The sequence below is a fragment of the Pseudomonas sp. PMCC200344 genome (assembly GCF_030053095.1).
In the GTDB taxonomy this organism is placed as follows: domain Bacteria; phylum Pseudomonadota; class Gammaproteobacteria; order Pseudomonadales; family Pseudomonadaceae; genus Aquipseudomonas; species Aquipseudomonas svalbardensis.
Window position 1 is genome coordinate 5,958,014 of record NZ_CP125618.1, and the last position, 57,518, is coordinate 6,015,531.

Sequence of the window (57,518 nt, forward strand, 5' to 3'; positions counted from 1 at the left end):
CAGAAGTCGCCGTTGAGCTGGGATCAGCTGGATAACCTCAAATCCCAGGGCGGCGCACCGCTGCTGCCGGTGATGAGCACGCTGGTCATCGGCGCTGGCCGTAAAGACAAGGTGCGTCCGGGCGACATTCTTGGCGCATTGACTGGCGATGCGGGTATTCCGGGCGCTCAGGTTGGCAAGATCGCGATTTTCGACTTCCAGGCCTATGTGGCTGTGGAACGCGGGATCGCCAAGCAAGCCTTGCAGCGCCTGAATGATGGCAAGATCAAAGGCCGTTCGCTGCGCGTGCGTATCTTGTAAGAGATCTTCTGCCCAACGAAGATCCCCTGTGGGAGCGAGCTTGCTCGCGATGGCGGACTGTCAAACAACATCTATGTTGAATGTGCAGGCCTCATCGCGAGCAAGCTCGCTCCCACATTGGTTTCCCGGTGAATTTAATATTTGTGTGAGGACACCGTTTTGCGCTCTACCGAAGTCGTGATCATTGGCGCTGGCGCCGCAGGTTTGATGTGTGCGCTGACTGCCGCCGGGCGCGGGCGCAAGGTGATGTTGCTCGACCACGCCAACAAGGCCGGCAAGAAAATCCTGATGTCGGGCGGTGGCCGCTGTAATTTCACCAACATGTACACCGAACCGAGCAATTTCCTCTCGCAGAACGAACACTTCTGCAAATCCGCCCTAGCCCGATACACCCAGTGGGATTTCATCGGCATGGTCGCCAAGCACGGCGTGCCATATCACGAGAAAAAACTCGGCCAGCTGTTCTGCGATAACAAATCCAGCGACATCCTCGACATGCTGTTCAACGAGTGCGATCAGGTCGGCGTCAGCCTGCACCTGGACACCTCGATCCAGCACATCGAGAAAATGGAACGCGGCTACCTACTGCAAACCACCCTCGATCAGATCACCTGCGAATCGTTAGTGATCGCCACGGGCGGCTTGTCGATCCCGACGCTGGGCGCCAGTGGTTTCGGCTATCAGGTGGCCAAACAGTTCGGCCACGACTTGCTGCCGACCCGCGCCGGGCTGGTGCCGTTCACCATCACCGATCAGCTCAAGGAGCTTTGTACCGAGCTGTCCGGTACGTCGGTGGATTGCCTGGTGAGCTGCAATGACCAGAGTTTCCGCGAGAACATCCTGTTCACCCACCGCGGCCTCAGTGGTCCGGCGATTTTGCAGATCTCTTCGTTCTGGGAATCCGGCGACACGGTAGAGATCAATCTGATGCCGGACCATGACGTGCCGAGCTGGCTGCAACAGCAGCAAGCTGAACGTCCGAACAGCGAGCTGAAAACCCTGCTCGGGGAAATCTTCACCAAGAAGATGGCCAACCTGCTGGCGGATAACTGGTTCGTCTCCAAACCGATGAAGCAGTACACCCACGCGGAAATTGCCGACATCGCCGAAAAACTGGCGAGCTGGAAAGTGGTTCCGGCCGGCACTGAAGGCTATCGCACCGCTGAAGTGACATTGGGTGGCGTCGATACCAACGAGGTGTCGTCCAAGACCATGGAATCGCTGAAAAGCCCCGGCCTGTACTTTATCGGCGAAGTGCTCGACGTGACCGGGCATCTGGGCGGCTTCAACTTCCAGTGGGCCTGGGCCTCGGGTTACGCCGCCGCGCAGTACGCCTGACTCAAGGGTGTACACAAATAAAATGTGGGAGCGGCGGTGCGACGATTCGACTTGCTCGCGAAGGCGGCTTTACAGTCAACATCAATGTTGAATGTGCCGGCCTCTTCGCGAGCAAGCCTTCTCCCACATTGACCGCGTTTGAAATCAAGGAACAGATTTTGCTGTCAGATGTGATCGGCGCCATTGTGTCGGCGTCATTACTGGCTCAATTTAGAATCATTGCCTCGGAAGGCCCTCGCACTTCATGTCATCGACCCCCTTTAGTCAGTCTCTGCGTCGCCTCTGGGCGCTGGATAAATTCAGCTACAGCGTGCGGGTGTTTATCGCCCTGACCGGTACCATGGCGTTGTGTTGGTATCAGGATGAAATGGGGCTGCTGATTCCGTTGTTCCTGGGGATCATCGCCAGCGCTCTGGCCGAGACCGACGACAGTTGGCAAGGCCGCCTAAACGCGCTGGCCGTGACGCTGGTGTGTTTTGCCGTCGCTGCGCTGTCCGTCGAACTGCTGTTCCCCTACCCCATCCTCTTTATCATCGCCTTTGCCCTGGCCGCGTTCTGCCTGACCATGCTCGGCGCCCTGGGCGAGCGATATGGCGCGATTGCCTCGGCGACGCTGATTCTATCGGTCTACACCATGATCGCCGTGGACCAGCGCGGCGGCGCGGTGACCGATTTCTGGCACGAGCCGGTGCTGCTGGTGGCCGGTGCTGCCTGGTACGGATTACTGTCGGTACTGTGGCAGGCGATGTTTTCCAACCAGCCGGTACAGCAGAGCCTGGCGCGGCTGTTCCGCGAACTGGGGTTTTACCTGAAGCTGAAATCGTCGCTGTTCGAACCGATCCGGCAGATGGACGTGGAAGCGCGTCGACTGAAACTGGCGCAGCAAAACGGCCGTGTCGTGGCAGCACTGAACGCCGCCAAGGAAATCATCCTGCACCGGGTCGGCAACGGTCGACCGGGCTCGAAAGTCAGCCGTTACCTGAAGCTGTACTTCCTCGCTCAGGACATCCACGAGCGCGCCAGTTCCTCGCACTACCCTTACAACGCCCTGGCCGACGCGTTCTTTCACAGCGACGTGATGTTCCGCTGCCAGCGCCTGCTGCGCCAGCAAGGCAAGGCCTGCCGGGCGTTGGCCGAGTCGATTCAGATGCGCCAGCCGTTCATCTATGACGCGAGCTTCGCCGAAGCCCTGAGCGACCTGCATGCCTCCCTCGAACATCTGCGCATCCAGAGCAACCCGGCCTGGCGCGGCTTGTTGCGTTCGTTGCGGGCACTGGCGGCCAATCTCGGCACGCTCGATCGTTTGCTCAGCGATGCCAGCAACCCCGATGCCCTGGCGGACGCCACCGACAGCAGCCTGCTCGACCGTTCGCCCCGTAGCCTCAAGGATGTGTGGATTCGGTTACGCACGCAGCTGACGCCGACGTCATTGCTGTTCCGTCACGCACTGCGTTTGCCCCTGGCCCTGAGCATCGGCTACGGGATGGTGCATTTGATCCACCCGTCTCAGGGTTACTGGATCATCCTCACCACGCTGTTTGTCTGCCAACCGAACTACGGCGCCACCCGCCGCAAACTCGGCCAGCGAATCATCGGCACCGCCATCGGCCTGACCGTGGCCTGGGCGCTGTTCGATCTGTTTCCGAATCCCTTGGTCCAGTCATGCTTTGCGATCGCCGCCGGTGTGGTGTTCTTTATCAACCGCACCACCCGCTACACCTTGGCGACGGCTGCGATCACCTTGATGGTGCTGTTCTGCTTCAACCAGGTCGGGGATGGTTACGGGCTGTTCCTGCCGCGGTTGTTCGATACCTTGCTCGGCAGCCTGATCGCCGGGCTGGCGGTGTTCCTGTTTCTGCCCGACTGGCAGGGCCGACGCCTGAATAAAGTGCTGGCCAACACCCTCACGTGCAACAGCATTTACCTGCGCCAGATCATGCAGCAATACGCCGCTGGCAAAAGCGACGACCTGGCTTATCGCCTGGCACGACGCAATGCGCACAACGCTGACGCGGCACTGTCGACGACGCTCGCCAACATGCTGATGGAACCGGGGCATTTCCGTAAGGAGGCGGATGTCGGATTCCGCTTCCTGGTGCTGTCGCACACCTTGCTCAGCTATTTATCCGGATTGGGCGCACACCGGGAAACCCAGCTACCGCCCGACGTGCGCGAGCATTTGATCGACGGTGCCGGCGTGAGACTGGCCGCCAGCATCGATGAAATTGCCCAAGGCCTGGCGAGCAAACTGCCGATTGCGATCCAAAGCGATGAGGAAGAGGCACTGGCCAATACGCTTGAACAGATGCCGGACGAAATCGATGAAGGCCAACGGCTGGTGCAGACGCAGTTGGCGTTGATATGCCGTCAACTTGGGCCACTGCGGACGCTGGCAGCGCACCTCATCAAGGAAACAGGCGAGGATTGAGCTCGGGACCGGCGCTTACAGTCCGTGTTGTTTCATCAACCGCTGATAACTGCCATCCACTTTCATCGCCGCGATCTCGCGGTCGAAACCGGCGACGATCTGTTCATGCCTGGGGTTCTTCAGGCTGACCAGGATGTGCAGGCTGTTCTCGCTCAATGGCTTGGGCAAAAACTCCACGGCATTGCGCACCTTGGTTGATTCCCGGGCCAGGAAGTAACGCGCGACGTATTCGTCTTCCAGCGTCAATTTGACCCGATCGGCGGCGACCATCCGCACCGCCATGGAGAAGCTGTGCACCGGGACTTTCTGCATCGATACGTCGTCATCGAACTCTGGCGAATAGGCATAACCGCGCACCACCGCTATCGGGTAGGTATGCAGTTGTTGCAGGTTGTTGTATTCGATCGGTGTGTCTTTGCGCTTGAGAAAGCGCACCCGGTTGAGCAGGTACTCGCCGGAAAACTGGCCAAGCTTCGTACGATCGTCGGTGTACCAGGCGTTGACCAACACGTCGTATCGACCCTCGCCAACCCCCTGCAAGGCCCGCGCCCAAGGCACTTGTTCAAAGTCACTGGCATAACCGGCCCGGGCCAGTGCTGTGCTGACGATGTCCGTGGCCAACCCACCGTTGACCAGCGTGGCGTCGGTAAAGGGCGGCCAGGCATCGGCCACCAATCGCAGCTTTTCCGCTGCCGCGCCTTGAGTCAGCAACAGCAACCCAATCAAAGCAAAGGCTCGATGCAATTGCGGCATGCTAGAAAATCCTTAGCGGGCGGGACGCCCGACATGTTTTCAGCCAAAACTCCAAGGCCCCCGTACTGCCAAACCCAGGTACTAACATTAGCTCATCGAAGCCACTGCACAGCGCTTCATCTCAGATTACACAAACAAGACAAGGCCGCGCGAAATGAATGATGGCATTTTGGCCTTTGTCACAGATTTCTCTGCCATACAGACATCTTTCGCCTGGGCGCTTAGTATCGGAGCGACGATGTTCAAGGAGTCAGGAGATGACAATCGATTGGGTTTGCAAACACCACAGCGATCTGGGCAAAGAGCAGCTGTACGCCATTCTGCAGCTACGTGCAGAGGTGTTTGTCGTTGAACAGAAATGCGTCTATCAGGACGTCGATGGCCAGGATCTGGAAGGTGACACCTGCCATTTAATGGCTTGGGACGGGGATCGGCTGGTGGCGTACCTGCGGTTGCTCGACCCGGAGTTACAGGGTGGCGACGTGGTCATCGGGCGGGTGATCATTGCCCCTCAAGCGCGCGGTACAGGGCTTGGGCATGAGTTGATGGCACAGGCGTTGAAACAGGTTGAAAAGCGCTGGCCTGAAGTACCGGTCTATCTCTCGGCCCAGGCGCATTTGCAGGGGTATTACGCTAAATACGGATTTGTGGTGGCGGGCGAGGAATTTCTCGAAGATGACATTCCGCATATCGGGATGCGCCGGGTTTGAGACTTGCGACAGACTCTGGAATCACCCCCTCACCCTAACCCTCTCCCCAAGGGGCGAGGGGACTGGCCGATGTGTTATGTAGAAAATTGGCGACTTGAACTACCGAGTCGAACTCAGGATTCGAAAGGCTTGAAGATCTGCTCCCTTTCCCCTCTCCCCATTGGGGCGGTCCGACGTTTCGGGAGGGCTGGGGTGAGGGGGCGATCTAAAGCGAATCCAACAATCAGGGGTATTCCAGCACCGCTTTGATCTGCCGAAGATTACGCTCGATCCACCCCCGATCTATCGCCCCCCACTCGCGAATCCGATAACGCCCGGCATGATTGCGCGCACCGTCTTCCTGCTCGAACTCGCAAACAATGTCCAGATCCGCCAATGCCGCGATGGTGTCCTGAGCCGTGCGCCGGGGCATGCCGGTCACTTCGGTCAGCGCCGGGACGCTACTGGCCAACCCGCTATCAATCAGGTACGCCACGTACAACCGACGATAGAAGCTGCTCTTGGTCTTGCTTACATCCATCTAAACACTCCCGGTTGCGATATTTTGATCTCTATTGCATATCCCGCCACGTCAGGTACACCCGCACATCGAACTCCACCTGGTGATACCCCGGCAACATGTGTTCGCAAAGCTTGTAGAACGCCTTGTTGTGATCCGACTCTTTGAAGTGCGCCAGTTCATGCACCACGATCATTTTCAGAAACTCGGCAGGTGCATCCTTGAACAATGAAGCAACACGAATTTCTTTCTTGGCCTTGAGCTTGCCGCCCTGCACCCGGGATATCGCAGTGTGCAATCCGAGGGCGCGGTGGGTCAGGTCCAGGCGGTTGTCGAACAACACCTTATCGATGGCCGGGGCGTTACGCAGGTATTCCTGCTTGAGGTCCAGCGTATAGGTGTACAACGCCTTGTCGCTCTGCACCCGGTGTTTTTCCGGGTAACGCTGGCTCAGGTAGTCGCCCAGCCGACCGTCGGCGATCAACTGGCGCACTTGGTCCTGCAGCGCGGCGGGATAGGCCTGGAGGTATTTCAACGCGGTCATTGGGGCGGCAACACGATTCACGAAAAGGTCGCCAGTGTAGCGAATTCAGCCGGTCAGCGTGTTCCAGTCGAACGGCCTTACAAAGTCGCCGACGTCCTCGGCCATCATCGGCCGTGCGACCAGAAACCCTTGCACGTACTCGCAACCATTGGCTTGCAGCCATTGATATTGCGCAACGGTTTCCACCCCCTCGGCAATCACCAGCATCCCGTACTCCTTGCACAGCTCGATCACATTGCGCACCAGCGCGGCATCGCGTGAGGACTCCGGAAGCCGGGCAATCAAATGCCGGTCGAACTTGAGCGTGTCCAACTCCAGATCCCGCAGATGAGACAGCGAACACGGCCCGGAACCAAAGTCATCCAGGGCCACTCGCACACCCAGGTTACGCAGCAGGCGCAGCTGTTTGCGGGTTTCCTCGGGGTTTTGCATCAAGGCCTCTTCAGTGACCTCGACTTCCAGATGGCGCGCCTGCAAACCATGGCGCTCCAGTACCTGGCGTAACTCGGTGACCAGATTGGGCATGCCGAACTGCGTACTGCTCAAACTGACGCCCAGCACCAAGTCGTCGGCAAACAAGGTTTCCCAGGCTTTTCGCTGGCTCGCCACTTGTTGATAGATCCAACTGCCCAGGCGACTGATCAACCGCGCCTCTTCCAGCAATGGCAAAAACAGCCCCGGAGGTACATCGCCGACGCTCGGGTGCTGCCAGCGGATCAGCGCTTCGAACCCGCGAATCTGCCCACTGGCAATGGCCACCTGAGGTTGATACACCAAATTGAAATCACGGTTCTCGATGGCCGCGCGCACACTTTCTTCGAGCATCAACCGTGAGCGCGCCCGGCCGTTCATTTCGTGATCGTAGAATCGATATTGCTGACGGCCGGCGCGCTTGGCTTCGTACATGGCGATGTCAGATGCGCGCAGCAGGCCGTCGAGATTGGAACCGCAATCCGGGTACGTCGCAATGCCGATGCTGGCGCCCAACGCGATATCCAGACCATCGATCTGCTGACAGATCGACACCCGCTCAATCAGCTTCTCGGCAATTTTTGCCGCTTGCTCGGGGAATTCCAGATCCAGCAAAGCGGTGAACTCATCACCGCCCATGCGCGCCAGAATGTCGAAGGGCCGCAGACAGGCCTTCAACTGCTCGGACACCCACCGCAACACCCGGTCGCCGGCATCGTGACCGAGGGAATCATTGACCCGTTTGAAGCCGTCGAGGTCCAAATACAGCAGCACCCAGGCGCTGTCGGAGCGGTCGCCACGCAACAGCAGGTTTTCCGCCGTCTGGTAAAAGCCACGACGATTGAGCAGCCCGGTCAATGGGTCAGTGACGGCCTGGAACTCCAGTTGCTGATGCAGATGGCGCACCACCGACATGTCCAGCACCGTCACCACCATCGCATGTTGCTCGCTGGGCAACGGGGCGCAGGACAGCGCCACGGGCACCTGCTGGCCGGGCGCCGTACGCAGCAATGCATCATGCAGGCGCAGGATTTCGCCGCGTTTGTAACCGGCGAACAACTCGGAGTCGGCCCAGATCGGGATGTGCGGATTTTGCAGGAAGTCCAGGAACTCTTTGCCTTGCAGGTCTTGCACCGTGGCATTGAGCAGCCGCGACATCGCCGGATTGGCAAAGCGGATCAGACCGTCCTCACCGACCACCAGGATGCCTTCGGCGGCATTGTCGAGCACCGAGGCATTAAACGCGCGTGCGACCTCCAGATCGTGGCTCAGGCGCTGCAGCGCACGGCGATTGCGCTGATGCTCGAGCAGCGCCTGGACTTTGGGCTTGAGAATTTGCGGGTCGAACGGTTTGAACAGGTAATCCACCGCACCGCTGGCATAGCCCTTGATTACGGCGTCCTGGGACTGCTCGTTGGCGGTAAGGAAAATGATCGGCGTGAGGCGGGTTCGCTGGCTTCCGCGCATCAGGCGTGCCACTTCAAAACCGTCCATGCCCGGCATCTGCACATCCAGCAGCACCAGGTCGACATCGTGTTCGAGTAACAGACTGAGCGCCTCGAAGCCCGAGGCGGCGGTCATGACCTGCCAGTCCTGGCGCTGCAACAACGCGCGCATGCTGATCAGGTTTTCAGGGTAATCATCGACGATTAAAAGGATTGAGTTGCCTTCAGCTGGCGTGGGTTGCGCGCATTCCATGCTGCTTCTCTTATGCGGGACGTCAGGCCGGTTTTTCGTGAAAACCGGACAAATACTAAGCCTTCACTCTAGACCGGGTTCCGCTAAAGCAGAAGCTATCAGTACGCCATCATTTAACCAAAGCGTCCATTTGCCGACTAACGGTCGGCGCCACAGCCCTCTAAAACCGGGAAAGATGGCCTTTTAACAGGATTTTGACGTCACCCGTTTGTCATTTACGCATTAACAAATTGAACTTCTGCGATTATAAGGACTGCCCCCAAGGTGCGTGCTAGAGCTTCTGGCACGTGCGTGCAGCAAAAAAATCCGTGGAAGCTTTTGTCTATGATCGATCTCGCAACCTGGAACCTCAGCGTTCCCGTCGGCAATCCGCCGTACACCGTTGAAACATCAAAACTGGTGGATGGCTTCAAGGATCAATACTTCCACTCCAACACCGGCACCTTGTTTTTCTGGGCCCCGGTCACCGGTGCTACAACTGAAAACGCAAAGTATCCCCGCACTGAACTTCGCGAAACCTACAGCAATGGGACCCTGAAAAACTGGCGCTACCCGGACGCCGACAACTCCCTGCGTGCCACCCTGGCGGTGAACCAGGTACCAACCTCGGGCAAGATTGTCATTGGCCAGATCCACGCCTATGAAAGCCAGAAGCCCATGGTGAAGCTCGAGTATCAGTACTCGACCAGCACGCAGTCAGGCAACATCGTCGCCAAGGTTCGTATGCGCCCTGATGACGATGACGCACGGACAATCACCCTTGCTACCGGGGTGAAACTGGATCGGGAGTTCAACTACCTCATCCACCTGAGCCCAGGCGGCGCGCTGGGCATCAGTGCGGCGGGCTACCAGTGGGACACCGAAATCAGCAAGACCTGGAGCGTCAAGCCGCTGTACTTCAAGGCCGGGGCTTATGTGCAGGACAACACCGGGTACACCAGCGAAGGCGGGAAAGTGACGTTCAGCAAGCTGGATATTGATCACGATAAATAACCCTCCGCGTCCCAACCCTCCCAAGAACAACTCGATCTCTGTAGCAGCTGCCGAGCCTGCGAGGCTGCGTCCGAGGACGAAGTCCTCGCAAGCCCGAAGAACCCGGTCTACCTGAAAAAATGGGGTGTCTGATTTACGACTGCTGCGTCCGAACGCGGCCCGAGCCGAACGCAGCCTCGCAAGCTCGACAGCTGCTACAACCAAATTATTTGAGCCTCCGAAAAACTCGTAGGACTCCTCCGACCGTGACGAGGGAGCTTGCTCCCGCTGGAATGAGAAGCAGCCCCAAACCCTGCTACGCAATTTCCTCAGACACACCACATCGCCCGGTTCTATTGCCGCTCCCCCACCGAACGAGACCAAACCGTCTCGCCACATGACCGGAAAGGCGTCCTACAGCCCGGTTGCGGCTACCCGAATCGCTGCCTAAAGTTGGCCTGTCGCTGACATCGTTGGCGACAGGGTTTCGCAGCCCTAACGATACGTGTAGTAACCTAGCGCCTCGAAAATGACGGGCGCATCAGCACCCGTCCTCCTTTTTATGGTGGCTGTGTGTGGGAGACCTCCGGGTCTGCCGGGTTCCTCGTATCCCTGGTCTGCGAACCCGCACACAGCTACCACCCATTTCGTTTCGCAGCGAACGGCAGTAGCTCTTCTTTTAGATTCGAGGAAGATTTACTTATGAAAATGAACAATCCGCCCCGCCGCTTCACCCCCATGTCCCAATTCGCCACCGACTACCCCGTCCTGCTCATCGACAGTGACGCCCCAATCCGCGAACTCCACAACTGCGTCAGCGAACGCCTCAGCGCCGTCCTCAAGTACCTCAACCTCATGGCCTGCACCAGCCTCCCCGACTACGCCGAAAACGACATCAACACCGTTACCAACATCGCCCGGATCCTGATCCAGGATGTGAGCGATGTGTTTCGGGTGATTGAGCAGCGTGGGTTTGAAGAGAAATCAGACAGCTAAAATTCTGCTAAAAATAAAAACCTGCAAACGCGGGTTTTTATCCAACCATTGATCATCACTGTCTATTTTGACCGGTTCAACGGGTAAGTACGCATCTCTAAATCATTGAATTTTTGTGGGAAAAGTTATCCTCTCCTAAGTGAATGGTCGCTATAGCAGTAAAAATCGAAAAAATCCTTGAAATTCCTGAAAAACTCTGTCTAATCACTTACTCGGGCCTTTTTTGACAAAAATAGCTCAAAAACCCAACCAGTATACGAAAGAGATATAAAAGTGATCATAGACTTTACCGTCAAAAATTTTAGGTCGCTGAAAAACGAACAGCTTTTCAGCATGAATGTTGAAAACCCAAAATCTCATCTCCTGGATAACGTTGTCACAACCGATAATGAACGCGTTAATGTTCTAAGAACTGCGGGTATTTACGGTGCCAATGCGTCAGGCAAATCGAATTTATTGCTAGCCTTTAAAGCACTGCAGTGGATAACTGAAAATTCTGGTGATTTGAAGGAAGGCGAGATTATCCCATGTTATGAGCCATACCTTCTTTCTGACGAAAACGCCTCTAAACCAGTGCACTTTGAACTTGAATTCATCAATTTCGACAGTTTGCGATACATTTATTCAGTCTCCTATAACCGCACAGAAATAATAGAAGAAAGTCTCGACTTCTACCCATCGAGACAGAAAGCCAACATCTTCAAGAGAATGGCTAGCGACTCTTGGGAAACAATTACTTTTGGCAGCCATTATAAAGGAGGACAAAAAAGACTTCCGTTTTTTAAGAACAACAGCTATTTAGCAAAAGCTGGGAATAACGCAGCCGCCTCAGACCTTATAAGGTCCGTGTACAATTATTTTAGAACCATATTCCACGTAGGCTTTGCTCAAAAATTTAATTCATCTACTCTTTACACCGAGCCCAAGCTACTAAACAAGGTCGCCACATTGCTTTCATTTGTAGATACAGGCATTACTAAAATCACTCGCAAAGAAAACAACGTTGAAGAACTGCTAAATGGCTTTCCAAAAAACCTCCCAAGCGACCTACGCGAGGAAATAGTAAAAAGAAACAAATACAATTTTGTTTTCTCACACATAAAAGAAGATGAGGGATTTGCCACATTTGATATAGGAGATGAGTCAGATGGAACTCAAAAACTTTTTCAGTTTTTACCAGTACTTGTAACTGCATTTGAAGCTGGCGCGGTTTTGATCATGGATGAATTGGATAATAGCTTTCACCCTCATATCGGGGAATTAATTATAAAACTATTCAACGACCCTAAAGTCAACAAACTTAACGCCCAACTGATATTTACAACTCACGACATTAACTTAATGTCACCACAACTTCTTAGAAGAGATCAAATTTGGTTTACTGAGAAAAATAGTGGAGCATCTACACTTTACTCCCTAGATGAATTTGACAAATCATCAGTAAAATCGAATAGTCCGTACAGCCATTGGTACGACGAGGGGCGTTTTGGTGCGCTGCCAAACATAAACTATAAAAACATTGCCGGAATACTTACAGGAAAGATAAAGGAGACAAGTAATACACGTAAAAAAAAGGAGAGAATAGTAACGGAAGAAAACAAAAATGCCTAAAGTTCGAAACTCCTCCTCTAGAACTCTTCCAAAAAAAATGCATATTTACTGCGAAGGAGCCAAAACCGAACCTAATTACTTGAATGGATATATATCAGACATTGAAGACAAGGCGCTACGACATGTTGTAATTGTCGAAAAAACTAGAAAGAACACTCCCATCGAACTCGTGGAAGTCGCAATAAATCATAAAAAAAGCAGTGCCGCTGCTAAAGGCGATGAATTCTGGGTCGTATACGATCGAGAATCAGTAGCCAAATATACGGATGAACTTCACGACAAAGCTTACAAAAGAGCAAAGGATAACGGCATAAATATCGCTCTTTCTAATGTTTGCTTTGAACACTGGCTATTGCTGCACCTTACAAATAGCTCAGCACCATATAATTGCTATAACGATTTAATAAATAGAAGCTGCTTAAAATCGAAATTTCGACAGAACCTGGGAAAGGATTACGATAAAGCTGGATCAGAAGTATATGACTTTTTATCCAAATACATCGGCAAGGCTAGAACGCTAGCTTGCAACATGAACTTAGCCGCAACACAGTCCTCCCAACTTGGTCGAGATAAACCACACCACCTTAATCCATACACAGATATGCCAAAATTGTTAGATGCTATAGATTCATTCATTTAGCGCTGTCACCAAAGAATTTAATTCGCCAGATTTTTCTCAGAGCGACAAAAAACCCGCCTTTCGGCGGGTTTTTCGTAAAACTAAAACACCAAAGGCTTAGTTAACCTTAGCGTTCAACTCACCCTTCAAATACCGCTGATACATCGCTTCCAGCGAGATCGGCTTGATCTTCGAAGCATTACCGGCCGTACCAAACGCTTCATAACGTGCGATACACACATCACGCATCGCCGTCACGGTCGCGCCGAAGAATTTACGCGGATCAAACTCGCTCGGGTTGGTAGCCATCAGGCGACGCATCGCACCGGTGGATGCCAGGCGCAGGTCGGTGTCGATGTTGACCTTACGCACGCCGTGCTTGATGCCTTCGACGATTTCTTCAACCGGTACGCCGTAGGTTTCTTTGATGTCGCCGCCGTACTGGTTGATGATCGCCAGCCAGTCTTGCGGAACCGAAGACGAACCGTGCATCACCAGGTGGGTATTGGGGATGCGTTTGTGGATTTCTTTGATGCGGTCGATGGCCAGCACGTCGCCGGTAGGCGGCTTGGTGAACTTGTACGCGCCGTGGCTGGTGCCGATGGCGATGGCCAGGGCGTCGACTTGAGTGCGTTTGACGAAGTCAGCGGCTTCTTCCGGGTCAGTCAGCATTTGGCTGTGATCCAGAACGCCTTCGGCGCCGATGCCGTCTTCTTCACCGGCCATGCCGGTTTCCAGCGAACCCAGGCAGCCCAGCTCGCCTTCTACCGATACGCCGCAGGCGTGAGCCAGGGCTACAGTTTGTTGGGTGACGCGGATGTTGTAGTCGTAGTCGGTCGGGGTCTTGCCGTCTTCGCCCAGGGAACCGTCCATCATCACCGAGCTGAAGCCCAGCTGGATGGAGCGCTGGCAGACGTCAGGGCTGGTGCCGTGGTCCTGGTGCATGCACACCGGGATGTGCGGGAATTCTTCGATTGCCGCTAGGATCAGGTGACGCAGGAACGGTGCGCCGGCGTATTTGCGAGCACCGGCCGAAGCCTGGACGATCACCGGGGAGTCAGTCTTGTCAGCGGCTTCCATGATGGCGCGCATCTGCTCAAGGTTGTTGACGTTGAAGGCTGGAACGCCGTAGCCGAACTCGGCTGCGTGGTCCAGCATCTGGCGCATGCTGATAAGTGCCATTGTGTGTGTATCTCCCGGTTGAGGGTCGTTAATCGTGCCAGCCTGCCGTAGCGGCGGCGGCTATTCAAGTTATTGCAGATCGGGGGTCAGCCCTGCCTGCCAATTCGGTGTTGCCTCAATCTTGCGGCGTTACTGCGCTTTGCAACCGCGGCCGATCAAATCATTGGTGGCGACCCAGTACACCAGGCCTTCCTCACCTTTTATGTGAAACGCCAGCATGTCGTTGCTGTACAGCGAACCTTCGGCGCCCGGCTCATGCTTCAGGCGGTAGACCTGATCGGCACCGCCCAAGCGAACGTCGACTTCCTTGCGGCTTTCGTCGGTGTAGCGCCAGAGCACTTTGGCCTGACTGTCGCAGGTCCAGGTGGTCCAGCTGTCCGTCGATTTGGCAGGCTTGAACAGGTTCAAATTGGCGCAACCTGCCAGCAGAGCCAGCGCCGTAACGGCGATAAAACCTTTCATCCATGTTCCTCGACTGACGACGCACGCCGCCAGCCCTGAGTAAAGTGTCAGACCCGTCAAGGGCAGCCATGTTCCTTGGCCGGGGTCTGTGTCTCGTATTTGTCCAGGCCATCAGGCCCGGAACGCTTGTTGATCACCGGGTTGGTTTCGGCCTGCCAGTCGGCCTGATAGCAGCCTTTGTCCTGTTCAGGCGTCTCGGGTACCTTCGGGGCTTTCGGGTTACTCCCGCAAGCCGCCAGCGAACCCGCGACAATCAATAGCGCTAACGTCTTGACCATCTGAACACTCCTTTGCCTGGTCAAATGGGCGGCCTCAGGCCTTGGCCCGGCTTTCCAGGACTTCAACGGCCGGCAGAACTTTGCCTTCGACGAACTCGAGGAACGCGCCGCCACCGGTAGAAATGTAGGAGATCTGACCGGCAACGCCATATTTATCGATGGCGGCCAGGGTGTCGCCGCCGCCAGCGATGGAGAACGCCGAGCTTTCTGCGATGGCCTGGGCCAGGACTTTGGTGCCGTTACCGAACTGGTCGAATTCGAACACGCCCACCGGGCCGTTCCACAGGATGGTTTTGGACGACTTCAGCAGCTCGGCAAAATTCGCCGCGGTCTGTGGGCCGATGTCCAGAATCATGTCGTCTGCGGCCACATCAGCGATCAGCTTGACGGTAGCCGTGGCGGTTTCAGCGAATTCCTTGGCAACCACGACGTCGACCGGCAGCGGCACGCTGACCTTGGCGGCGATGGCGCGAGCGGTGTCCAGCAGGTCCGGCTCGTACAGGGACTTGCCGACCGGGTGACCGGCAGCCGCCAGGAAGGTGTTGGCAATGCCGCCGCCGACGATCAGCTGGTTGCAGATCTGACTCAGGCTGTTCAGCACGTCGAGTTTGGTCGAGACCTTGGAGCCGGCAACAATCGCCGCCATTGGCTGGGCCGGGGCGCCGAGGGCTTTGCCCAGTGCGTCCAGTTCGGCGGCCAGCAACGGGCCTGCGGCCGCGACTTTGGCGAACTTGGCCACGCCATGGGTCGAACCCTCGGCGCGGTGAGCGGTGCCGAAGGCGTCCATCACAAACACGTCGCACAGTGCGGCGTATTGCTGGGCCAGTTCGTCAGCGTTCTTTTTCTCGCCCTTGTTGAAGCGCACGTTTTCGAACAGCACGATGTCGCCGGCCTTCACGTCAACGCCGCCCAGGTAATCGGCCACCAGCGGCACTTCACGGCCCAGAGCCTTGCTCAAGTAGTCAGCGACTGGCTTGAGGCTGTTCTCGGCCGAGAACTCGCCTTCGGTCGGACGGCCAAGGTGCGAGCAGACCATCACGGCCGCGCCTTTTTCCAGGGCCAGCTTGATGGTCGGCAGCGAGGCCAGGATACGCGCATCGCTGGTGACAACACCGTCCTTGACTGGGACGTTGAGGTCTTCGCGGATCAGTACGCGCTTACCTTGCAGATCGAGGTCGGTCATCTTCAACACGGTCATGGGTCGCATTTCCTACTGTTTTGGAGAGCAGTGTTTTGGAGAGCCAGCTGATTGCAGATAGTGTTCTGCAACATCCAGCATTCGGTTGGCAAAACCCCATTCGTTGTCGAACCAGGCCAGGATGTTCACCAGCCGTGGGCCGGAAACTCGGGTCTGACTGGCATCGACGATGGCCGAATGTGGGTCATGGTTGAAATCACAACTGGCGTGAGGCAACTCGGTGTAGGCCAGAAGGCCTTTGAGCGGGCCGCTGGTGGCGGCCTCGCGCAATATCCGGTTGACCTCGGTGGCGTCGGTGTCGCTCACGGTCTGCATCGTAATGTCGAGGCAAGACACGTTAACCGTCGGCACCCGCACGGCTTTGGCCTGAATTCTCCCGGCAAGTTCCGGTAACAAGCGTTCGATGCCGCGCGCCAGACCAGTGGACACCGGAATCACCGACTGAAACGCCGAACGGGTGCGGCGCAAGTCTTCGTGATGATAGGCGTCGATCACTGGCTGATCGTTCATCGCCGAGTGAATGGTGGTGATCGACACGTATTCCAGACCAATGGCCTGATCCAGCAGGCGCAACAGCGGCACGCCGCAGTTGGTGGTGCAGGACGCGTTGGACACCAGCAACTCATCACCGGTCAGGCAATCCTGGTTCACGCCGTAGACGATGGTGGCGTCGACATCCGCCTCGCTGGCCATCGGCTGGGAAAACAGCACCCGCGGCGCGCCGGCATCCAAGAAACGCTGGCCGTCTTCACGAGTGTGGTAAGCGCCGGAGCACTCCAGCACCAGATCGACGCCCAGCGACGCCCAATCGATGCCTTCGGGGGTGGCACTGCGCAGGACCTTCACGCAGTCGCCATTAATATGCAGACAATCGCCATCGACCTTCACTTCCCCGGGAAAACGCCCGTGAGTGGAGTCGAAGCGAGTCAGGTATTCGATGCTGGCCATGTCCGCCAGATCGTTGATCGCAACAATTTCAAACCCGGCCTTCTCGCCTCGCTCAAACAACGCACGCAAGACGCAACGACCAATCCGGCCGTAGCCGTTGAGTGCAACTTTGTAAGGACGCGGTTGAGGCATGGGGTTCTCGATAGACGCGGGCAGACGAATTCTATGTACCAATACGGACCTGTAGCAGCTGGCGCAGCCTGCGTCCGGCCGCGAAGCGGTCGTAAAATCAGGCACCGCGCTCCAGTTAAAGATACGCGTTGTCGGGTTTACGACCGCTTCGCGGCCGAACGCAGGCTGCGCCAGCTGCTACAGGAATCGCGGCAGGCATGAAAACATAACTGCCACGTCCGTGTTTTAGTCTTCCAGCAGCTCTTCAGCCTGACCCAGGATGTTTTCCAGGGTGAAGCCGAACTCTTCGAACAAGGCTGGCGCAGGCGCCGACTCGCCGTAGGTGGTCATGCCGATCACGCGGCCTTCCAGGCCGACGTACTTGTACCAGTAGTCCGCGTGGGCGGCTTCGATAGCGATACGGGCGCTGACCTGCAACGGCAGAACCGCTTGCTTGTAGCCGGCGTCCTGAGCATCGAACACGCTGGTGCAAGGCATCGAAACAACACGCACCTTGCGACCTTGTTCGGTCAGCTTGTCGTAGGCCTGAACCGCCAGACCGACTTCCGAACCGGTAGAGATCAGGATCAGCTCAGGCTCGCCGTCGCAGTCCTTCAACACGTAACCGCCACGGGCGATGTCGGCGATCTGGAACGCATTACGGGTTTGGTGCTGCAGGTTCTGACGCGAGAAAATCAGCGCCGAAGGGCCGTCCTTGCGTTCCAGAGCCATTTTCCAGCACACCGCCGATTCAACGGCATCGGCTGGGCGCCAGGTGTCGAGGTTCGGCGTGCTGCGCAAGCTGGTCAGTTGCTCGATCGGCTGGTGAGTCGGACCGTCTTCGCCCAGACCGATGGAGTCGTGGGTGTAGACGAACACGACACGCTGCTTCATCAGCGAGGCCATGCGCACTGCGTTGCGGGCGTATTCCATGAACATCAGGAAGGTCGCGCCGTAAGGCACCAGACCGCCGTGCAGGGTCACGCCGTTCATGATCGCGCTCATGCCGAACTCGCGAACGCCGTAGTACATGTAGTTGCCGCTGGCGTCTTCAGCCGACACACCTTTGCAACCTTTCCACAGGGTCAGGTTGGAACCGGCCAGGTCAGCGGAGCCGCCCAGCAGTTCAGGCAACAGCGGGCCGTAGGCATTCAATGCGTTCTGGCTGGCTTTACGGCTGGCGATGGTTTCGCCTTTGGCAGCGACTTCAGCAATATAAGCAGAGGCTTTTTCAGCGAAGTCTTCCGGCAGTTCGCCGCTCAGACGACGAATCAGCTCGTTGGCCAACTCAGGGAAGGCAGCAGAGTAGGCAGCGAAACGCTGATCCCATTCGGCTTCGGCCGCGCGACCGGTTTCCTTGGCGTCCCACTCGGCGTAGATGTCGGCCGGGATTTCGAACGGACCGTGGTTCCATTTCAGCGCAGCACGGGTCAGCGCGATTTCCGCGTCGCCCAGTGGGGCGCCGTGGCAGTCTTCTTTACCTTGCTTGTTCGGCGAACCGAAACCGATGGTGGTCTTGCAGCAGATCAGGGTTGGCTGATCGCTTTTGCGCGCAGTTTCGATCGCGATCTTGATCTCTTCAGGATCGTGACCGTCGACGTTGCGGATGACCTGCCAGTTATAAGCTTCGAAACGCTTAGGCGTGTCGTCGGTGAACCAGCCTTCGACTTCGCCGTCGATGGAGATGCCGTTGTCGTCGTAGAAGGCGATCAGCTTGCCCAGACCCAAAGTACCGGCCAGGGAGCCGACTTCGTGGGAAATGCCTTCCATCATGCAGCCATCACCCAGGAACACGTAGGTGTGGTGGTCGACAACATTGTGGCCCGGACGGTTGAACTGCGCCGCCAGGACTTTTTCTGCCAGGGCAAAACCAACGGCGTTGGCCAGACCTTGGCCCAGAGGACCGGTGGTGGTTTCAACGCCTGGGGTGTAGCCGAATTCCGGGTGACCCGGGGTGCGGCTGTGCAGTTGGCGGAAGTTTTTCAGGTCATCGATCGACAGGTCATAGCCGGTCAGGTGCAGCAGCGAGTAGATCAACATCGAGCCGTGACCGTTGGACAGCACGAAGCGGTCACGGTCGGCGAACGATGGATTGCTCGGGTTGTGCTTCAGGTAGTCACGCCAAAGTACTTCGGCGATATCCGCCATACCCATAGGGGCACCGGGATGGCCGCTGTTGGCTTTTTGCACGGCATCCATGCTGAGGGCACGAATGGCGTTGGCACGCTCACGACGGCTGGGCATCGCTGTTCTCCTGCGGATATTGAATCGAGAGTGAATAAAACTAAACGGAAAAAAGGCGAGCATTTTCCCTCACCCACCCGCCTCGGGGCAATGACAGATAGTCATCTGAAGGCGTTTTTCCGGTGGATAAAGTCGCATTCGCCTGGTGAAACCTTTCCGCTGACGATTTGTAGAGTGACCCTTTCCCCGAGAAGTGCCATCTATCGAGCAATATCAAAACTTTTTGATATTGCTCTTGCGGTGTTTTCTGACCGTCACTAGACTGCTGGCCTTATGAATTTACGTGTGCCTTCCATTCGACATGACGATTGCGATGAGCTGGCGGCCTTGTGCAAGGCCGGCGGCGATCCTCTGCGTCTGAATGTATTGCGCGCGCTGGCCAACGATTCGTTTGGCGTATTGGAGCTGGCGCAGATCTTTGGCATCGGCCAGTCCGGCATGAGTCATCACCTCAAGGTATTGGCCCAGGCCGATCTGGTGGCGACTCGCCGTGAAGGCAACGCGATTTTCTACCGCCGCGCCCTGCCCCACACCGAATTGCTGGGTGGCAGGCTGCACGCCGCGCTACTGGATGAAGTGGACAACCTGACCCTGCCTGCCGACGTGCAGTCGCGGATTGGTCAGGTCCATGGGCAACGCGCGGCGGCCAGCCAGGACTTTTTCTCACGGGTCGCGGAGAAGTTTCGCGCCCAGCAAGACTTGATCGCCGGTCTGCCGCAATACCGCGAAAGCGTGGTGGCATTGCTCGACAAACTAAGTTTCAGCGAAGGCGCCACGGCCATCGAAGTCGGCCCCGGAGATGGTGCATTTCTGCCGGAACTGGCGCGCCGCTTCACCCAGGTCACGGCGCTGGACAACAGCCCGGCGATGCTCGAACTGGCGCGCCAGGTTTGCGAACGTGAAACGCTGGCGAACGTCAGCCTGCAATTGGCCGATGCATTGAACGGTGTCCGCCTCAAGGCTGACTGCGTTGTACTGAACATGGTGCTGCACCATTTCGCCGCGCCGGCCGAAGCACTCAAGCACATGGCCAACTTGCTGCAACCGGGCGGTAGCCTGCTCGTGACAGAGTTATGTAGCCACAACCAGAGTTGGGCCAGGGAGGCCTGCGGTGATCTCTGGTTGGGGTTTGAACAGGACGATTTGGCCCGTTGGGCCACCGCTGCGGGACTCGTTCCCGGGGAAAGCCTCTATGTAGGCTTACGTAATGGTTTCCAGATCCAGGTCCGCCATTTTCAGCGACCGGCTGGCGACACTCACCATCGGTAAATTCAGGAAAAAATCGAGATGAGCGAATACTCCCTCTTCACCTCCGAGTCCGTGTCCGAAGGACATCCGGACAAAATCGCCGACCAGATTTCCGATGCTGTGCTGGACGCCATCATTGCTGAAGACAAGTTCGCCCGTGTAGCGGTCGAGACTCTGGTAAAAACCGGCGTTGCAATCATCGCAGGTGAAGTCACCACGTCGGCCTGGGTCGACCTGGAAGAGATCGTGCGTAACGTGATTCTGGACATCGGCTACAACAGCTCCGATGTCGGCTTCGACGGCGCCACTTGCGGCGTGATGAACATCATTGGCAAGCAGTCCCCTGACATCAACCAGGGTGTCGACCGTGCCAAGCCTGAAGATCAAGGCGCCGGGGATCAGGGCCTGATGTTCGGCTATGCCAGCAACGAAACCGACGTGCTGATGCCAGCACCGATCACCTTCTCGCACCAGTTGGTTCAGCGTCAGGCCGAAGCCCGTAAATCCGGCCTGCTGCCTTGGCTGCGCCCGGACGCAAAGTCGCAAGTGACTTGCCGTTACGAAGGCGGCAAGGTTGTCGGTATCGACGCCGTTGTACTGTCGACCCAGCACAACCCTGACGTGTCGTACAAAGACCTGCGCGAAGGCGTGATGGAACTGATCGTCAAGCACGTACTGCCTGCCGAACTGCTGACCAAAGACACTCAGTTCCACATCAACCCGACTGGCCAGTTCATCATCGGCGGCCCGGTAGGCGACTGCGGTCTGACCGGTCGCAAGATCATCGTTGACAGCTACGGCGGTATGGCCCGTCACGGCGGCGGCGCGTTCTCCGGTAAAGACCCATCGAAGGTTGACCGTTCGGCCGCCTATGCGGGTCGTTACGTGGCCAAGAACATCGTGGCGGCCGGCCTGGCCGAGCGTTGCGAGATTCAGGTTTCCTACGCCATCGGTGTTGCTCAGCCTACGTCGATCTCGTTGAACACCTTCGGCACCGGCAAAATCAGCGACGACAAAATCGTCAAACTGGTTCGCGAAGTGTTCGACCTGCGTCCATACGCAATCACCACCATGCTCGACCTGCTGCACCCGATGTACCAGGAAACCGCTGCGTACGGCCACTTCGGTCGTACTCCGACTACCAAGACAGTGGGCGATGACACTTTCACCACCTTCACCTGGGAAAAGACCGACCGCGCCGATTCCTTGCGCGCTGCTGCCGGCCTGTAAGACTTCCCCGGCGATACCAAAAGCCCCGCACGGTTCGCCGTGCGGGGCTTTTTATTGCCTGCTTTCCAGAGGCCGACACACGCTGAAAAACAGCCGGCCCTCTCATCCTGATAATCCGTCCTAGCCTTCCAGCATTCCACTTGAGCAAGGACGCTCACGATGCCGCTCAACCTGCGCGTGTTTTTCGGTTTTCTACTGATCATTTTCTGTCTGACCTCCCACGCGGCCAAGTGCCCCGACTGGCCCCCCGCACGCGCCCTGGACGAAATCACGTCACTGCAGAAACAAATCGACCTCTGGGACGACAGCTATCACCGGGGCGGCCGCTCATTGGTCGCCGATGAACTCTACGATCAGTCCCGTGCACGACTGACCGAATGGCGCACTTGTTTCGACTTGGGCCAATCCGTAGAACCGTTGCGCACCGCGGGCGGCACGATCCCGCACCCCATCGCCCACACGGGCCTGGAAAAACTCCGCGATGGTCGCGCCGTTGAAGCCTGGCTAAAAGGACGGAGCGATGTCTGGATTCAGCCCAAGGTCGACGGCGTGGCGGTGACGCTGATCTACCGCAAAGGCCTGCTGACTCAGGCAATCAGCCGCGGCGACGGAGTAAATGGCCAGGACTGGACGGCTTCGGCGCGCCAAATCGCTGCCATCCCCCAACAATTGCCACAACCGCTGGACCTGCTGCTGCAAGGTGAACTCTATTGGCGCCTGACCGACCACATACAGGCCCGTGCCGGCAGCCTCAATGCACGCGCCACAGTGGCCGGTTTGATGGCCCGCAAAAAGTTAAGCACTGAGCAAGCCGCCGGGATCGGCCTGTTTGTCTGGGACTGGCCCCAAGGACCGGCCAGTTTGCCCGCCCGCGTCGCAGCCCTGGATGAGTTGGGTTTCCCGAGCACCGCAGCTTACAGTCACTCGATCAAGGTATTTGCCGATGCAGAACGCTGGCGCGATCACTGGTATCGCTCGCCCCTGCCCTTCACCAGTGATGGCATTGTCCTGCGCCAGGATCAGCGCCCATCCGCCGAGCGCTGGCAGGCTAAACCGCCTTATTGGAGCGTCGCCTGGAAATACCCTTTTGCCCAGGCCCTGGCCGAGGTGCGCAAGGTCCACTTCAAGATTGGACGGACCGGACGAATCACCCCGGTACTGGAACTGACGCCAGTAATGCTCGATGACCGGCAGATCAAGCGAGTCAGTGTGAGCTCACTGCAACGCTGGAAAACACTGGATATCCGGCCCGGAGATCAGGTCGCCATCAGCCTGGCAGGCCTGACCATTCCCAGGCTTGACGGTGTCATGCTGCGCAGCACCCAACGCACTGAATTGAGCGTACCGCTGGCGGAGGACTTTCATCATTTGAGTTGCTGGCAGCCGACACCGGGGTGCGAAAGCCAATTCCTCGCCCGACTGACCTGGCTCAGCGGCAAGCAGGGACTGGCCCTGCCGAATGTCGGTCCTGGCACTTGGGAGAAACTTTTCGAAACAGGCCGTCTGAATGGCCTGCTGGATTGGTTGACCCTCGATGCTCAAGAGCTTGCTAACATTAACGGCTTCGGCGAACGCAGCAGCGCTCGTCTTTTAAACAGTTTCAACAGTGCCCGACAACGCCCTTTCGCTCGCTGGCTCAAAGCCCTGGGTTTACCGCCGACCGGCCAGGCGCGGCTCGCCGATTCATGGCAAGAACTGGCACAACGAAATATCGAACAATGGCAGGCAGAATCCGGCATCGGCCCGGGACGCGCAGCGCAATTGAGCGCATTTTTCCGCGACCCGCAGGTCCTGGCCTTGAGTGAAACATTACGTGTTGCGGGGATTGACGGTTTTTAGCGGCCGGCGATGCCCGTCAACCCGGGAACCCAATGGTGCCGTCGGGCTCAAACACCCCATCGCCACATCGACCCGATCGCTTTTTCACATGGAGCTTTTATGAAACTTCTTTCACCGCTCGCCCTGTTGACCCTTTGCAGCGTGCTGGCCGCTCCACTGATGGCCGCCGAAGAAGCTCCGGGGCTGACCGGCTGCGCCGCAAAGAAGCAGGGCATCATCAATCAGATTGAACTGGCCAAGTCTCACGGTAACGCCGATCAGCAGGCAGGCCTTGAAACGGCCCTGAGCGAAGTCACTGCTCATTGCACCGATGCTTCCCTGAAGAAAGAACGGGAGAACAAGGTGCTCGACGCCAAGCACGAAGTCAGCAAGCGTCAGGCTGATCTGGACAAGGCCATGAAGAAAGGCGACGCCGAGAAGATCAACAAGCGCAAAGACAAACTCGCCGAGTCCCGCAAGGAATTGCAGGACGCACTCGATGAGCTGGATAAGTAAGGATCAGTTCAGGACTCAATGATCCCGAAACTCTTTATGGCAGGCACTGCAGGCATCTTCGACCTTCTGCACCGCCGGCCCAAGGTTACTGGCCTTGTAAGGCTGAACCTTGCTGGCAGTCACCAATTCACCGGTGGCGACTTCAAGGGTGCGGGCCATGTCCTGGAAGTGTTCCTGTTTCTGCCAGACATCGCTCTTGGCGCTGGTGTGATCTTCTTCGCGCACCTGCGGAAAATGTTTCCAGGGTTCACGGGACAACGCATCGAGCTTCACGGCACCGTCAGCGAATTTCGGACCGTCAAACGGGATGCGACCACGTAACATGCCGCCCAGGTCTTCGCCGGTCTTGAGCATTTGCTTGAAGATCGCCTTACGCTGGCCCAGCGGCGAGTTGGGATCGACACCACCGCAGGCAGACAACGTCAGGCAGGCCAGCAATACAACAGAAAGTCTTTTAAGAGTCATGGTGGCTTCAGGTCACGGGAAACGGCGGCCAGTATCCTCGCGTCATCGGCAAAGACCAATAGCCCTATTATCAATACGGGTTGTTTGAGCGCATGGAGCACTCAGGCAACCGACAAAGGAATTACTCCATGAACAGCCGTTTCAAGGCATGGCGTCACAACCTCGCCTGGACCCTTCCGATGGTGGCCGTGCTTGCGGGCTGCACCGGTGGCGACAACAACAAACCGAAAACCCACGCCCTGGCGACCTACTCCAGCGCCACGTGGGAAGCACTTCCGACGGTGTCCGACAACGACCTGGTCGCCGGCTTCGGTTCGTGGCGCAGCGCCTGCACCCGACTCAAGGCCGACCCGGTCTGGGGCTCGACGTGTGCGGCTGCCGCCAACGTGCCACAAACCGCCAGCGACATTCGCGGCTTCCTCAAGCAGAACCTCGACGTCTACGGCCTGCGCGCCGCCAATGACAATCCCAACGGCTTGATCACCGGCTATTACGAGCCGGTCTACCCCGGCAGCCTGACCCAGACCGAAGTGGCAAACATCCCGGTGTACGGTGTGCCCGAGGACATGATCATCGTCTCTCTGGACAGCATTTATCCGGAACTCAAAGGCAAACGCCTGCGCGGACGACTCGAAGGTCGCGTGCTCAAGCCTTACGACGATGCGGCCACGATTGAAACCAAAGGGGTCAAGGCACCGGTTGTTGCCTGGCTGACCGACCCGATGAATCTGCAATTCCTGCAAATCCAGGGCTCGGGTCGTATCCAGCTCGATGATGGCCGACAGTTGCGCATTGCGTATGCCGACCAGAACGGTCACCCGTATCGACCGATCGGCCGCTGGCTGGTGGACCAGGGCGAACTGAAAAAAGAAGAAGTGACCATGGGCGCCATCAGCCATTGGGCCAAGGCCAATCCGACGCGCATTCCGGAACTGCTGGGCAGCAACCCCAGCTACGTATTCTTCACCCGCAACCCGGACAGCAACGAAGGGCCTCGCGGCTCGCTGAACGTACCGCTGACCGCCGGCTACAGCGCGGCGGTGGATCGCAAAGTGATTCCGTTGGGCAGCCTGTTGTGGTTGTCGACGACTAAACCGGACGGTACCGCACTGGTGCGCCCGGTAGCCGCTCAGGACACCGGCGGCGCAATTGCCGGCGAAGTCCGTGCAGACCTGTTTTGGGGCACCGGCGAGGCGGCCGGGCAATTGGCCGGCGACATGAAACAGCAGGGGCAGATCTGGATGCTCTGGCCTAAAGGCGCAGCCCTGCCTCAAGTGCCGCAAGTAACCGACAAGCTATAAAGTCAAAAGATCGCTGGCTTCGCCAGCGATCTTTTGATCTTGCTCTTAAACAGAAACCACAAAAAAACTGACGATCAACCCCATCCCCACCAACCACACCAGCGACCGCAACATAGCCCAGTCCGCCAAGTAGCAAATGATGTACAGCAGTCGACTGGTGATGAACAACACCGCCAGCACATTGATCGTCACCAGTTCGGCATTACCGGCCAGGTGCGCAACGATCACCGCCGCTGCGAACGCGGGAATCACTTCAAGACAGTTCAGATGCGCCGCATACGCGCGTCGGCCAAAACCATTCAGTGACTCGAGAAAGTCACGGGGATCATGATTGTCTTTCGGCCTGAACCCGCCACTGACCCTGGCAATGCCCGTGCAGATATAGGGCAGAAAAATCGCGATCAAAATGCACCACAGAGCAACCGTCATAACGCAATCCCTTCTTCAAGTTTCAAGAGTCGAGCTCCAGTCAAAACTTCATTACCAGCATGCCGATCAGCACCAGCCCACAGGCTAAGAGCCGCGGCCTGCCGAAAGGTTCTTTCAGGTAACGCATGCCGAACAGCACCACCAGAATCACGCTGATCTCGCGCAATGCCGCCGCTTCGGCAATCGAGCCCAGCTGCATGGCCCACAGCACCAGAGCGTAGCTGAACAACACGCAAAACCCGACCGCCAACCCCAGTCGCCACTGTTCCCGCCAGAACAACATGAAGGCCGGTCGCTTACGCACCAGCGCCAATAACGGGAACGGCCAGGCGCTGAGCAACGTGACCCACACCAGGTAATCCAGCGGATGCGACCAGCGTCGCAACGCCTGGCCGTCGATGAAGGTGTAGCAGCCAATACACAGACCGATCAACGCCACCACCGGCAGCATCGACCACGGTAAACGCGCACCGCCGCCGCCCTGCCAGAGCAGGCACAGCATGCCGAACGGGATCAGCAGAATCCCGAAGATCTGCTGGTTCGTCAGCACTTCCCCGGCAAAAATCAGCGTCAGTGCCAGCACCACCAGCGGCGACAAACCACGCATCAGCGGATAGACCAACCCGAGGTCGCCGACCCGGTACGCCTGAATCAGCAGATAGCGATAGAGCAACTCGAACGCCACCGACGCCAGAATCCACGGCCAGATTTCCATGGGCGGCAGGTTCACGAACGGCAGCATCACCGCGACAAACAACATGGCCACGCTGTCCATGCAGGCCACCACCAACAATCGTTCCGCACTGAATTTGATCAGGGTATTCCACGCCGCGTGCAACAGCGCCGCTACTAACACCAGTGCTGTTGCAAGCACGGCACACTCCATTTTTTATTTTTGTTCCCTACGGGAAGCACCCAGATAATTGATTCGCCATATGTCAGCAGCTGTTTATACTGCAAGCGACCACGCCGCACTCAGTTGCGCACAGACTAATTCCAATAATTTCTGCCACCGCCCGCTCTCGTCGAGAACGGGCGTCGGCATGCGTATGCCTGATCAGAGCGTCAAGACTACCGACAGAGACCTTGCGCATGCCACTCGCCTTGCTTGCCCTCGCTGTTGCCGCGTTCGGCATCGGCACCACTGAATTCGTCATCATGGGCTTGCTGCCCGATGTCGCCCGCGACCTTGCTGTCAGCATTCCTCATGCCGGATTGTTGATCACCGGCTACGCCCTCGGCGTAGTCTTCGGTGCGCCGATCCTCGCGGTCGGCACAGCCAACATGCCGCGCAAAGCCACGCTGCTGGGCATGACGCTGATGTTCATCCTCGGCAACATTCTTTGCGCATTGGCGCCGAACTACGCCACGCTGATGGCCGCACGAGTGGTCACCGCGCTCTGCCATGGTGCGTTCTTCGGCATCGGCTCGGTGGTTGCCGCTGGACTGGTGGCACCAAACAAACGCGCCCAAGCGATTGCGATGATGTTCACTGGCCTGACCCTGGCCAACGTGCTGGGCGTGCCGTTGGGCACCGCGCTCGGGCAATACGCCGGCTGGCGCTCGACGTTCTGGGCGGTGTCGGTGATCGGCGTGATTGCTGCGATTGCGCAGTGGGTCTGGCTGCCGAAGGACATCGCCATGGACAAGGCCAACCTCGCCAGCGAGTTCAAAGTGCTGGGCAAGGTCAACGTGTTGTTGGCGCTGGGCATGAGTGTGCTGGCGTCGACCAGCCTGTTCAGCGTCTTCACCTACATCGCGCCCATCCTGCAAGACATCACCGGCGTCAGCCCGCATGGCGTGACCATCATGCTGTTGCTATTCGGGGTCGGACTGACCGCGGGCAGCATGCTCGGCGGTCGCCTGGCTGACAGTCGATTGCTACCGTCGCTGGTGGGCATGGCGTTGGCCGTGCTGGTCGTGCTGGCCGCGTTCACACAGACCAGTCACTCGGTGATCCCTGCAGCGATTACGCTGGTGTTGTGGGGCATCTTCGCCTTTGCCCTGTGCCCGATTTTGCAACTGCTGATCATCGATCAGGCCCATGAAGCGCCGAATCTGGGCTCAACGTTGAACCAGAGCGCGTTCAACCTCGGCAACGCCGCCGGTGCGTGGATAGGTGGGCTGGTTGTCGCCAGTGGCGCGGATCTGGCGGACTTGCCGTGGACCGGCGCGCTGGTCAGTGGGTTGACGGTGGTGACGGCGGTTTTCTACATCTATCTGCAACGTCGTGGGGCGGGTGTGGTCAATGTGTCTGGCTGATGGGTCGGGTGGCCCTTGACCTAACAAAGATTTCAAACTTATTACTTTTTGCTCTCCTGCGGGTCGGGCTCCGGGCCTTGATCCGCAGTCTGCTTCGGCGGCCCGCTCTCGCTGCGAATCTGCGCATGGCTGATCAGCGCGAAGATGAAGCTGCCGCCGATGATGTTCCCCGCCAGCGTCGGCCCGGCGAACACCAGCCAGAAATCCTTCCACGGCAACTTACCGGCAAACACCAGATACGAGACCTCGGCGGACCCGACCACGATGTGGGTGAAATCCCCCAGCGCCATGAGGTAGGTGATGAGGATGATGATCCACATCTTCGCGCTCTCCATGGACGGAATCATCCAGACCATGGTGGCAATCATCCAGCCAGACACAATGCCCTTGGCGAACATCTGGCTGGCGTCGTTCTCCATGATCTTGCGTCCGATATCAAGGAAAGCCAGGTCGGTCTTGCTGTCGAAAATCGGCAGATGCAGCATCACATACGCCACCAGCAACGTGCCGCAAAGGTTGCCCACCAGCACCACCGACCACAGGCGTAGCAATCGACCGAAATTGTTCAGTGTGGGTTTGGTCATGATCGGCAGCACAGCCGTCAGGGTGTTCTCGGTGAACAACTGCTGACGGGCGAGGATCACCGCGAGAAAGCCTGCGCAGTAACCGAAACTGGCGATCACCTTGAAGCCTTCGCCATCCGGCAGACGGGAATTGAGCAGCCCCATGGCCATCAGCGACAGTCCCATGGTCAGGCCGGCGGCCAGCGCCGACCACCACAAGGCGGCGACACTGCGCTCGAGTTCCTGATCGCCCTGGGTGCGGATGATTTCGTGCAGCACCGCCGCCCGCGGCGGCTGGCTCTTATCGACGTCGTGCTGTTCTTCAGGCGAGAGGTTCGGGGTCTTGCCGTCTTTTTGCGTGTCCATAAAGCTCCGGAACCAGTGGCGTGTCATGTAGGTACGACACGCAGGGTTCGGAGCTGTTCACTGTCCTGACAGAAACCGAGGTGAGCCCATCGCGAGCAAGCTTTGCTCCTACGGGGCGATGTCATCCTTGAACTGGTCTTTGACGTACGTGATCTCGGTCCGACCGTGCGGCGCTGGCAAGCCGTCTTCACCCAGATTGACGAAGACAATCTTCTCCACCGTCAGGATGCTTTTGCGGGTGATTTTGTTACGCACTTCGCACTTCAGGGTGATGGAGGTGCGACCGAATTCGGTGGCGGTGATGCCCAGTTCAATGATGTCGCCCTGACGCGAGGCGCTGACGAAGTTGATCTCGGAAATGTACTTGGTGACCACACGCTGATTGCCCAATTGGACGATGGCGTAGATCGCCGCTTCTTCGTCGAGCCAGCGCAACAGGCTGCCGCCGAACAGCGTACCGTTGGGGTTGAGGTCTTCGGGTTTTACCCATTTGCGGGTGTGGAAATTCATATTCACTCCTGAGCGTCTTGCCGAATGATGGCGGGCATCATGGCAGAGCCCGACCTAGAGCTCTATCAAGCATCGACTATGGTCTCGATTACCGTTCAGACATTGACCAACAGAAACGCTTTGGAAGTATCGCTCACACGGCTATAATCGCCACCGTTTCAAAACGGTCATCTTCGGTTGCTACCGTTTTCCCGCCACCTGTCCGAGGGGCGCTGCAGCAGGTTCGACCTGTCAGGCTCGGATGGGGCGTTGCTTGACCGTTATCGGTCAGACACTAAACGCACAACGGCGCCCATTCGCATACATTACGAATGGAGGCTCATCATGAGCGCTGTTATCACGCCTGCAGATTTTAACGATTACAAAGTCGCCGACATGTCCCTGGCTGCCTGGGGCCGTCGCGAAACCATCATCGCCGAATCCGAAATGCCAGCCCTGATGGGTCTGCGCCGCAAATACGCCGGTGAGCAGCCGCTCAAAGGCGCGAAAATCCTCGGCTGCATCCACATGACCATTCAGACTGCCGTGCTGATCGAAACCCTGGTTGCCCTGGGTGCCGAAGTACGCTGGTCGTCCTGCAACATTTTCTCGACTCAGGACCAGGCCGCTGCCGCTATCGCTGCTGCCGGCATTGCGGTTTATGCCTGGAAAGGTGAGACCGAAGAAGAGTACGAGTGGTGCCTGGAGCAAACCATCCTCAAAGATGGCGCGCCTTGGGATGCCAACATGATCCTCGACGACGGCGGCGACCTGACCGAGCTGCTGCACAAGAAATACCCGGCGATCCTGGACCGCGTCCACGGCGTCACCGAAGAAACCACCACTGGCGTTCACCGCCTGCTGGACATGCTGGCCAAGGGCGAGCTGAAAATCCCGGCCATCAACGTCAACGACTCGGTAACCAAGAGCAAGAACGACAACAAGTACGGCTGCCGTCACAGCCTGAACGACGCGATCAAACGCGGTACCGACCACCTGCTGTCCGGCAAGCAAGCGCTGGTCATCGGTTACGGTGACGTGGGCAAGGGTTCGGCCCAGTCCCTGCGTCAGGAAGGCATGATCGTTAAAGTCTCCGAAGTTGACCCGATCTGCGCCATGCAAGCCTGCATGGACGGTTACGAGCTGGTTTCGCCGTTCATCGACGGTATCAACAACGGTACTGAAGCAAGCATCGACAAAGCGCTGCTGGGCAAGATCGACCTGATCGTGACCACCACCGGTAACGTCAACGTTTGCGATGCAAACATGCTCAAAGCCCTGAAGAAGCGCGCTGTTGTCTGCAACATCGGCCACTTCGACAACGAAATCGACACTGCTTTTATGCGCAAGAACTGGGCATGGGAAGAAGTGAAGCCACAGGTTCACAAAATCCACCGTACCGGTCCTGGCGCGTTCGACGCCCAGAACGACGACTACCTGATCCTGCTGGCCGAAGGCCGTCTGGTTAACCTGGGTAACGCAACCGGTCACCCAAGCCGCATCATGGACGGTTCGTTCGCCAACCAGGTTCTGGCTCAGATCTTCCTGTTCGGCCAGAAGTACGCCGACCTGTCACCAGCCCAGAAAGCCGAGCGCCTGACCGTTGAAGTACTGCCGAAGAAACTCGACGAAGAAGTGGCCCTGGAAATGGTCCGCGGTTTCGGCGGCGTCGTGACACAACTGACCAAGACCCAGGCCGACTACATCGGCGTGACCGTTGAAGGTCCGTTCAAGCCGCACGCTTACCGCTACTGATTGGACCCGGCGGGCTTTGCGCCCGCCGATCCTGACCAGGCGGGCCGGCCATCACCGGCCCGCCTTTTGCGATTGCAAAGGGTATTCCCATGTCCCAAGAACGTCGCTACAGCTTCGAGTTCTTCCCTACGAAGACCGATGCTGGGCATGAAAAACTGATCGCTACTGCCCGTCATCTGGCGACCTACAACCCTGACTTCTTCTCCTGCACCTACGGCGCTGGTGGTTCGACCCGTGATCGCACCCTCAACACCGTGTTGCAACTCGAAAGCGAAGTCAAAGTCCCTGCCGCACCGCATTTGTCCTGCGTTGGCGACAGCAAGGACGACTTGCGCGGCCTGCTGACCCAATACAAGGCGGCCGGCATCACCCGTATTGTTGCCCTGCGCGGTGACCTGCCTTCCGGCATGGGCATGGCCAGTGGTGACATGCGCCACGCCAATGACCTGGTTGAATTCATTCGTGAAGAAACCGGCGATCATTTCCACATCGAAGTCGCCGCCTACCCGGAAATGCACCCGCAAGCGCGCAATTTCGAAGACGATCTGACCAACTTCGTGCGCAAGGCCAACGCTGGCGCCAACAGTGCGATCACCCAGTACTTCTTCAACGCCGACAGCTACTTCTACTTCGTCGAACGTGTACGGGCGATGGGCGTGAACATCCCGATCGTTCCGGGGATCATGCCGATCACCAACTACAGCAAGCTGGCGCGCTTCTCCGATGCCTGCGGTGCGGAAATTCCGCGCTGGATCCGCAAGCAGCTGGAAGCCTACGGCGACGACACCTCAAGCATTCAGCGTTTCGGTGAGCAGGTTATTACTGAAATGTGTGAACGTTTGTTACAAGGTGGAGCTCCGGGGTTGCATTTCTATACCCTGAACCAGGCAGAAGCGAGCCTGGCGGTGTGGAACAATCTGAAGCTACCGCGCTGAAAGACTCCATGCCTCATCCCAAGGCCCTCTTCTGAGGGCCTTTTATATTCAAAGCCCATGGAATGTTGTTTCCAATGACGACTGAGTCCTCGCCACCACGCCCTCAACTGGTATATCTGGTTTTTGGCTCCCAGACGTACCACCAGGAAGCGGTGTTCAGCATCGCCAGTGCCTTGGCCTGGCTGCGTGAAACGCCCCACGCAGAGCTCGACATCCAGGTTTTCAGTGACAACCCGCAGCCCTACGAGCACCTACCGGTACGAGTTCGCCCCCTCGACGAGCCTACTCGTCGCCGCTGGAACGAACCCCATGGCTATCACTTTCGAGCCAAGCATGTGGCGTTGCGCACGGTGCTTGAGGAGTCGGAAGTCGCATTGCTGATCGACACCGACACGTTCTTCCATTGCTCACCCGTCGAACTGTTCAACCGCGTACAACCCGGCACTCTGCTGTGCAACGACTACTACACCCAATACGGCACCAATAAGGAGAACGTGCTCTACAGTGCGCTGTCGAGTACGCTTTTGAGCAAAGGCCTGGCTGACGATCAGATGATGCTGCTCAACTCCGGCGTGATCGGGTTGCACCAGCAGGACGCGCAGGTGCTTGATCACTCCATTGCATTGATCGACGAATTGTTTCCCATGGCACAGGGGGCTTATACCCTTGAAGAGTTCTGCCTGTCGGTCGCAGCCTATCGCACGATGAAGGTCAATAAGTGCCCGGACCTGATCCATCACTACTGGAGCCGCAAGCAGCTGTTCAGGGCCAAGGTTAACGCCTGGGTCATCAAACACGCCAAGAACCCGACCAGTCAGGCGGCATTGGACGATACTCGCCGCGTGTCAGCTCACCTGCCACGACCGCCACGGGCCCAGCGAATGCTCTACAAACTCATCACCCTGGCACTGCCCAAACATCTGCGTCAGTTCATCCGCGAAATCCTCTATGGCTGCTATGAACACCACAATGAGTTCGACAAGGCCTGTGGGCCGGTGTGGTGGGACAAGGCGCTGCAAAACCAGGAAGAGCGCCTCGGCAAGCCGGTCACTCAGCACTTGCTCGAACGCTGGTTCAACAGGGAACTGGTACGACTGATCCTGGGCGGTCGACGCAAAGCTATCCACGACCACTTGCTCAATTCGCCCGATAAATAGAGGCCTTGCGCGCAATCTACCTCAAGGACAGTGCTAAACATGCTCGCCAGAGCTTCTCATTAGGCCTTTAGAGTACTAACCTCAGGCCATGCCCGTAATTGCCCAGTTGCTGACAGTTTTGCTTTTTACTTGCCTGAGCTTCGCCGCTCGGGGCGAGAAGCTGCGCATTGTCACCGAACCCTGGGCGCCGTACGTGTATGAGGAAAACGGCAAATCCCTGGGACTGGACTACGAAACCACCGCCATCGTCTTCAAACGCCTGGGCATCGAAGTGGAATGGCAGTTCCTGCCGTGGAAACGCTGCCTGTCGATGCTCGAAACGGGCCAGGCAGACGGCGCGCTGGACATCTTCCACAGCGAAGAGCGCGACGCCACCCTGCTTTACCCCGGCGAGCCACTCTCGGAAGTGGAGTTCGTGATGTTCTACGCCAATGAGCGGCCCCACCCTTTTCGCACCTTGGCCGACCTGAAAGGGCTGACCATAGGCACCTCCCCAGGCTATCTGTACAGCCAGGACTTTCGTGAATCGACCCTGTTCACTCACGAACCGGCGCCGACCCATGAAGCCAACTTCGGCAAACTGGTGCGCGGGCGGATCGACCTGCTGATCACTGATCGCCGGGTTGGACAGCACTTGCTCGACGAATTGGGCATCCGCGACAAGATTACCGAAAACCCGACTGTCATCAGCCACCAAAGCCAGTTCCTGGCAGTACGCCGCAACGCCGGCATGGACTTGTTGGTGCAGCGCTTCGGCGCCGAACTCAAACGCTTCAAGCGCGAGCCCGCGTACGCTGAACTGAGCGCCCGTTATGGCGCCGACCCAGCGGCCGAGGTAAAAACCACCAGAGCCACCGCCGCCAGCGGAAAAACCGTTGAGCAGCAGGAAAGCGGCGCGCAGTGATTGCTCTGTTATACTCCGGCCTTCCCGCCAGGCTCACGCCCGGACGCTCGGACTTGTTCAAGGCATCTCGACCCCGCTACAGCGCAGCTTTTCAGCCCGCGCGAGCACTCCAGATGAGCCTTCTTGACCCAGCAGGACCGGACGGGATTGCGTTCCTCTTAAACGCCATTCGCGCCAGGCAAGACTCCCATTGGGCCAAGCCCTAACTAAAACAGGATTACTCATGTCCTTTGCTTCCCTCGGTCTCTCCGAGGCTTTAGTCCGCGCCATCGAGGCAGCGGGCTATACCGAGCCTACTCCGGTGCAACAGCGGGCCATTCCCGCCGTGTTGCAAGGTCGCGACCTGATGGTCGCGGCTCAGACAGGTACTGGTAAAACCGGCGGCTTCGCCCTTCCGATTCTGGAGCGGTTGTTCCCCAACGGTCACCCGGACAAATCCCAGCGTCACGGCCCGCGTCAACCGCGCGTACTGGTCCTGACCCCTACCCGCGAACTCGCGGCTCAAGTACACGAGAGCTTCAAGGTCTATGCCCGTGACCTGAAGTTCGTCAGCGCCTGCATCTTCGGCGGCGTCGGCATGAACCCACAGGTTCAGGCCATGTCCCGCGGTGTTGACGTGCTGGTGGCCTGCCCCGGCCGCCTGCTGGACCTCGCCGGCCAAGGCAGCGTCGATTTGTCCCACGTGGAAATCCTCGTGCTGGACGAAGCCGACCGCATGCTCGACATGGGCTTCGTCCATGACGTGAAAAAGGTCCTGGCTCGTCTGCCGAGCAAACGCCAGAACCTGCTGTTCTCGGCGACTTTCTCCAAAGACATCACCGACCTCGCCGGCAAGCTGCTGCACAACCCGGAACGCATCGAAGTCACGCCGCCGAACACAACGGTCGAGCGTATCGAACAGCGCGTATTCCGCCTGGCCGCCAGCCACAAGCGCTCGTTGCTGGCGCACCTGATTACCGCTGGCGCCTGGGAACAGGTGCTGGTGTTCACCCGCACCAAGCACGGCGCCAACCGTCTGGCCGAATACCTGGACAAACACGGCCTCAGCGCCGTAGCGATCCACGGTAACAAGAGCCAGAACGCTCGCACCAAAGCCTTGGCCGACTTCAAGGCCGGCGAAGTGCGCATCCTGGTTGCCACCGACATCGCCGCTCGCGGCCTGGACATCGATCAGTTGCCACACGTGGTCAACTTCGAATTGCCAAACGTCGACGAAGACTACGTTCACCGTATCGGCCGTACCGGCCGTGCCGGTCGTTCGGGCGAAGCGATCTCGCTGGTCGCTCCGGATGAAGAGAAGCTGCTGAAAAGCATCGAACGCATGACCAAGCAGAAGATTGCCGACGGCAACCTGATGGGCTTCGATTCCAGCGCTGTAGAAGCCGAGAAACCTGAAGTTCGCGAGCGTCCGGATGTGCGTAACCCGCGCAACCCACGTGGCCCACGCGGCGACGGTCCGAACGGCACCGGCGGTGGCGGCGGCCGTAAAGACAAAGGCAAGGACAAGGGCGGCAAGGAAAAACCTGCAGCCACTGGCCGTGGTGATCGCCCGGCGCGTGAACACAAGCCACGCGAAGGCACTCCGGCTCGCGAGCAACAGCGTCCAGCACCACGCGCTGCTGCTGCAGACCGTGCTCCGGACGAGTTCCTGGACGACGATATCGATAACTTCGGTAACCGCGCCGACTACGTTCCTCAAGCCAAACCGGCTCAGGGCCGTGGCCGCCGTCCGGGTGCTCCGGCACAAGGCACGACTGCTGGCGCAGGTGCTCCGCGCACCGGCAGCGGCAGCGGCAGCGGCAAGCCTCAGGGTCGTCAAAGCGGCCCACGCAGCAGCGATGGCGCCACCACCGGCACTCCGCCGGCCAAGCGCAGCGGCCCACGCAACGGTGCTCCACGTGACGGCCAGGCCCGTCGCGAAGAGTCCCGCACCCGCCGCCCGGCTCGTGACGACCAGCCGCGTTCGGAGCCAGCCGTGCAAAACCCGCGCGGCCCGGCACCGAAGATCATTCACAAGGAGTCGAAAACCGATCGTTTCCCGACTCCTGAACAACTTGATCAACTGCCAGGCCGTCCGCGCGGCGAGAAACCAGCCTTGCTGACCCGCAATCGCTGAGTTAACGCAGCCATAAAAAATGCCCCTGATCGCGAGATCAGGGGCATTTTTGTTTTCTAGGGTAGGCACAAATACTGAACTCACCAAAAATCAAATGTGGGAGCGGCGGTCGTGCAGATTGTGTCCGGCAATAAAAAACGCCCCTGATCGCAAGATCGGGGGCGCTTTTGTTTTAGCGGCGAAAGTTACTTCGCTTTCACACCTTCAAACGAAACATACAGCTCGACCGCGTCGGACTGTGGACCCAGGTCTTTCTGCTTGCCGAAATCGGAACGCTTGATGCTGGTGGTGCCTTCGAAGCCGGCACGGTAGCCGCCCCATGGATCCTTGCCTTCACCCAGGAAAGTGGCCTTGACCACGACTGGCTTGGTCACGCCCAGCAGGGTCAGGTCACCGGTCACGTCAGCAGTGTCTTTACCCGCGGCGTTTTTGCCGGTGGATTTGACGCTGGTGGAAACAAACGTGGCTTTTGCGAACTTGCTCGCATTCAGGAAATCACCGCTGGCGATGTGCTTGTCGCGCTCGGCATGGTTAGTGAACACGCTGGCGGTGTTCACGTTGAACTCGATCTTGCTGGCTTCAGGCTTGGCAGCGTCGAAGCTGAACTTGCCGTCGATGTCCTTGAAGGTTCCGGTGATGAAGCTGTAGCCCAGGTGGCTGATCTTGAAGTCAACGAAGGCGTGCTGGCCTTCCTTGTCGACAACGTAGTCAGCCGCCATCACGTTGGCGGACAGCAGGGCAGAACCGATTGCCAGAGCGGCGAGCGTCTTTTTCAACATGCTTTCTATTCCTTTGGAGTCGAGGTTGAACATCAGGCTTTGCGCCCCAGCATTCGCGCCAGGGTCGCATCACGATCAATAAAGTGGTGTTTCAGTGCTGCCAACGCATGGAGACCGGAAAAAATTACCAGCGCCCAGGCCAGGTACAAATGAATCACACCGGCTGTGTCTGCCTGGTCCGGTAGTCCGGATATCAGTGCAGGAACTTCAATCAGGCCAAACACCGGAATCCCGACACCGTCTGCGGTGGAAATCAAGTAACCGGCAATCATCACAGCGAACAGACTGAGATACAGGAACGAGTGCCCGAACTTGGCGCCAATGCGCGTCACGCGGTTATAGCTTTCCAGTACTGGCGGCGGCGGGCTGATGAAACGCCACAGCACCCGTAGAACCATGACGGCTAACAACACCAGGCCAATGCTCTTGTGCAAGTCGGGCGCGTCTTTGCGCCAGGTGCTGTAGTAGTCGAGACCGACCATCCACAAGCCCAACGCAAACAGACCGAAGACCACCAGCGCGACGCCCCAATGCATGAAGATGCTGACCCAACCGTAGCGCGAAGAAGAGTTACGTAGCTGCATTGCCCAAATCCTGTGAGAACTGCGAACAAGACTATCGAGTTATCTATCGAGTTAAAGCGGAAAATTTCGCTTTGAAATATCGAGAAATACGATCAAGAGTCTGAAATAGGTGAGTTAAGGAAAGATTAAAGACCAATGTGTAAGCAAAAATGAAGTCCAACTAAAGAACACCTGCGCCCCAAGATTTATTCGATTCTTGATATTGGTTTTCTTCAAGCATAAAAAAACGCGGCATTTCTGCCGCGTTCTTTTAGTCCAAAAGCTTACTGCGCTTTGGTATCCGTCGCCGGAGTCGCAGCGGGCTTGACCGCTACTTTCTTCGCCGGTTCAGCCTTCTTCACCGGGGCCTTTTTAGCCTCGGCTTTGGCCGCAGGTTTTTTCGCTACAGCTTTGGCCGGGGCTTTTTTAGCCGGCTCGGCTTTCACCGGGGCCGCTGGTTTCGGCGCTTCGACCGGAGCAGGCGCTGGGGCCGGCGCAGGTGTTGGAGCCGGTGCCGGAGCAACCGGAGCCACTGGCTCTGGTGCCTTGACGGGTGCCGGTTTGTCGTCAGAACCACCAAACAGGTTGGTGAAGAAGTTACCTTTCTTCGCCGCCACCGCGCCGGCCGCCGCAACGGTCGCTGCCGGAACAACTTTCGCCGGTTCAAACGACTTGCCGGCCGCCAGATCTTCTACCTGACTGGCTGCACGCTGACCGGTGCGAAGTGCGCCTTCCAGCGTGCCTGGGTACAACGTGTCAGTGTGTTCGCCGGCAAAGGCTACACGCTGAATCGGACGTTCCCACAGGCGCCAGTACTTGCTGATCTGGCCAGGGCCGAACGCCAGGTAAGCGCCGCCCATCGATGGGTCGGTGCTGTAGCGGCGGATTTCGTAACCGGTGAACGAACCGCGCGCCTGTGGATAAAAAGTGTGCAGACGGATCAGCACCTGATCGACCATCTGCTTGTCGCCGAAGGCCTGCATCACGCGCGCGTTGTCGCCGGACAGGTTGATCACCACGTTGGCGCCGCCCTTCAGTGCCGGCTCAACCCACAACATGCCCAGACCGGTGTTGCTGTAGATCTCGCCGGTCATCCGCGCCTTGCTTTCCCATACCGGCGTCTTGAACTTCAGCATGATCTGGTCGCGCCAACCATAGTTGGTGCCTTTGATCGCGCCCATATGCTGGGCATCCAGCGACGGAGTCATCTGAATCTTGTTCAGTGCGCGCAGTGGCACGGCCACAACGACGTAATCAGCTTGGTAGCCAACGCTGCCGACTTTGACGGTCACGCCGTCCTTGTCCTGGGTGATCGCCGAGACCGGGGAGCTGGTCTTGATAGTTTTCAGTTGTTTGACGAGCGCCTGCGCCAACACCGGGCTACCGCCGAGCAGACGCGAAGCGCGCAGGTCACGGTCGGCAACGCCACGGTAAACGCGGCTTTGCTGTGCGAAGTACAGCAGCGAAAGGCGCGACGGTTCGTCATACCGGGTACGAATCTGCTGATTCACCAACTGACGCGCCGTGGCTGGCAGATTCAGACGGTCGAGCCAGTTGGCCACGTTGATCTGGTCCAGGGCGAACAGTGTGCTGTTGGCCGCCGGGTTCTGCGGGTCTTCGATCGAGCGCGCCAGATCGTCCAGAGTTTTTTCGTAGCGCTTGAGCGCGTCGCTGGTGGCCGGCTGCTTGGTGGCCAGATCGGCGGCCGTGAAATACTCACCGTCAATCAGGTAGCCTGGGGTCCGCACGAACTCTGGGGCCGGCGTGGTGCTCAGCTTGAAGGTCGATACGTACTTGTTCAGAACCGGTTGAGTCTTGTCGTTGCCGATCCACTCACTGGTGGCCATGCCGGAGCGACCGCCCATGCTCGGTTTGGCTTCCAGCAGGGTGACCTGCCAGCCCTTGTTTTGCAGTTCGTAAGCCGCAGTGAGGCCAGACAGCCCTCCGCCGATCACGATCGCCGTTTTATCCTTGGCCAGCGCAGATACGCTGAACAGCCCCAACATCACCAGCGCACAGGCGCGCAGCCAACCAGCAGACATTCAGCGAACTCCGGAAATAAACGTAGGAAATAGCGGCTTTACGAGTCAGACGACTCAAAGAACCGCGAAGAATACGTCAGCCATCAAAAGGCCGCCAGCGACGTCTATCCACCTATACAAAGTAGCTCAATCGACACAATGGGTTGTCCCCACGTCACGCATTGCATAGGCTTGCGCGATTGTTTGCCCGCGCACGTCGCGAGCCGCCTCGAGGAGACTGAAAATGGGCCTGAATAATCAGTGGATGCAACGCGATCTCGCGGTGTTGTGGCATCCCTGCACCCAGATGAAAGACCACGAACAGCTGCCGCTGATCCCGATCAAACGCGGTGAAGGCGTTTGGCTGGAGGACTTCGAAGGCAAACGTTACCTCGACGCCGTCAGCTCCTGGTGGGTCAACGTGTTTGGTCACGCCAACCCGCGGATCAACCAGCGCATCAAGGATCAGGTCGATCAGCTGGAACACGTGATCCTCGCTGGTTTCAGTCATCAGCCCGTCATCGAGCTGTCCGAGCGCCTGGTGAAAATGACGCCGGAAGGCCTGACCCGGTGCTTCTACGCCGATAACGGTTCGTCCTGCATCGAAGTCGCGCTGAAAATGAGCTTTCACTACTGGCTCAACCGCGGCCAGCCGAACAAGAAACGCTTCGTCACCCTGACTAACAGCTACCACGGCGAGACCATGGCAGCGATGTCGGTGGGCGACGTGCCGTTGTTTACTGAAACCTACAAGGCGCTGCTGCTGGACACCATCAAGGTGCCGAGCCCCGATTGCTACCATCGCCCCGAGGGCATGAGCTGGGAAGAACATTCGCGCACTATGTTCGCTGCCATGGAACAGACCCTGGCCGAGAACCACGACACCGTCGCCGCAGTGATCGTCGAGCCGCTGATCCAGGGCGCCGGCGGCATGCGCATGTACCACCCGGTTTATCTGAAACTGCTGCGTGACGCCTGCGACCGCTATGGCGTGCACCTGATCCACGACGAAATCGCCGTCGGCTTCGGCCGCACCGGGACGATGTTCGCCTGCGAACAGGCCGGCATCCGCCCGGACTTCCTCTGCCTGTCTAAGGCCCTGACCGGCGGTTACCTGCCGTTGGCGGCCTGCGTGACCACCGAAGATGTCTACAGCGCCTTCTATGACGACTACCCGACCCTGCGCGCCTTCCTGCATTCCCACAGCTACACCGGCAATCCGCTGGCGTGCGCGGCAGCCTTGGCGACGTTGGATATCTTCGAAGAAGACAACGTCATCGAGAACAACAAGGCGCTGGCTCAGCGCATGGCCAGCGCCACCGCGCACCTGGCCGATCACCCGAACATTTCGGAAGTGCGCCAGACCGGCATGGTGCTGGCCATCGAGATGGTCAAGGACAAGGCCACCAAGGAAGCTTATCCGTGGCAGGAACGTCGCGGCTTGAAAGTGTTCCAGCATGCGTTGGAGCGTGGTGCTTTACTTCGACCGCTGGGCAGCGTGGTGTACTTCCTGCCGCCGTACGTGATCACGCCTGAACAGATCGACTTTCTGGCCGAAGTGGCCAGTGAAGGCATCGACATCGCGACTCGCGATAGCGTCAGTGTTTCGGTGCCGAAAGACTTCCACCCGGGCTTCCGAGATCCGGGCTAAAGCTTGTAGTCAGCAGTCACAAAAGCAACTCCGATCAAATTTTAGAGACCCAGCATGAGACTGTCCCGCTTCTTTATCGACGCCCCCTTGAGCACTGGCGAACACGAGTTGCCCGAGGCCCAGGCCCATTACATCAGCCGCGTATTGCGCATGGCCGAGGGTGACGCGCTGCAACTGTTCGACGGTTCGGGCCATGAGTTTCGCGCCACGCTGGTGGAGGTCGGCAAGAAGCGCGTCGTCGTGCAGATCGATGAAAGCTTCGCCGGGCAGGTTGAGTCGCCATTGTCGATCCATCTCGGCCAGGGCTTGTCCCGTGGCGAGCGGATGGACTGGGCGATTCAGAAAGCCACCGAGTTGGGTGTCACTGAAATCACCCCGATCTTCAGCGACCGCTGTGAAGTCCGGCTGAAGGATGAACGCGCCGACAAACGCCTGATGCACTGGCGCCAGGTTGCGATCAGCGCGTGCGAGCAATGCGGGCGTTCACGGGTGCCGGTGATTCATCCGCCGCTGCTGCTGGCGGATTGGTTGAAGCAGACTCAAGCGGAGTTGAAGCTGGTGTTGCATCCGGTGGCTGAGCCGTTGGTGAGTCATGCGAAACCGGCGACGCTGGCGTTTTTGATCGGCCCGGAAGGCGGGTTGTCTGACGCTGAAGTCGAGCAGGCCAAGGCTGGCGGCTTTCACGCCGCCCGCCTCGGCCCTCGTGTGTTGCGCACTGAAACCGCGCCGGTGGTGGCATTAGCCGTTGCCCAACAGCTTTGGGGTGACTTCTAGGGCCTCTTCGCGAGCAGGCTCGCTCCCACATTTGATCTCTGAACGACACAGATCAAGTGTGGGAGCGAGCCTGCTCGCGAAGGCCGGCGACGCGGTCTACAAGACATAAAAAACAGAAACTATTGCACCGGATCACTCACCGGTTTAGCGATGATTGCCTTCAGCTCGCTGGTCATCGGAAATTCCAGATTCAGGCCTTTGGGTGGAATCGGTTGCTGGAACCAGCGCTGGTAGATGCCGTTGATCTCGCCCGAGCTGTACAGATCGGCGAGGGTCGAGTTCACCAACTCGAGAAACTGCGGGTCGCCCTTGCGCACCATGCAGCTGTAGATTTCCCGCGACTGCTCCTCCCCCACCACAACCCAATTATGCGGATCGCGGGCCTTGGCGCGTTCGCCGTAAAGCAGCGCGTCATCCATATAGAACGCCGCCGCCCGACCTGACTGCAGCATCTGGAAGGCTTCACCGTGGTCCTTGGCGCTGATCACGAACATATCGATCTTGTGATCGATGTTGTAGCTCTTCAGAAACCGCTCGTTGGTGGTGCCCGCGGTGGTCACGACGTTCTTGCCGCGCAGGTCGGCGAAGCGCTTGATGCCGCTGTCCTTCGCCGTGAGCAACTGACCCTTCACGTAGATAAACCCGTAGGAAAACGCCACTTGCTGCATGCGCTCGGCGGTCACGCCGGTGGAACCGCACTCAAGGTCGACCGTGCCGTTCTGCACCAGCGGAATGCGCGTTTGTGAGGTCACCAGGTTGTACTTCACCTGCAGATCCGGCAGTTCAAGCTTTTGCTTGATGCGCTCGACAATCTTGCTCGCCAGGTCCACCGAATAGCCCATCGGCTGCCCCGTGTGATCACCCACGTAGGAGAACGGCACCGACGCGTCGCGATAGCCCAGTGTGATGCTCTTGGCATTGGCAACCTTGTTCAGCGTGCCGGTCAGCGGCGCTTCGTTGGCCTGGACCTGACTGGCGAGCAGCAAGCCGAGGGTGCAGCCGATCAACGTGATTTTTTGCATTGTTATTCTCCGTTGTGGGTAGAGCGATTAGCGGCGGGCGGCGATCACAGTGATTTCCACCAAAACCTCTGGACGGGCCAGTTGCGCCTGCAAAGTAGTGCGGGTCGGCGCCTTGCCCGGTGACAACCACTGCGACCAGACCTCATTCATGGCGGCGAAATCGCGGCCAATGTCGTTCAGGTAAATGGTCGCGTTGAGCAGATGATCCTTGTCGCTGCCAGCTTCGGCCAACAACGCATCGATCTTCGCCAGCACTTCGGCGGTTTGGCCGGTGACGTCGGTGCTGTCACCCGGAACCTGTCCCGAGAGAAACACCAGATCGCCAAAGGTCACCGCGCCAGAGAGTCGGCTGTTGCTGTTGATACGGTTGATGCTCATCGGTTTTTCCTTTTCAAGTCAGGCGACGCGGGGGGCGAGGCCCTGCATTTCGATTGAAGGTGTGCGCCGGGCGATCAACTCGCTGAGCAACCGGGCGCTGCCACAGGCCAGGGTAAAACCCAGGGCGCCATGGCCGAGGTTGAGCCAGAGATTGCGGTATGCCGCGGCCCCGATCAACGGCACGCCGCTGGGGGTGGCCGGGCGCATGCCGGCCCATTCGATGGCTGCGTCGTAATCGCCGGCATTCGGTAAGGTTTCCTGCGCCTGACGCTTGATCAGCGCCAGACGTTTGGGGTCGAGCGCCGGGTCGAAACCGACAATGTCGACCATCGCCGCCACGCGCAGTTGGTCACCGATGCGGGCGTACACGATCTTGCGGTTGTAATCGGTGATGCTCAGTTCTGGCGCGCGATGTTCGGCGCGGATCGGCAAGGTCAGGCTGTAGCCCTTGAGCGGATACAGCGGCAGGTTCATGCCGGGCAGCGCCAGCGCCGGACTGCGATGTCCGGCGGCAATCACCAGTTGTTCGACCGGCAGCACTTGCGAACCCATTTCTACGGCCTGCACCGCGCCGTCCGCGTGGCGAATGCCGGTGACCTTTTGGCCGAGTAAAAACTCGCAACGCCCCGACGCCTGGAGTCGAGCCTGCAGTTGCTGGCAGAAAGCATGGCAATCGGCAACCTCCTCGTCAGGCGTATAAATCGCGCCCACAAACGGCGCCTCGGCCAGTGCAGGCTCCAGCTGCGCGTATTCGGCCCGCGACAGCACGTGCTGCTGTTGCGGATCGGCCAGGCCATGGCGCGCATGCTCAAAACTCGCGGCTTCACGAAACGTCACCAGTTTGCCGTTGCGCCGCCAGTTGAAACCGTCGAGACGATCTTCGTCGCGCCAGCCTTGCAGCGTGGACTGACTCAGCAGCGCCAGACGCAGCAGGTGCGCGCCGTTGCGCTGATTCACCGAACGACGGCAGGCCGCCAGGAAGGACGCCATCCAGCGCCATTGCGCCGGGTCCAGGCGCGGACGCAGCTTCAACGGCGAGTCACCGCGCAACATCCAGCCAAGCGCCTGCAACGGTACGCCGGCATCGGCCAGCGGCGCGACGTAGCGGTAGGACAACTGGCCCCCGTTGGCGAAACTGGTCTCGCTGCCCAGCGAATCCCGGGCCTCGATCAGCGTCACGTCGATGCCGTCGCGCACCAGTGCGTAAGCCGTCGTCAGCCCAATGACGCCACCACCGATGATGCAAACCCGCTGAGCCATGTCTGTCCTTAACCGTTGTTGAAACAGGCTTCAGGTTAGGACCAGGTGACAGACCTTGAACAATGCATAAAGATGCCTGACCCATAAACAAAGGTTATGGACTTGCCATGCGACTGCGACACATCGAGATTTTCCAGGCCATTCGCCAGACCGGTTCGGTCAGTGGTGCCGCGCAGTTGCTGCACGTATCGCAGCCGGCGGTGAGCAAAGTGCTGCAACACGCCGAGCAGCAACTGGGCTTCCCGTTATTCCTGCGGGTGCGCGGTAAATTGCAGGCTACGCCCGAAGCGCTGGAGCTTGAGCGCGAAGTCGACAAGGTCACCGAAAGCCTGCAAGGCGTGCGACGTCTGGCCCAGAGCCTGCGTCGCGAGCCGGGGCACAGCGTACGGATCGGCGCGATCCCGGCGCTGGCCCTGTCGCTGCTGCCGCCGGCCATCAACGAGTGGACGCAACGCTACTCGGACATCGTCTGCGAACTGTCCAGCGCCCACAGCCGTGAGCTGATGCAGAATTTGTTGATGCGCGAAGTGGATGTGGCGCTGACCTTGCAGCCGCCGGATCATCCGGGCCTGAAGGCGCAGCCGCTGGCCTGCGGGGTTTTGGTGGCGCTGGCGCCGTCGGGTTATTGGGCCGACGACGCCTTGAGCCAGCCGTTGCCATTGATCGAACTGGCCGGCGCGCCGCTGATCGGCCTGTCCAGCGCCGACCCGCTGGCGGCCAGACTCGACAGCTACCTTGAGGCGGTCGATCCGCCACCACGGGTACGCATCGCCGTGCAGACCTATTCGCTCGCGCGGGCGATGGTTGAATCCGGTGCCGGGCTGGCGGTGATCGATCCGTTTACCGCGCTCGGCGCATCCCCCGCCACCACGGCGATTCGACCTCTGGCGCCAGCGTTACCTATCACCCTGTACGCGGTGACCCGCGCCGACGAACCGCCGCCCCATACCTTGAGCGACTTGTTGCAGGTGTTCAGCCGACGGGCGCAGGCGCAGCTGGATCGCTTGATCCCGTAGCGACCTCAAAGGACATAAAACAGAATCGCCACGAAGTGCAGCAAACTCCCGGCGATCACAAACAGGTGCCAGATCCCGTGGGCATGGCGTAAACGACTATCCAGCGCAAAAAAGACAATGCCCACGGTGTACAGCACGCCGCCCGACGCCAGCCAGGCGAAACCTGTACTGCCCAACGCCGCCAGTAACGGCTTGACCGCCACCAGCACGATCCAGCCCATCACCGCATAGATCACGATCGACAGAATCCGCGCTTCGGAACGCGGTTTGATCTCTTGCAGGATGCCGATCAGCGCCAGCCCCCAGACAATCCCGAACAGCGTCCAGCCCCACGGCCCGCGCAATGTCACCAGACAAAAAGGCGTGTAGCTGCCGGCAATCAGCAGGTAGATCGAAAAGTGATCGACCTTCTGCATGATCGCTTTCTTGCGCCCTCGCACGCTGTGGTAAACGGTCGACGCGCTGTAAAGCACCAGCAAGGTAAACCCGTAAATCGCCACGCTGACGATCTTCCACGGGCTGCCGTCCATGCCGGCGATCACCAGCATCCACACCACCCCGACAACCGCTGCCACCGCCCCGACCAGATGCGTCCAGGCGTTCAATCTTTCCCCGTGATACATGTGTTGCTCACCTCAAGATTCGTTGCAACATCGCGCAAGGCTCAGGCCTTGAGACTAAAAGCGCAATATTTCAGAACACAATGCCCCTGTAAGAGCTGTCGTGGGAGTCACCAATCAAGCAGAGAGACGGATCGTTACGCTTAGGGCAATGGCTGACTGGGCGGACGCCATCGCGAGCAAGCTCGCTCCCACAATGGATCTCCGTCTTACACAAAACCCCTGTGGGAGCGAGCCTGCTCGCGATGGGGCCAGAACAATCCCCACTGTTTTCAATGACGGAGCATTACAGTCCGGTCATCTGCTGCTGCACGCGAATCTGAAGCTGCTCGGTGCTTTCCAATAGCTGCGCCAACAACGCCGGATCTTCATCCATATAGCCTTCGTACTCCGCCAGGTTTCGTCGCTCATGACACAGGGCGAATAGCCGAACCTGTACTTTGCCAATATCAGCGGTATGACCCAGGCATTGGAACACCAGATATCGCTTGTCTGAACGGTAACCGCACAAGCGAAGAGCCATCAGTGCAAGGGCATGGGCAGCGTTGTAAGCCAGGTCGAAACGACTCGCGAAGGAAAGCGAAGACGTTTGCGCGTCTTTCAATCGATCCACAGCCGAACGCATGAGCCCTTCGCATTCCTTGCGCTCCGGCGGCTCAGCTTTCAGTCCACCGCTACGTAACAGGTTTTCCAGGTTCTCGTTGCTGCCCATCCTTGGACTCCAAAGGGTTTCCCCCCATCAGATTGATCTTGTCCTGCTGCGCTACCCGCACGACGAAGCTATTTTCAGCGGCCAGTTTTGCGGCCCAGTCGTCGGGGGTGTAGAGCGTCGGGTTGAGGACGCGGCCCAACTGCTCTTCCATCGGGATAAGCCGCTCCATCACTTCACTGTAGTGGAGGCTTTCGCCGATCAGCATGAGATCAATGTCACTGGATGCGTTTGCCGAATCCTTGGCGATAGACCCGTACACAAATGCCCAGGTGATCTGTTCGGCAAAGGGTTGGAGCGCCTGACGCAGAGGCTCGGCAATACCAAAGGTTTTGCGGGCGATGCCCAGCAGTTCGGCATAGATCGGGCAGTCGGGATTGGCTTGATAGTGGGTCTGGTTACCCTGACGGGTCATGGTCAGCACGCCTGCCCGCTGCAACCGATCCAGCTCGCGCATGAGGCTGCCTTTACCCACTTGAGCCCAGCGGGCGATCTCGTTGGCGTAAAAACTGCGGTCGGGTTTGCCGAACAACAAGCCCAGCACTTTTTGCTGAGTAGTCGTGAACAGGGCTTCGCTGAGGGAAAGGTTTTTCACAGTGGCAACCGATGAGTCCCAAAAAGGGAACGATAGGTCCCTTTTTGGGAATCTTCAACCTGTCGCGAGCCGAATGGGGATTTGTGTTTAAAAGTTTCTCCGCAGGAGCGGTGAGAGGCTACGCAGTCTGGCGTCGCTGCCTACAGCAATGCCGGAACCCGCTGACTGGTGCGGTTTTGCGTTGGTCCTTATCGTTTGCGTGTCGCTGCACATCCAGTGACTGGGACTGGAAACCCCAAAAAAAGGGCGCAAAAGCGCCATTCATAACGAATGGGCCAATTCCAATCTGTAAGCGGAAACTCATTATGTCCAAGGTAACGCCCAACTCAGCAGATAACACCGACACCGGTTCCGAAGCATCCCTCGAAGCCGAAAAACTCAAGGAAGCCGCCGACCGCGTCTTTTCCTACTACTTCCCACCCCATGAAAACCCGGGCAAGCGCCGCAAACATCACCTCTTCACCGTCTCCCCCGATATCGACACCGAAGCCCTTCTGACCAATGCCTCCGAAGACCTGCTGTCCATCAGCGCCATTGCGGCCGATCTGGCGGACGATGTGGAAGGATCACGCCGCTCTGTAGCCTTGGCGCTCAGCCGCATGGCGGATGGGGTGCAGTTGTTGGTGGAGCGGGCGCTGGATCATCATGAGTCGTTGCAGATGAAGGCTCGGGCCGGGGTTTAGCAGTGAAGTATTCGGTGAATTGACGGCCGCCATCGCGAGCAGGCTCGCTCCCACATTGGATTTGCGGCGTACACAAAACCTGTGGGAGCGAGCCTGCTCGCGATGGGGCTCGTCAGGTCAACCCGGCATCCAACAGCAACTCCTCCAACGCCAACAAATTCGGCACCTTCGCCACTTGCTCGCCCACCTGCACCGCCGCCTGTTCTAGCGAACATAACGGCACATCCACATAGCTCAACTGGCTATCAAGCTTGTAAGACCGCGGAATCCCCTGCACCAGCAACGCAATGAATTTCAAATCGGGCCGCCCACCGAGCGCATTGAGAATGACAATCCGCGCCCGCTCACCGATCACGATTTTCTGCCCGCACGCCGACTCGAAACTCAGCAACGGAATCTGCCGGTTCCGCCACATGACCCGCCCGAGGTACCACGGCGGCGTGTCGAGGTCGAAGGCGCTGGGCTGGTAATCAATAAGCTCCGCAACAGCGACGTTGGGCAAAATCAGGTTACGGTCAGCCAAGGGCAACAGCAGCCCGGTGAGGTTGCTAGTGCGGTGCTCAAGCATGGGTTTTGCTCCACAGGGTGATGCTTTCGAGCAGCACCGATTCCTGGTACGGCTTGCCGAGGTAGTCGTTGACGCCGATGGCCATGGCGCGGTCGCGGTGTTTCTGCCCGGTGCGGGAGGTGATCATGATGATCGGCAGGTGCTGCAGACGTTCGTCGGCGCGGACCTGGGTCGCGACTTCGAAGCCGTCCATGCGCGGCATTTCGATGTCCAGCAGCATCAGGTCAGGCATGTGATCTTCAAGCAGCAGCATGGCGTCGACACCGTCCTTGGCGGTCAGCACGTTCATGCCGTGGCGTTCCAGCAGACGGCTGGTGACTTTGCGCACGGTGACCGAATCGTCGACCACCAACACCAGCAATGGCTTGTGCGGCTCGACCTCCGCCTCCTGAGTCGCTGACTGTTGCGGCACTCGGGCCTGCATCGCACGGATCGGCGCCAGCAAATCGAGAATCAGCACCACCCGCCCATCGCCGAGAATCGTGGCCCCGGACAACCCCTGCACCGCCGCGAATTGCGGGCCGAGGCTTTTGACCACGATCTCGCGAGTGCCGGCCATGGAGTCGACTTGCACCGCGATGTGCCGCTCGTTGCACTGCACCAGCAACACCGGCAGCGGCAGGCTCTGACCCAGCAGTTTCGGGCGGTGGCTGGTTTTCAGCAGTTCGCCGAGGTAGCACAGTTCATAGTGTTGCCCGGCGTATTTGTAGGTCGGCGGATCGAGCCGGTAATGCCCTTCAAGTTCGTTGGGCAGCACGCGAACGATGCCGTCGATGGTGTTCAGCGGGATCGCGTACTGATCATCAAAGCACTGCACCATCAGCGCCCGGTTGACCGACACGGTAAACGGCAGGCGAATCCGGAAGTGCACGCCCTGCCCCGGCACAGAGTCGATGCTCATGCTGCCGCCGAGCTGCCGGACCTCTTCATGCACCACGTCCATGCCGACGCCGCGTCCGGAAATCTGGGTGATTTTCTCGGCGGTGGAGAACCCCGGTTGCAGGATGAATTGCAGCACATCGCGGTCGCTGATGTCGCTGTCCGGGGCCAGCAACCCGCGCTTGATCGCCTTGCGCCGCACCGCGTCCAGCGGCACGCCGGCACCGTCGTCGCGGATGTCGAAAATGATGTCGCCGCCCTCTCGCGACAGGTCGAGCGTGATACGACCCTGAGCCGGTTTACCCGCCGCGATACGCACCTCGGCGGATTCCAGGCCATGATCCACGGCGTTGCGCAGCATGTGTTCCAACGGCGCGGCCATGCGTTCGAGGACGTTGCGGTCCATCTCGCCTTCGGCATTGCCGACGATGAACTCCACATCTTTCCCCAACTCGCCGGAGACCTGACGGACGATCCGCTTCAAGCGCGGCAGCATCCGCTCGAACGGCACCATGCGCGTGCGCATCAGGCCTTCCTGCAATTCGGTGTTGATGCGGCCCTGCTGTTGCAGCAGGTTTTCCGCGTCCTGATTGCGTCGGTCGAGGGTTTCCTTGAGGTCGAGCAAGTCGGAGGCGGATTCGAACAGCGCGCGCGACAGTTGTTGCAACTGTGAGTGGCGGTCCATTTCCAGCGGATCGAATTCTTCGTAGCCCAGGCGTTCGGCTTCGACTTGCTGGCGGCTGAGAATCCGCCCCTGGGTTTCAGTATCGAGACGGCGCAATTGGTCGCGCATACGCTCGATGGTGGTTTCCATTTCGCTCAGAGTCACACGTGCATCGTTAACCTGTTGTTCGATCCGGCCACGGAAAATCGACGTTTCGCCGGCCAGATTGACCAGATCGTCGAGCAGCTCTGCCGAGACCTTGACCATGTCCGCGCCGGCATCGGGTTGCGCTGCGGGCGTCTCGACTTTCGGCGTCGCGGACACCACGACCGATGGTGGTGTTTCGGGCACCGCCGGATGACTGAAATTCTTGATCGCGTCGATCAGTTGATCGGCGGGCGGCAATGGCTGACCGGCACGGGTCGCGTCGAGCATCTGCGCCAGTCGGTCGTGGCTGCTTTGCAACAAGCCGAACAACGCGGCGGTGGGTTGCAGCACGCCAGCCGACAGGCCTTCGTAAAGAAATTCCAGCTCATGGGCGAGGTCGCCAATCGGCGCGATTTCCACCATCCGCGCGCCCCCCTTGAGGGTGTGCAGGTCACGCAGCAGGGTTTCCACTTCCTGACGATTCGACGGCTCGACCTGCCAGCGCACCAGCGCCGCGCCGGAGTTTTCGATGATGTCGAAACCTTCCTCGAGGAAGATCTCCAGAAGCTCCGGATCATGCCCTGGTGAATCCTCGGCCCGTGCCGGTTCAACCGTTTCAACAGCGCTGGTGTTGCCCTGGCGAAACTCGCGAATGGCCTCGATCAGCTCACCCGGATTGCCCAATGGCCGCTGGTTCTGCAACTGATCAAGCAATTGCGCGAGCCGGTCATGACTGTGTTGCAGCAAGTTCGCCAATGCTTCGCTGTAGGCGTAACGGCGGTCCACCAGACCTTCGTAAAGGGTTTCCAGTTCATGGGCCAGCTCACCGACCGGCTCGACCTCGGCCATCCGCGCACCACCTTTGAGGGTGTGCAAATCGCGCTGCAACGACAACAACGGCGCAGCGTTGTCCGGGTCGCTCAGCCAGCGCTGCAAGGCCTGGCCGGCGCTTTCGAGGATATCCACCGCCTCTTCGAGGAAGATCGAAACGATCTCATCGTCCAGCTCAACCTGGGTCGCGGTCTGCTCCAGTTCGGCCGTGGCGCTACCCAGTTCCCGAATGCTCAACGTGCGGCTGCCATCGCTGCGAATCAGCCCCATCGCCGACGGATCCAGGCTCTCATCGAGCAACCCGCGCAAGGCCCTAATGCGCTCCGGTTGCGGGCTGACTTCCTGACCGGCGGCCAGTTCGTCGAGCATGTTGATCAACGCTTCATGGGCACTTTGCGCCTCATGGAAAAACGCCTCGCTGACCGCCAGACTGCTTTCTTCCACCGCACCATAGAGGTCGAGCAAGGCTTCGCAGAGTTCATCCACCGGATGCAGATCAGCCAGGTGGGCGCCTTCGCCGAGGGTGGTCAATTCATCCAGCAATGCGCTGAGTTCCTGACGCTCGCCGGGATGTTGCTGCCAGCGTTGCAACAGGCTTTCGGCGTCGAGCAGGATGTCCATGCCTTGGGCGAGGAAGTTGTTGATCAGTTGCGGATCACGCTTGATGCGCAACCCGGTATTCGGTGCACTCAGGAGCGTTTCCAGCCGCTCGGCCAGCAACGCCTGGGTTCGCTCGATCAATGAGCGGGCACCGGGAATATCCGCCAATGAATCAGTCTTGAGCTGTCGCAACCCGAGACGGAACAGTCCTTCGGCTTCGAGTAACAGTTCGACTTCGTCCAGGTCCAGGGCGAGCAGGTGCGCCTTGTACTCTCGGGCCAGATGATCCAGCGGTGTTGCCAGCTCGGCGATCGGCAATACGCCAGCCATGGAGGCGCTGCCCTTGAGGGTATGCAGCGCCCGCTGCAACTCGTCGCTGGCCTGCAATGGCACGTGCTCGGCGGCTTTATCGAGGAAGCGGTTGAGGCTGCCCAAATGGGTTTCGGCTTCGTTGCGGAAGATCTCAAGCAGCAGCGGATCGAGGGCTGCGACGTCTTGTGCGTCCTCGTCGAGTATCGGCTCGTTGCCCTTGGCCAAGGCGTGGGCGCGTGCGGCCAATTGGTCAACGTCGTTGCGCTGGCGCTGAGCATGGTTGGCAAACTCGGCCACCAGTTCCGGCAGCAGATTAAGCGCATCGCCCAGCAGTTGTTGCACCGCCGGCCCCGGCGGAACGCTGTGTTCCAGCACACGGTTGAGCAGGTTTTCCACGGACCAGGCCAATTCGCCCAGCACCAGCGCGCGGACCATCCGGCCACTGCCCTTGAGCGTATGGAAGGCCCGGCGCAGTTCGCTCAGGGCCGATTTATCGTCGGGATTAACCGACCAGCGCGGCAGGTACTCGCGGAGGATTTCCAGGACTTCATCGGTTTCTTCGAGGAACACTTCCCGCAGCTCATCGTCCACCGGTTCTTCACCGGCGGGCGGCGGCAGCAAGCTTCCCGGGGTCGTCAGGGCAGGCGGATTGACGGAGGACACAGGGCTGGCCAATACATCGGCCAGTGACTTGACGGTCTCAGGGTCATCCAGTTCCTGCAGATCCTGCATGACCTGCGCTTCACTCGGGCTGAGCACATCTTCAAGCACCGGCACCTGCTGCTCGCTGGGGAAAAAGCCGAGTGAGGCCAGGCTCTTTTCCGCGACGTCGAGCAACTTTTCGCCCGGCGCTTCGGGGTCGTCGCTGAGGCGCTCCAGGTAGTACTCGATGCTGGTGATGACGTCGGCCAGGCTGTCCAGTTCCTGCCAGCCGGGATGATCCGGATCCAGCAGCAGGTGCTCGCGGATGAAGTGGTTGCACGTTTCGATCAGACTCGCTGCACGGCTCAACGGAATCATCGCCAGCGCACCGCGCACCTGGGTCAGCAAGGCCGGCAATGGCTGCAAGTGCTGGCGGTCCCAGTCGGCGTCGATGTAGTCGACGATCATGTCCTTGGCCTGTTGCAGGCAGATGCGCACTTCCTTGATCACGATCTGATGGATCTGGGTCAGGTCGGTGGTCGGCAGGCGGCTTTCTTCCTGGCTTTCCGGCTCTACGGTGCCGACCATGCCGGCGAGGGTCGCCTCGACGTAGAGCAAAGCACCGGCGACGTCCATGAGGATCGCGTCATTGGGCTCACGCTGGCCCTGGACGAGGCTCAGCACCACCGCCAGTTGATCGATGATGACCTTGCGTGGCTGGCCGAAACCGAGCACCGCCAGGGTGTCGGCGATTTGCCGCAGTGGCGCCAGCAGGCTTTCGAGGTCCGAGGTGTGCTGGCGGTCGCTGCGCACGAACAGGTCCAGGCGTTCCTTGACCCGCACCAGCTCTTCACACAAAGCGGCCAACACCGAGCGCATGGCATCGCGGTCGGGACCGGCCAGCCGTGCTCGTTCTTCATCGACCATCGCGCTGTCAGGCAGCGCGTCGTCAAGTGAGTAGCGATCTTTCATGGTCAGCATCTGCCCGGTGGGATGTTCGGCCTTGGCAATGTAGAACAGCAAACTCTTGAGCAACTCCAGCGGTGCTGGCTGATTGATTCCGGGCATGCCCTGTTCGAGCAGGCGCTTCAGTTCTTTGTCGGCCTCCTTGAACAGACTGCGCAACGCCGGACTGTTAGCAATCGAGCCGCCGCGCATGCCTTCGACCAGCGCCGAGGCGACTTGCCACAACGGGCTCAGGGGTGCGTTGCCGCACAGTCCTTCGAGGCGCGCAAAGACCTTGGTCAGGTAATCGAAGTTGGTTTCGCCGTCCTGCTCACGCAGCAATCCGACCAGGGCCATCTGCAACATCTGCCGCAACTTGCGCAGCACATTCGGTAAATCCTCCGGTTCCAGCAGCGCCAGCGACTCTTCGTCCAGGGGCGGCAGCTCCGGCAATTGCGGGCTGAACAGGCTGGTTTCCGACAACAGGCTTTCGCCACGGGCGCTGCGCAGATCGTTGATCAGTGGCAACACGACCAGCGGCAGGTCGCGGCGCGCACCTTGCACCCGGTCGAGGTAAATCGACATCTGCCCAAGGGCTTGCAGCAACAGGTGGAGCGTCTCATCGCGATGACTGACGCGGTTCTGTTGCAAGGCGGTGGTCAGATGTTCCATCTCTTCGGCGAGCAGCGCCGCGCCGTAGAACTCGACCATCTGCAAACTGCCGTGAACCTGATGGACGCACGCCAGGCATTCACTGAGCGCGTGCGTCGCCTGCGGGTCATCAAGCAACGTTTCAATCGCCTGGTGAGCCACTTTCAGCGTTTCGGCAATCTCGCCTTTGACCCACTCGAGGGCCACATAGTCGTGCCGATCACCCATAACCACTCCAAATCACTGCTCTACTCAAAAAAAGCATTCGCTCGCAGGCGTTTCACACTGTATCCGCAGCCTGCGCCTTGGCGGCCGGCAAGGTAAAACCGGACACCGAACGCCGCAGCTGGCTGGCCATTTTCGCCAGGTTGCCAATGCTCTCGGCGGTGGCGGTGGAGCCGGACGAGGTCTGCGTGGTGATCTGCTGGATCACGTTCATCGTCAGGGAAATCTGACCGGCCGAGGACGTCTGTTGCTGCGCTGCGTTGGAAATACTCTGGATCAACGCGGCGAGGGTCTTCGACACGCCTTCGATTTCTTCCAGGGCCACTCCGGCATCCTGCGCCAGACGAGCGCCACGCACCACTTCGGTGGTGGTCTGCTCCATGGAAATCACCGCTTCGTTGGTGTCGGTCTGAATCGCCCGCACCAGGGTTTCGATCTGCCGGGTGGCGGCGGACGAGCGCTCGGCCAGGCGCTGGACTTCATCGGCGACCACCGCAAAACCGCGCCCGGCATCACCGGCCAGGGAGGCCTGGATCGCCGCGTTGAGCGCAAGGATGTTGGTTTGGTCGGCAATGTCATCGATCAAGCTGACAATGTCGCCGATTTCCTGAGAGGACTCACCGAGGCGTTTGATGCGCTTGGCGGTGTCCTGAATCTGCTCGCGAATATTGTCCATGCCGTGGATGGTGTTGTGCACCACCTCGTTGCCCTTGTTGGCGATTTCCACCGAGCGTTCGGCCACCGCCGATGATTCGGCGGCGTTGGCCGAGACCTGATCGATGGACTGGGCCATGTCGTTGATCGCGGTGGAGGCTTCGGCAATCTGCTGCGCCTGATGCTCCGAAGCCTGGGCCAGGTGCATGGCGGTGGCCTGGGTTTCCTGCACGGCAGCAGCGACCTGGCCAGCGGTGAGGTTGATGGTCGCCACCAGATCGCGCAGTTGGTCCACGGAATAGTTGATCGAGTCGGCGATGGTCCCGGTGAAGTCTTCGGTCACCGAGGCGGTCACGGTGAGGTCGCCGTCTGCCAGGTCTTCGATCTCGTCGAGCAGGCGCATGATCGCGTTCTGGTTACGCTCGTTCTTCTCGGCGGTTTCGCGCAACTGACGATTGGTTTCGCGAACCATCACCAGGCCAATGAGGATGATCGACATCAGTGCCAGCAGGCCCAGTACGTAGCCGCCAATGGTGTCGGTGTCGCGCCCGCCGGCCAGGTTTTCGAAACCGCTGGCCAGGTGCGAGGCTTCTTCGAGCAGGGTCTGCGACAGGGTGAAGATATTGGTGGCCGATTCACGGACCTTGAACAGCTCCGGCGAGGTTTCGAGGATTTCATCCACCGAACCCGAGACGAATTCGAACAGCTCGGAAATCTCGATCAACCGCGCGCGCGCATCGCGGTCTTCAACCTGGCTGACTTTCAGTGACGGATTGCCCTGGAGCATGCCGTTGAGCACCTGGCCGAATCGCGCCGCATCACGACCGAAGGCGTCGGCGGCCTGCTGCGAGTTTTCATCACCGGACAGCACGGTGTTCACCGCGCCGAGAATCCGCTCAGCCAATAGCGACTGGCGCTGCGCCATGGCCACCTGCGCGGCCGGGGCACCGCGCTGGAGGAGGGTTTCGACGACTTTTTCGTACTCGACCTGCAACTGCGGCACGGTTTCGGCCAGGGTCGCGGCGACTTGATGCAGCGACAGCACGGTCTGTTCGCTGGAGAGGATCGCGTCGGTGTTTTTCAGCAAGCGTTCCCAGTCCAGTTGCACGGCGCGCATTTCCGGGCGCACGGTGGACGGCGCCGGCGGCAGGCCGGTGGCGGGATCGCCTTTCTTCAGATAGCCCCAGCGTTGGGCAAAGTCATTACGCGCATCGCTCAGCAGCTTGAACGCCGCAGCCTTGCCCGCAGCAGCTTCGGTGGCGTTCTTGGCAATGCGCTGGGACAGCACGCGCAGCTCACCGGCGTGGCCGATGTACTGTTTGTCGTACGTGGCCTGGGTGTTGAGGTACGCGAAGTTGGCGAACAGCAGCATGATGAAGACGATCAACGCGATGAACAGCGCGATGATCTGTG

Annotated in this window: 50 protein-coding genes and 1 riboswitch (2 of these 51 running past the window's edge); of the genes, 23 read left to right on the forward strand and 27 right to left on the reverse strand. The window is 58.8% G+C overall.

Features of this window, described 5'->3' with window-relative positions; genetic code table 11:
- The 3 genes from dbpA to yccS all read left to right on the forward strand — a co-directional run.
- A protein-coding gene (dbpA, locus tag QFW87_RS27360) for an ATP-dependent RNA helicase DbpA (protein WP_283189304.1) crosses the window boundary here: on the forward strand, positions 1–300 show its 3' end. It extends 1,086 nt beyond the left edge of the window; the window shows 300 of its 1,386 coding nt (coding positions 1,087–1,386); its start codon lies off the left edge, out of view; the stop codon is at positions 298–300.
- A 159-nt stretch (positions 301–459) separates the two neighbouring features.
- The gene (locus QFW87_RS27365) at positions 460–1,638 is read left to right on the forward strand and encodes an NAD(P)/FAD-dependent oxidoreductase (RefSeq protein WP_283189305.1); all 1,179 of its coding nucleotides are present in this window, start codon (positions 460–462) and stop codon (positions 1,636–1,638) included.
- Between the two features lie 244 nt (positions 1,639–1,882).
- A complete protein-coding gene (gene yccS / locus QFW87_RS27370) occupies positions 1,883–4,066 on the forward strand; it encodes a YccS family putative transporter (RefSeq protein WP_283181987.1) in 2,184 nt (727 codons plus the stop codon).
- Positions 4,067–4,081: 15 nt separating this feature from the next.
- On the opposite strand, the gene QFW87_RS27375 is transcribed toward yccS, so the two are convergent.
- Positions 4,082–4,819, reverse strand: a complete 738-nt coding sequence (locus QFW87_RS27375) for a transporter substrate-binding domain-containing protein (RefSeq protein ID WP_283181988.1) — start codon at positions 4,817–4,819, stop codon at positions 4,082–4,084.
- 257 nt (positions 4,820–5,076) lie between these two features.
- Here QFW87_RS27375 and QFW87_RS27380 point away from each other — a divergent pair, with 257 nt between their 5' ends.
- Entirely contained in the window at positions 5,077–5,529 is a 453-nt protein-coding gene (locus tag QFW87_RS27380; RefSeq protein WP_283189306.1) for a GNAT family N-acetyltransferase, read from the forward strand.
- Positions 5,530–5,752: 223 nt separating this feature from the next.
- Here the strand turns inward: QFW87_RS27380 and QFW87_RS27385 are convergent, their stop codons facing one another.
- Genes QFW87_RS27385 through QFW87_RS27395 form a run of 3 tightly spaced genes read right to left on the reverse strand, consistent with a single transcriptional unit; the run spans position 5,753 to position 8,741 of the window.
- Complete coding sequence (locus QFW87_RS27385) at positions 5,753–6,049, reverse strand: winged helix-turn-helix domain-containing protein (RefSeq protein ID WP_123369167.1); 297 nt, start codon at positions 6,047–6,049, stop codon at positions 5,753–5,755.
- 31 nt (positions 6,050–6,080) lie between these two features.
- Entirely contained in the window at positions 6,081–6,572 is a 492-nt protein-coding gene (locus tag QFW87_RS27390; RefSeq protein WP_008151965.1) for a M48 family metallopeptidase, read from the reverse strand.
- Between the two features lie 45 nt (positions 6,573–6,617).
- The gene (locus tag QFW87_RS27395) at positions 6,618–8,741 is read right to left on the reverse strand and encodes an EAL domain-containing protein (RefSeq protein ID WP_283181990.1); all 2,124 of its coding nucleotides are present in this window, start codon (positions 8,739–8,741) and stop codon (positions 6,618–6,620) included.
- A 324-nt stretch (positions 8,742–9,065) separates the two neighbouring features.
- Here QFW87_RS27395 and QFW87_RS27400 point away from each other — a divergent pair, with 324 nt between their 5' ends.
- From QFW87_RS27400 to QFW87_RS27415, 4 genes are all read left to right on the forward strand, one after another.
- Entirely contained in the window at positions 9,066–9,734 is a 669-nt protein-coding gene (locus tag QFW87_RS27400) for a polysaccharide lyase family 7 protein (RefSeq protein WP_283181991.1), read from the forward strand.
- A gap of 681 nt (positions 9,735–10,415) precedes the next feature.
- Positions 10,416–10,709, forward strand: a complete 294-nt coding sequence (locus QFW87_RS27405) for a fructose-bisphosphate aldolase (RefSeq protein ID WP_283189307.1) — start codon at positions 10,416–10,418, stop codon at positions 10,707–10,709.
- Positions 10,710–10,982: 273 nt separating this feature from the next.
- Positions 10,983–12,320, forward strand: coding sequence for an ATP-binding protein (locus tag QFW87_RS27410; RefSeq protein ID WP_283189308.1), 1,338 nt, complete (start codon positions 10,983–10,985; stop codon positions 12,318–12,320).
- Positions 12,313–12,960 carry an RloB family protein gene (locus QFW87_RS27415; protein ID WP_283189309.1) on the forward strand — a complete coding sequence of 216 codons (648 nt, stop codon included), beginning with the start codon at positions 12,313–12,315 and terminating at the stop codon, positions 12,958–12,960. Before QFW87_RS27410 ends, QFW87_RS27415 begins: the two co-directional genes overlap by 8 nt.
- Positions 12,961–13,056: 96 nt before the next feature.
- Here QFW87_RS27415 and fba read toward each other — a convergent pair whose 3' ends face one another.
- The 6 genes from fba to tkt form a co-directional block, all read right to left on the reverse strand.
- Entirely contained in the window at positions 13,057–14,121 is a 1,065-nt protein-coding gene (gene fba / locus QFW87_RS27420) for a class II fructose-bisphosphate aldolase (RefSeq protein ID WP_046045276.1), read from the reverse strand.
- Between the two features lie 129 nt (positions 14,122–14,250).
- Complete coding sequence (locus tag QFW87_RS27425; protein WP_283189310.1) at positions 14,251–14,583, reverse strand: MliC family protein; 333 nt, start codon at positions 14,581–14,583, stop codon at positions 14,251–14,253.
- Between the two features lie 56 nt (positions 14,584–14,639).
- Positions 14,640–14,861 (reverse strand): hypothetical protein, encoded by a 222-nt coding sequence (locus QFW87_RS27430; RefSeq protein WP_283181993.1) that lies wholly within the window; start codon positions 14,859–14,861, stop codon positions 14,640–14,642.
- 34 nt (positions 14,862–14,895) lie between these two features.
- The gene (locus QFW87_RS27435) at positions 14,896–16,059 is read right to left on the reverse strand and encodes a phosphoglycerate kinase (protein ID WP_283189311.1); all 1,164 of its coding nucleotides are present in this window, start codon (positions 16,057–16,059) and stop codon (positions 14,896–14,898) included.
- Positions 16,060–16,071: 12 nt separating this feature from the next.
- Positions 16,072–17,139 (reverse strand): erythrose-4-phosphate dehydrogenase, encoded by a 1,068-nt coding sequence (gene epd / locus QFW87_RS27440; RefSeq protein ID WP_282483226.1) that lies wholly within the window; start codon positions 17,137–17,139, stop codon positions 16,072–16,074.
- A 225-nt stretch (positions 17,140–17,364) separates the two neighbouring features.
- Positions 17,365–19,362 (reverse strand): transketolase, encoded by a 1,998-nt coding sequence (gene tkt, locus QFW87_RS27445; RefSeq protein ID WP_283189312.1) that lies wholly within the window; start codon positions 19,360–19,362, stop codon positions 17,365–17,367.
- Positions 19,363–19,635: 273 nt separating this feature from the next.
- On the opposite strand from tkt, the gene QFW87_RS27450 reads away from it, so the two are divergent.
- The 4 genes from QFW87_RS27450 (at position 19,636) to QFW87_RS27465 (ending at position 24,174) form a co-directional block, all read left to right on the forward strand.
- On the forward strand, positions 19,636–20,631 hold the full coding sequence (locus tag QFW87_RS27450) for a metalloregulator ArsR/SmtB family transcription factor (RefSeq protein ID WP_283181996.1): 996 nt from the start codon (positions 19,636–19,638) through the stop codon (positions 20,629–20,631).
- Between the two features lie 18 nt (positions 20,632–20,649).
- Positions 20,650–21,840: a methionine adenosyltransferase gene (gene metK, locus QFW87_RS27455; RefSeq protein WP_283181997.1), complete on the forward strand. Its 1,191-nt coding sequence runs from the start codon at positions 20,650–20,652 to the stop codon at positions 21,838–21,840.
- A 159-nt stretch (positions 21,841–21,999) separates the two neighbouring features.
- Positions 22,000–23,679, forward strand: coding sequence for an NAD-dependent DNA ligase LigB (gene ligB / locus QFW87_RS27460; RefSeq protein ID WP_283189313.1), 1,680 nt, complete (start codon positions 22,000–22,002; stop codon positions 23,677–23,679).
- 99 nt (positions 23,680–23,778) lie between these two features.
- The gene (locus QFW87_RS27465) at positions 23,779–24,174 is read left to right on the forward strand and encodes a DUF1090 domain-containing protein (RefSeq protein WP_008151994.1); all 396 of its coding nucleotides are present in this window, start codon (positions 23,779–23,781) and stop codon (positions 24,172–24,174) included.
- Between the two features lie 15 nt (positions 24,175–24,189).
- Here the strand turns inward: QFW87_RS27465 and QFW87_RS27470 are convergent, their stop codons facing one another.
- On the reverse strand, positions 24,190–24,639 hold the full coding sequence (locus QFW87_RS27470; RefSeq protein ID WP_283189314.1) for a cytochrome c: 450 nt from the start codon (positions 24,637–24,639) through the stop codon (positions 24,190–24,192).
- Between the two features lie 128 nt (positions 24,640–24,767).
- On the opposite strand from QFW87_RS27470, the gene QFW87_RS27475 reads away from it, so the two are divergent.
- Entirely contained in the window at positions 24,768–25,940 is a 1,173-nt protein-coding gene (locus tag QFW87_RS27475; protein WP_283182001.1) for an MltA domain-containing protein, read from the forward strand.
- Positions 25,941–25,985: 45 nt separating this feature from the next.
- Here QFW87_RS27475 and QFW87_RS27480 read toward each other — a convergent pair whose 3' ends face one another.
- Complete coding sequence (locus tag QFW87_RS27480) at positions 25,986–26,369, reverse strand: MAPEG family protein (protein WP_283182002.1); 384 nt, start codon at positions 26,367–26,369, stop codon at positions 25,986–25,988.
- 40 nt (positions 26,370–26,409) lie between these two features.
- Positions 26,410–27,243, reverse strand: a complete 834-nt coding sequence (locus QFW87_RS27485) for an EamA family transporter (protein ID WP_283189315.1) — start codon at positions 27,241–27,243, stop codon at positions 26,410–26,412.
- 218 nt (positions 27,244–27,461) lie between these two features.
- On the opposite strand from QFW87_RS27485, the gene QFW87_RS27490 reads away from it, so the two are divergent.
- Positions 27,462–28,631 carry an MFS transporter gene (locus tag QFW87_RS27490; RefSeq protein WP_283189316.1) on the forward strand — a complete coding sequence of 390 codons (1,170 nt, stop codon included), beginning with the start codon at positions 27,462–27,464 and terminating at the stop codon, positions 28,629–28,631.
- A gap of 41 nt (positions 28,632–28,672) precedes the next feature.
- On the opposite strand, the gene QFW87_RS27495 is transcribed toward QFW87_RS27490, so the two are convergent.
- Positions 28,673–29,560, reverse strand: a complete 888-nt coding sequence (locus QFW87_RS27495; RefSeq protein ID WP_283182005.1) for a formate/nitrite transporter family protein — start codon at positions 29,558–29,560, stop codon at positions 28,673–28,675.
- A gap of 108 nt (positions 29,561–29,668) precedes the next feature.
- Positions 29,669–30,070 carry a hotdog domain-containing protein gene (locus tag QFW87_RS27500; RefSeq protein WP_008152010.1) on the reverse strand — a complete coding sequence of 134 codons (402 nt, stop codon included), beginning with the start codon at positions 30,068–30,070 and terminating at the stop codon, positions 29,669–29,671.
- A 198-nt stretch (positions 30,071–30,268) separates the two neighbouring features.
- A riboswitch (S-adenosyl-L-homocysteine riboswitch) is annotated at positions 30,269–30,371 on the forward strand.
- A 23-nt stretch (positions 30,372–30,394) separates the two neighbouring features.
- Here QFW87_RS27500 and ahcY point away from each other — a divergent pair.
- From ahcY to QFW87_RS27525, 5 genes are all read left to right on the forward strand, one after another.
- Positions 30,395–31,804, forward strand: a complete 1,410-nt coding sequence (gene ahcY, locus QFW87_RS27505) for an adenosylhomocysteinase (RefSeq protein WP_077747242.1) — start codon at positions 30,395–30,397, stop codon at positions 31,802–31,804.
- A gap of 89 nt (positions 31,805–31,893) precedes the next feature.
- Positions 31,894–32,739: a methylenetetrahydrofolate reductase [NAD(P)H] gene (gene metF / locus QFW87_RS27510; RefSeq protein WP_283189317.1), complete on the forward strand. Its 846-nt coding sequence runs from the start codon at positions 31,894–31,896 to the stop codon at positions 32,737–32,739.
- A gap of 74 nt (positions 32,740–32,813) precedes the next feature.
- Positions 32,814–33,896, forward strand: coding sequence for a hypothetical protein (locus QFW87_RS27515; RefSeq protein WP_283189318.1), 1,083 nt, complete (start codon positions 32,814–32,816; stop codon positions 33,894–33,896).
- A gap of 88 nt (positions 33,897–33,984) precedes the next feature.
- Complete coding sequence (locus tag QFW87_RS27520; RefSeq protein WP_283189319.1) at positions 33,985–34,800, forward strand: transporter substrate-binding domain-containing protein; 816 nt, start codon at positions 33,985–33,987, stop codon at positions 34,798–34,800.
- Between the two features lie 223 nt (positions 34,801–35,023).
- Positions 35,024–36,916, forward strand: coding sequence for a DEAD/DEAH box helicase (locus tag QFW87_RS27525; protein WP_283189320.1), 1,893 nt, complete (start codon positions 35,024–35,026; stop codon positions 36,914–36,916).
- A 185-nt stretch (positions 36,917–37,101) separates the two neighbouring features.
- Here the strand turns inward: QFW87_RS27525 and QFW87_RS27530 are convergent, their stop codons facing one another.
- From QFW87_RS27530 to QFW87_RS27540, 3 genes are all read right to left on the reverse strand, one after another.
- The gene (locus QFW87_RS27530) at positions 37,102–37,695 is read right to left on the reverse strand and encodes a YceI family protein (protein ID WP_133835621.1); all 594 of its coding nucleotides are present in this window, start codon (positions 37,693–37,695) and stop codon (positions 37,102–37,104) included.
- Between the two features lie 32 nt (positions 37,696–37,727).
- Positions 37,728–38,279, reverse strand: coding sequence for a cytochrome b (locus tag QFW87_RS27535; RefSeq protein ID WP_283182011.1), 552 nt, complete (start codon positions 38,277–38,279; stop codon positions 37,728–37,730).
- A 263-nt stretch (positions 38,280–38,542) separates the two neighbouring features.
- Complete coding sequence (locus QFW87_RS27540) at positions 38,543–40,300, reverse strand: flavin monoamine oxidase family protein (protein WP_283189321.1); 1,758 nt, start codon at positions 40,298–40,300, stop codon at positions 38,543–38,545.
- A gap of 223 nt (positions 40,301–40,523) precedes the next feature.
- On the opposite strand from QFW87_RS27540, the gene QFW87_RS27545 reads away from it, so the two are divergent.
- Together QFW87_RS27545 and QFW87_RS27550 are read left to right on the forward strand one after the other, a co-directional pair.
- Complete coding sequence (locus QFW87_RS27545) at positions 40,524–41,930, forward strand: adenosylmethionine--8-amino-7-oxononanoate transaminase (RefSeq protein WP_283189322.1); 1,407 nt, start codon at positions 40,524–40,526, stop codon at positions 41,928–41,930.
- 54 nt (positions 41,931–41,984) lie between these two features.
- The gene (locus QFW87_RS27550) at positions 41,985–42,704 is read left to right on the forward strand and encodes a 16S rRNA (uracil(1498)-N(3))-methyltransferase (protein ID WP_111448480.1); all 720 of its coding nucleotides are present in this window, start codon (positions 41,985–41,987) and stop codon (positions 42,702–42,704) included.
- A 119-nt stretch (positions 42,705–42,823) separates the two neighbouring features.
- Here QFW87_RS27550 and QFW87_RS27555 read toward each other — a convergent pair whose 3' ends face one another.
- The 3 genes from QFW87_RS27555 to QFW87_RS27565 are packed head-to-tail and all read right to left on the reverse strand — an operon-like array spanning position 42,824 to position 45,364.
- Positions 42,824–43,726 carry a transporter substrate-binding domain-containing protein gene (locus tag QFW87_RS27555; RefSeq protein WP_283182014.1) on the reverse strand — a complete coding sequence of 301 codons (903 nt, stop codon included), beginning with the start codon at positions 43,724–43,726 and terminating at the stop codon, positions 42,824–42,826.
- A 27-nt stretch (positions 43,727–43,753) separates the two neighbouring features.
- Positions 43,754–44,104, reverse strand: coding sequence for a RidA family protein (locus QFW87_RS27560; RefSeq protein ID WP_074871612.1), 351 nt, complete (start codon positions 44,102–44,104; stop codon positions 43,754–43,756).
- Positions 44,105–44,122: 18 nt separating this feature from the next.
- A complete protein-coding gene (locus QFW87_RS27565; RefSeq protein WP_283189323.1) occupies positions 44,123–45,364 on the reverse strand; it encodes a D-amino acid dehydrogenase in 1,242 nt (413 codons plus the stop codon).
- A gap of 107 nt (positions 45,365–45,471) precedes the next feature.
- On the opposite strand from QFW87_RS27565, the gene QFW87_RS27570 reads away from it, so the two are divergent.
- Positions 45,472–46,380 carry a LysR substrate-binding domain-containing protein gene (locus QFW87_RS27570; protein ID WP_283182016.1) on the forward strand — a complete coding sequence of 303 codons (909 nt, stop codon included), beginning with the start codon at positions 45,472–45,474 and terminating at the stop codon, positions 46,378–46,380.
- A 5-nt stretch (positions 46,381–46,385) separates the two neighbouring features.
- Here the strand turns inward: QFW87_RS27570 and QFW87_RS27575 are convergent, their stop codons facing one another.
- From QFW87_RS27575 to QFW87_RS27585, 3 genes are all read right to left on the reverse strand, one after another.
- Positions 46,386–47,003 (reverse strand): hemolysin III family protein, encoded by a 618-nt coding sequence (locus QFW87_RS27575; RefSeq protein ID WP_283182017.1) that lies wholly within the window; start codon positions 47,001–47,003, stop codon positions 46,386–46,388.
- Positions 47,004–47,286: 283 nt separating this feature from the next.
- A complete protein-coding gene (locus QFW87_RS27580) occupies positions 47,287–47,712 on the reverse strand; it encodes a hypothetical protein (protein ID WP_283189324.1) in 426 nt (141 codons plus the stop codon).
- Positions 47,675–48,304 (reverse strand): nucleotidyltransferase domain-containing protein, encoded by a 630-nt coding sequence (locus QFW87_RS27585; protein WP_283189325.1) that lies wholly within the window; start codon positions 48,302–48,304, stop codon positions 47,675–47,677. Before QFW87_RS27585 ends, QFW87_RS27580 begins: the two co-directional genes overlap by 38 nt.
- Before the next feature lie 305 nt (positions 48,305–48,609).
- Here QFW87_RS27585 and QFW87_RS27590 point away from each other — a divergent pair, with 305 nt between their 5' ends.
- Positions 48,610–48,987 (forward strand): DUF6124 family protein, encoded by a 378-nt coding sequence (locus QFW87_RS27590; protein WP_283189326.1) that lies wholly within the window; start codon positions 48,610–48,612, stop codon positions 48,985–48,987.
- Positions 48,988–49,099: 112 nt separating this feature from the next.
- On the opposite strand, the gene QFW87_RS27595 is transcribed toward QFW87_RS27590, so the two are convergent.
- The 3 genes in view from QFW87_RS27595 to QFW87_RS27605 are tightly spaced (at most 52 nt apart) and all read right to left on the reverse strand, a layout consistent with a single transcriptional unit that may run on beyond the window.
- Positions 49,100–49,555: a chemotaxis protein CheW gene (locus tag QFW87_RS27595; RefSeq protein WP_283189327.1), complete on the reverse strand. Its 456-nt coding sequence runs from the start codon at positions 49,553–49,555 to the stop codon at positions 49,100–49,102.
- Positions 49,548–55,454, reverse strand: coding sequence for an Hpt domain-containing protein (locus QFW87_RS27600; protein ID WP_283189328.1), 5,907 nt, complete (start codon positions 55,452–55,454; stop codon positions 49,548–49,550). Before QFW87_RS27600 ends, QFW87_RS27595 begins: the two co-directional genes overlap by 8 nt.
- A gap of 52 nt (positions 55,455–55,506) precedes the next feature.
- A protein-coding gene (locus QFW87_RS27605; protein ID WP_283189329.1) for a methyl-accepting chemotaxis protein crosses the window boundary here: on the reverse strand, positions 55,507–57,518 show its 3' portion. Its footprint extends 46 nt past the window's final position; 2,012 of the gene's 2,058 nt are visible here — the last part of the coding sequence; its start codon lies beyond the right edge, outside the window; it ends in the stop codon at positions 55,507–55,509.

Excerpts from the sequence above, each read along its gene's own strand:
- QFW87_RS27525 (WP_283189320.1), top strand. The coding sequence starts at position 35,024 with ATGTCCTTTGCTTCCCTCGGTCTCTCCGAGGCTTTAGTCCGCGCCATC.
- QFW87_RS27435 (WP_283189311.1), bottom strand. The coding sequence starts at position 16,059 with ATGACCGTGTTGAAGATGACCGACCTCGATCTGCAAGGTAAGCGCGTA.
- QFW87_RS27580 (WP_283189324.1), bottom strand. The coding sequence starts at position 47,712 with ATGGGCAGCAACGAGAACCTGGAAAACCTGTTACGTAGCGGTGGACTG.
- QFW87_RS27515 (WP_283189318.1), top strand. The coding sequence starts at position 32,814 with ATGACGACTGAGTCCTCGCCACCACGCCCTCAACTGGTATATCTGGTT.
- QFW87_RS27470 (WP_283189314.1), bottom strand. The coding sequence starts at position 24,639 with ATGACTCTTAAAAGACTTTCTGTTGTATTGCTGGCCTGCCTGACGTTG.
- QFW87_RS27375 (WP_283181988.1), bottom strand. The coding sequence starts at position 4,819 with ATGCCGCAATTGCATCGAGCCTTTGCTTTGATTGGGTTGCTGTTGCTG.
- QFW87_RS27575 (WP_283182017.1), bottom strand. The coding sequence starts at position 47,003 with ATGTATCACGGGGAAAGATTGAACGCCTGGACGCATCTGGTCGGGGCG.
- ahcY (WP_077747242.1), top strand. The coding sequence starts at position 30,395 with ATGAGCGCTGTTATCACGCCTGCAGATTTTAACGATTACAAAGTCGCC.
- QFW87_RS27390 (WP_008151965.1), bottom strand. The coding sequence starts at position 6,572 with ATGACCGCGTTGAAATACCTCCAGGCCTATCCCGCCGCGCTGCAGGAC.
- QFW87_RS27385 (WP_123369167.1), bottom strand. The coding sequence starts at position 6,049 with ATGGATGTAAGCAAGACCAAGAGCAGCTTCTATCGTCGGTTGTACGTG.
- QFW87_RS27600 (WP_283189328.1), bottom strand. The coding sequence starts at position 55,454 with ATGGGTGATCGGCACGACTATGTGGCCCTCGAGTGGGTCAAAGGCGAG.
- QFW87_RS27425 (WP_283189310.1), bottom strand. The coding sequence starts at position 14,583 with ATGAAAGGTTTTATCGCCGTTACGGCGCTGGCTCTGCTGGCAGGTTGC.
- QFW87_RS27535 (WP_283182011.1), bottom strand. The coding sequence starts at position 38,279 with ATGCAGCTACGTAACTCTTCTTCGCGCTACGGTTGGGTCAGCATCTTC.
- QFW87_RS27540 (WP_283189321.1), bottom strand. The coding sequence starts at position 40,300 with ATGTCTGCTGGTTGGCTGCGCGCCTGTGCGCTGGTGATGTTGGGGCTG.
- metK (WP_283181997.1), top strand. The coding sequence starts at position 20,650 with ATGAGCGAATACTCCCTCTTCACCTCCGAGTCCGTGTCCGAAGGACAT.
- QFW87_RS27495 (WP_283182005.1), bottom strand. The coding sequence starts at position 29,560 with ATGGACACGCAAAAAGACGGCAAGACCCCGAACCTCTCGCCTGAAGAA.
- QFW87_RS27550 (WP_111448480.1), top strand. The coding sequence starts at position 41,985 with ATGAGACTGTCCCGCTTCTTTATCGACGCCCCCTTGAGCACTGGCGAA.
- QFW87_RS27475 (WP_283182001.1), top strand. The coding sequence starts at position 24,768 with ATGAACAGCCGTTTCAAGGCATGGCGTCACAACCTCGCCTGGACCCTT.
- QFW87_RS27565 (WP_283189323.1), bottom strand. The coding sequence starts at position 45,364 with ATGGCTCAGCGGGTTTGCATCATCGGTGGTGGCGTCATTGGGCTGACG.
- QFW87_RS27450 (WP_283181996.1), top strand. The coding sequence starts at position 19,636 with ATGAATTTACGTGTGCCTTCCATTCGACATGACGATTGCGATGAGCTG.
- ligB (WP_283189313.1), top strand. The coding sequence starts at position 22,000 with ATGCCGCTCAACCTGCGCGTGTTTTTCGGTTTTCTACTGATCATTTTC.
- QFW87_RS27415 (WP_283189309.1), top strand. The coding sequence starts at position 12,313 with ATGCCTAAAGTTCGAAACTCCTCCTCTAGAACTCTTCCAAAAAAAATG.
- QFW87_RS27405 (WP_283189307.1), top strand. The coding sequence starts at position 10,416 with ATGAAAATGAACAATCCGCCCCGCCGCTTCACCCCCATGTCCCAATTC.
- QFW87_RS27395 (WP_283181990.1), bottom strand. The coding sequence starts at position 8,741 with ATGGAATGCGCGCAACCCACGCCAGCTGAAGGCAACTCAATCCTTTTA.
- QFW87_RS27500 (WP_008152010.1), bottom strand. The coding sequence starts at position 30,070 with ATGAATTTCCACACCCGCAAATGGGTAAAACCCGAAGACCTCAACCCC.
- QFW87_RS27555 (WP_283182014.1), bottom strand. The coding sequence starts at position 43,726 with ATGCAAAAAATCACGTTGATCGGCTGCACCCTCGGCTTGCTGCTCGCC.
- QFW87_RS27530 (WP_133835621.1), bottom strand. The coding sequence starts at position 37,695 with ATGTTGAAAAAGACGCTCGCCGCTCTGGCAATCGGTTCTGCCCTGCTG.
- QFW87_RS27480 (WP_283182002.1), bottom strand. The coding sequence starts at position 26,369 with ATGACGGTTGCTCTGTGGTGCATTTTGATCGCGATTTTTCTGCCCTAT.
- QFW87_RS27490 (WP_283189316.1), top strand. The coding sequence starts at position 27,462 with ATGCCACTCGCCTTGCTTGCCCTCGCTGTTGCCGCGTTCGGCATCGGC.
- QFW87_RS27520 (WP_283189319.1), top strand. The coding sequence starts at position 33,985 with ATGCCCGTAATTGCCCAGTTGCTGACAGTTTTGCTTTTTACTTGCCTG.
- yccS (WP_283181987.1), top strand. The coding sequence starts at position 1,883 with ATGTCATCGACCCCCTTTAGTCAGTCTCTGCGTCGCCTCTGGGCGCTG.
- QFW87_RS27595 (WP_283189327.1), bottom strand. The coding sequence starts at position 49,555 with ATGCTTGAGCACCGCACTAGCAACCTCACCGGGCTGCTGTTGCCCTTG.
- QFW87_RS27430 (WP_283181993.1), bottom strand. The coding sequence starts at position 14,861 with ATGGTCAAGACGTTAGCGCTATTGATTGTCGCGGGTTCGCTGGCGGCT.
- QFW87_RS27560 (WP_074871612.1), bottom strand. The coding sequence starts at position 44,104 with ATGAGCATCAACCGTATCAACAGCAACAGCCGACTCTCTGGCGCGGTG.
- tkt (WP_283189312.1), bottom strand. The coding sequence starts at position 19,362 with ATGCCCAGCCGTCGTGAGCGTGCCAACGCCATTCGTGCCCTCAGCATG.
- fba (WP_046045276.1), bottom strand. The coding sequence starts at position 14,121 with ATGGCACTTATCAGCATGCGCCAGATGCTGGACCACGCAGCCGAGTTC.
- QFW87_RS27545 (WP_283189322.1), top strand. The coding sequence starts at position 40,524 with ATGGGCCTGAATAATCAGTGGATGCAACGCGATCTCGCGGTGTTGTGG.
- QFW87_RS27400 (WP_283181991.1), top strand. The coding sequence starts at position 9,066 with ATGATCGATCTCGCAACCTGGAACCTCAGCGTTCCCGTCGGCAATCCG.
- QFW87_RS27380 (WP_283189306.1), top strand. The coding sequence starts at position 5,077 with ATGACAATCGATTGGGTTTGCAAACACCACAGCGATCTGGGCAAAGAG.
- QFW87_RS27570 (WP_283182016.1), top strand. The coding sequence starts at position 45,472 with ATGCGACTGCGACACATCGAGATTTTCCAGGCCATTCGCCAGACCGGT.
- epd (WP_282483226.1), bottom strand. The coding sequence starts at position 17,139 with ATGCCTCAACCGCGTCCTTACAAAGTTGCACTCAACGGCTACGGCCGG.
- metF (WP_283189317.1), top strand. The coding sequence starts at position 31,894 with ATGTCCCAAGAACGTCGCTACAGCTTCGAGTTCTTCCCTACGAAGACC.
- QFW87_RS27465 (WP_008151994.1), top strand. The coding sequence starts at position 23,779 with ATGAAACTTCTTTCACCGCTCGCCCTGTTGACCCTTTGCAGCGTGCTG.
- QFW87_RS27590 (WP_283189326.1), top strand. The coding sequence starts at position 48,610 with ATGTCCAAGGTAACGCCCAACTCAGCAGATAACACCGACACCGGTTCC.